Here is a 57671-nt window from a genome sequence, read left to right on the forward strand (position 1 = left end):
CATCGCGGGGAAGTTGAACGGGGTGATGCCGGCACCGATGCCGAGCGGCTGGCGCATCGAATAGACATCGATGCCCGGCCCCGCGCCGACGGTATATTCGCCTTTCAGCGCCTGCGGGATGCCGCAGCAATATTCGATCACCTCGAGCCCGCGCTGAACGTCGCCGCGGGCATCGGCGACGACCTTGCCGTGCTCGCTGCTCAGCAGGTGCGCGAGCTCGTCCATGTTCCGTTCGACCAGCTCCTTGAACTTGAACATGACGCGGGCGCGGCGCTGCGGGTTGGTCGCGGCCCATTCGGGCTGGGCAGCCTTGGCTGCGTCGACGGCCTTCTGGAGGTCGGAAGCGGTGCCGAAGCGGACCCGGGCCTGGACCTGGCCCTGGTTGGGGTCGAACACGTCGCCCTGGCGTTCGCCGCTAGCGAAGGTGGAACCGCCGATGAAATGGTCGATGCTGCGGAGCATGGATGCGCGTCCTGAACTGCGATGGTCTGGAATTGCTGGTCCACTAGCGGAGCAAGGGAGCCATTGCCAGTCGTTGGCAGTGCTTATGGAGCAGCTGCGCCGACCTCCGCCGCGTCATACGCACGCGGGTCGAGCTTGCGCAGAACGCCGTCGATCCCGTCGCGATTGAAGCCCTTGTAGCCGTCGTTCCGCTCAATATTCTCAAGGTGCGCTACGATCGCTCCGTTGAGGCGGATCTGCTCGGCTTCGTCGGCGGGCAGGTGCCCGTCGGCTTCGAGCTGATCCACCCGCCGGGGATCGACGGCTGCCCAATCGCCATGGGTGAGCTCCTGGTAGAGATGATCGAAGTCGGAGAAGGGGCTCATCATCTCGATCCCTTCCGCGCGCAGATGACCCTGCAACACCCGGCGATCGTACAGGCCGGCGACGTGATTGAGTCCTGCTTCGAGAATCGACTCCCCGTGGAGGAATGACAGGACGCCCGCGCGCCTGGGCTGGGGCAGCTCGGGCAGCTCCTCATGCGCGAAGTCGATCGCCAGCTCCTCGGGGGCGAGGTCAACGTCGGCGAAGATGGTGCTTTTGAGGGTCGGCTGTTCGAGCACCTGGCTGCCCCAGCCCGCAAGCTCGCCGGCATAAAGCATTTCGCGCAGCTGATAGCCGAGCGTTTCGAGGATGCGGATCGTGTGCCGATAGTGGCGCCGGGAGCTGTCATAGGTGTGGTGGTCGATGTTCGCCCAGCCGATGCCAAGGGCGTCCTGCCGTTCCTTCTGCCGCCGTCCGGCGCGGCAGCGCGACATCCAGAAATTGCGCTCGGCGCGAAGCCACAGGTCGCATGCCCAATCCGCCCCTAGATCGGCGACGGCAGCTTCGGCCAGTGTCTCGGTGTGGGCGAGCCCTTGCTCAACGGTGTCGAATTGCCGTCGCCGCGCGGTGAAGGATTGGAGATGGATGCGCGCGGCGCGAATGCGACCCGGCTCGATCGCCGGGATGTCATAGCCCGAATGGCCGGCCCGCTCGAGCGCGCCGAATGCAATCTGGTCGCAAGTGAATGCGACGAGGCGGCGCGCGGGGCCGTATCGGACGCCTTCGATCGGGGCGTCAGGACCGTGCCGGGCGGCAAACAGATCGGCATTCTCGACCCGGAACCAGCTGGTCAGCGGGCCGGATCGGCGGACGAACGCGGGGAAATAACCGCCGGGATGCTCCCAGACCCCATCCGCGCCGACCCAGCCGGCGCGCTCGATGCGCTCCACGGTCAGGTCGTCATCGAAGGTCATGTGGTCGAGGATGTCGCGCAGGCGGACGCCGGTGCCGGCGAGGAGGGCAGTGCCGAATTGCCGCGCTGGCGGACATCGCCCCAATCGTTCATCGAGCAATTGTCGAAGAAGCGTCTCCGCGGCGGGTTGCGTCGACCAATTGCGATTCTTGTATGAACTATGCGGCGACATGGCACCGTCCCCCTTGCTCGCGGGGTCGCTCGCCGAGCCTAGGTTGCAAGTCAATTTGGTGGCTTACGAGATGGCCTTTTCAGTCCCCTGGCGCCTTAGAAAGTGAAGCAAATTCGGTCCCTTACCAGCACAGTTCGCCGTCCGATGGCCGGGCAGCTTTAGAGGTGGTGCGAGCCAAGCCCGCCGGGCGTGCAGCGGAGCCTCGGGTTGCGCTCGGGATGGGATTGCGGCTGATCAGCGCGCTGGCGCTGGCGCTGATGTTCGCCGGCGTGAAGTGGGTCGGCGAGCGCGGCGCTGGGGTCGCCGAGACCTTGTTCTACCGGCAGATCGGGTCGGTTGTCTGTGCAGCGACCTTCGTCGCACTCGGCCCGGGCTTCGGATCGCTGCGGACCAAGCGGTTTGGCGCGCATGCGCTGCGGATGGCGATCGGCGTCATCGCGATGCTGCTCAATTTCCTGATGGTTACGCTGCTGCCGCTGGCCGAAGCGACGGCCATCGGCTTCTCGGTGCCGATCTTCGCGACTCTGCTGGCGGCGGTGGTACTGCGCGAGCCGACCGGCAAATGGCGCTGGGGCGCGGTAACCGTCGGATTCCTAGGCGTGCTGGTGATCGTCCAGCCCGGCAGCGGTCATATCAGCGGTTACGGCGGGCTGGTCGCGCTCGGGGCGGTGGTCAGCACCGCCGGCGCAACCATCGCCATCCGCCATTTGGGCGCCACCGAGGCGGTCGCGACGACGGTGTTCTGGTTCGGCCTGACCTCGCTGGTTCCGCTCGGTCTCGCCATGCCGTTCGTCGCGCATGCGCATGACGCGGGGACCTTCGCGGCGATCGCCGGATTGAGCCTTGCCGGAGGGATCGCGCAGCTCGCGCTGACCGGCGCGCTGCGGCTGGCGCCGGTCGCCCTCGTGATGCCGATGGATTATTCGGCCTTGTTGTGGGCGAGCCTGCTGGGACTGTTGCTGTTCGGCCAGGCACCGTCGCACTGGACCTGGGTCGGCGCCCCGATCGTCATGGCTGCCGGGCTGGTCATCCTGTGGCGCGAGCATCGGCTTCGAATCGCTGGAAGTGCGCTCGCTGCGGTGCCAGAAGTGCAGGAATGAAACGCACCATTTTCGCCCTTTCGTCGGTTATGCTGATCGGCGCCGCTCCGCCGCCGTCGCCCGATGCGAGGCTGCGCGCGATCATCGCTCCGGCCAGCCCGGTGCGGCTACGGCAGACGATCGAAACGCTCGTCAGCTTCGGGACACGGCATACGCTGTCGTCCCAGACCGACCCCAAGCGCGGCATCGGGGCGGCGTTCAACTGGGCGGAGGCGGAGTTCAATCGAACCTCTGCGGCGTGCGGCAATTGCCTCGCCGTGGCGCGGACGAGCGACACATTCACCGGCGACCGCTTGCCCGCGCCGACCAGGATCACCGATGTGTTCGCGATCCAGCGCGGCACCGAGCGGCCCAACGACGTGGTCATCATCCAGGGCCATATCGACAGCCGTGTGACCGATCCGATGAATGCGACGTCCGATGCTCCCGGCGCGAACGACGACGGATCGGGCGTTGCTGCCGTGCTAGAGGCGGCGCGCGTGCTCTCGAAGCACAAGTTCTCGGGCACTATCGTTTACGCGACCCTGATGGGCGAGGAGCAGGGGCTGTACGGCGGCAAGGTGCTGGCGGCCTATGCGAAGGCGCAGGGCTGGAACGTCGTCGCCGTCCTCAACAACGACATCATCGGTAACAGCTGCTCCTCGGATGGCGTGTGCGATTCGACGCATGCGCGGGTGTTGTCGGAAGGCCCGCGGTCACAGGGGCAGGACGATCTTGCGGCGGCGACGCACAGCCTCGGCGGTGAGAACGACAGCCCGTCGCGCAACATCTCGCGCTACCTCGACAGCCTCGCGGACCGGCTGAGGATCGGGCTCGACGTGCGGCAGATCTGGCGGACCGACCGCTTCGGCCGCGGCGGTGACCATATCCCGTTCCTCGAGCTCGGCTTTCCCGCGGCGCGGATCAGCGTCGCGGTCGAGAATTACGATTGGCAGCACCAGGACCTGCGCACCGAGAACGGCAAGCGCTACGGCGACACCATCGACCATGTCGATTTCGCTTACCTCGCCAAGATGACCAAGCTGAACATCGCCGCGCTCGCCGCCATCGCCAGCGCCCCGCCGCCGCCCGAGCCGAAGGTCGAGGGCGCGGTCAGCACGGATACGACGGTGACTTGGGCCGACGTCGGCGGCGCTACAAACTACCGGATGTACATGAGGCGGACCGACGCTGCGAATTGGGAGCGAGCTAGCTACAATGGCCATTTCTTCGCGACCCCTCTTTGCATGTTTGATACGAACGAGAGGAGGAAAAAGCCCGGCGACGGTACGTGTTTGCCTTTCAAGGCCACACTGGATCACATCCGCGTCGACGATTGGGTGTTCGGCGTCTCGTCGGTGAGCAAGGACGGGTTCGAGAGCCCGGTCGCCTCGGCGGTTCCGGGCGGGGCGTTCAAGCCTTATGTCGCGCCGCCGAAGGACGAGAAGAAGTAGCCGTCATTGCGAGCGGAGCGAAGCAATCCAGATAGACGTTGGTGCCGCTGGATTGCTTCGTCGCTTCGCTCCTCGCAATGACGAAAAGGAGGCATCTCATGGCCGGCGGATGGACGCGCGACGGCGCGGTTGAGCAGCAGATCGAGGATACGGTGAAGGATGCCGTGCTTCGAGCTCGCGCTTTGACGCCGCACGGCCACAGCGCCGAGGAATGCGACGATTGCGGCGAGCCGATCCCGAAGAAGCGGCGCGATGCGCTGCCCGGAGTGCGCACGTGCGTCGCCTGCCAGACGACGCGCGATAAGGCGGTCACGCATTCGACCATCAATCGCCGCGGAAGCAAGGATAGCCAGCTGCGGTAGGCGCGTTTAGGGCGAGACATGGCCCGACCGCCCCGAACACCGAGACCTCCCCGGCCGCCTCGCTTGTCCCGACCTCCCCGCAATCAGTCCGGCAAGCGCTCGACGGGCCTGCCCACCCGCAAGCAGATCCTCGACTTCATCGCCTCGTCCGACCAGCCCGCGGGCAAGCGCGAGATCGCGCGGGCGTTCGGGCTGTCGGGGCAAGACAAGATCGACCTCAAGCGCCTGCTCAAGGACATGGCCGACGAGGGCTTGATCGACGCATCGCCCGGCCGCGCCTTTCACCAGTCCGGCGGTGTGCCCAAGGTCACGGTGCTGCGCGTAACCGAGGTCGACGACAGCGGGACCGCCTGGGCCGTGCCGGAGCAATGGCATGCGGAGACCCCGCCGCCGAAGCTGAGAATCGTCGAGCGGGGCCGCAAAGGTGCGCTCGGCATCGGCGACCGTGTGCTGTCTCGAACCGAGCAGCAGGGCGAGCGCTTCATCGCCCATCCGATGAAGAAGCTGGCGCGCTCGGCGGAGCTTGCGTTGGGCGTGGTCCGGCGCGAGGGCGACCGCTTCTGGCTGTCGCCGGTCGACAAGAAAGAGCGGCGCGAGCTGTTCATCAGCGACTTGAAGGACGCAGAGGTCGGGGACCTCGTGCTGTGCGAAGTCAGCGGCCGGCCGCCGCGGGTTTCCGCTCGCGTGGATGCCGTGCTCGGCGACCCGTTCGCGCCGCGCAGCTTCTCACTGATCGCGATCCACAAGCATGGCCTGCGCCACGAATTCGCGCAGGAAGCGATCGACGAGGCGCATCGCGTTTCGAGGCAGCCACTGGGCGAGCGCGAGGACCTGACGCACTTGCCGATCGTCGCCATCGATCCCGAGGATGCGCGCGACCACGACGACGCGATCTGGGCGGAAGCGGACGACGAGGGCGGCTGGAACGCAATCGTCGCAATTGCCGACGTCAGTTTCTACGTCCGGCCGGGAAGCGAGCTCGATCGCGAGGCGCGGGCGCGCGGCAACAGCGTCTATTTTCCTGACCGAGTGGTGCCGATGTTGCCCGAGGAGCTGTCGGCGGACATCTGCTCGCTGAAGGCCGGCCAGGACCGGGCGGCGATGGCCTGTCACCTCAGGATTTCGAAGGACGGGGAGCTGAGGAGCTGGCGCTTCACCCGAGCCACGATCCGGGTCGCGGCGAACATTGCCTATGAGGACGCGCAGGCGGCGATGGATGCCGCGACACGCTCCCTCCCCCTTGATGGGGGAGGGCAGGGTGGGGGTGACGGTGGAGACAGCCGCGACTCTTCCGGCGACATCACCCCACCCCAACCCCTCCCCATCAAGGGGAGGGGCTTGGATGACGAGGAGCAGGTCGAAGTCGCCTCTTCCCCTTGCTCGATGCCACCAATCGAAGGGCGCGTGCCGCAAGAGCTGGTCGAAACGGCGCTGAAGCCGCTGTGGGGTTGCTGGCGAGCGCTGTTCGCGGCGCGGAAGAAACGCGACCCGCTCGAGCTCGATTTGCCCGAGCGTCGGGTGGTGCTCGACGAGAAGGGCCGGATCATGTCGATCGCGCCGCGCGACCGGCTCGACGCGCACCGGCTGGTCGAGGACTATATGATTGCCGCCAACGTCGCGGCGGCGCGGGCGCTGGAGGCGAAGAAAGCGCCGGCGATGTACCGGGTGCACGAGCCGCCGAGCCGCGAGAAGCTGGTCGCGCTCAAAGATTATCTGAAGACGTTCGGACTCGACTTTGCGCTCGGCCAGGTGGTCAAGCCGGGCACCTTCAACCGCATCATCGAGCGGGTCGGCGACGGCGACGGGCGCCAGGAGATCATGGAGCAGCTGCTGCGCACGCAGATGCAGGCGCGCTACGGGCCCGAGCGGCTCGGCCATTTCGGGCTGGCGCTGGCGACCTACGCGCATTTCACCTCGCCGATCCGGCGCTACGCCGACCTCCTCGTCCACCGCGGGCTGGTGAAAGCCTACGGGCTCGGCGAGGGCGGGCTGCCGCCCGGCGACGAGGAACGCTTCGAGCAGATCGGCGAGCAGATCTCGATGCTCGAGCGACGGGCGATGGAGGCCGAACGCGAGACCGTCGACCGCTATGTCGCCGCCTATCTCGCCGACCAGGTCGGGCAGCTGGTCGAGTGCAGGATCACCGGCGTCCAGCCGTTCGGTTTCTTCGCCACGGTCGAGGATCTGGGCGGCGACGGGCTGGTGCTGGCGAAGGATTTGGGCCGCGAATATTTCCGCTACGATGAGGGCGCCAAGCAGCTCGTGGGCGACGAAACGGGCGAGGCGTATCGCATCGGGCAGAGGCTGACCTTGCGCCTCGCCGAGGCCAATCCGGTTTCGGGCTCGCTGCGGTTCGAATTGCCGGAAGGCAGCTATGGCACGGCACCACCGCCCCGTCGCAACGACCGGGTACGCCGCGGCCGGCCGCCAAACATCCGCCACCAGTCGCGGCGGCGCTAACGCAGGAAAGATTGATCCCATGGCCACAGCCGCTGCTGCCATTCTCGCCAGAGCACGACGCGAGGTCGATCAGCTCTTCTTCGACAACGACGCCTTCAGCCGCGACCGCGCCGTCGAGTTCGAGCCGCGCCTCCCGGTGCAGAAGCGTTACCTCGAGCAATTGATCGCACAGGGCGTGGTGCAAGAGAGCGAACCCGGCCGCTATTGGCTCGATCTCGGCGTTTACCGCGAGCGCCGCCGCGAGCGCTCGGTCTGGACGTTTTGGATCATGGTCTTGTTCGCGATCATCCTGGCGGTCGTCTGGGGTGTCAAAACGTTCATCCGCTGATCGGGTCGAGTTCGACCGTCGCAACTTTTCGGGTGAAGGCGTATTGGGGCGGCAAAGGAGTGCTGCCATGGCCCACAAGATCGCGATCATCGTCGGCAGCCTTCGCGAAGGCAGCATCAACCGCAAGGTTGCGCGATCGATCTGCGGCCTCAGGAACGATAACCTCGATTGCTCGATGATCGAGATCGGCGACCTGCCGCTCTACAACCAGGACCTCGACGTCGACCCCCCCGAGCAATGGACGCGGTTCCGACAACAGGTCGGCGCCGCCGACGGCGTGCTGTTCGTCAGCCCCGAATATAATCGCGGGATTCCCGGCGTGCTCAAGAATGCGATCGACGTCGGCTCGCGGCCCTATGGCCAGAGCGTGTTCGACAAGAAGCCGGGAGCGATCGTGACCGCGTCCCCCGGCAGCATCGGCGGGTTCGGATCGAACCATCAGATTCGCCAGGCGGCGGTGTTCCTCAACATGCCGATCATGCAGCAGCCCGAGGCCTATCTTGGTCACGTGACCGACGACAGTTTCGACGACAGCGGCTGCCTGACGGAAGGGCCGCTTAAACAGCTGATCACCAACCTCGCGCACGCCTTTCACGATTGGGTCGAGATGATCCATCGCTCGCGCCAGCTGATGGCCGAGGATGCGGCGCATCGCGCCAAGGAACATGCATGATCCTTCTGGCGGAGCGGGCGCCAAGCCGGTAAGCGAGCGTAACGATTTTCAGGGAAGAGGGTCGCCATGGATTTTCGTCATCTCGAAAGATACCAGCCGCAGTTGCGTGCGCTGCTGCGGATTGTGACCGCCCTGCTGTTCATGGAGCATGGGCTCGCCAAGCTGTTTCATTTTCCGGTGCCGCAGCCGGGTGTGCCCGATCCGCTGCCGGCGATCCTTCTGGCTGCCGCCTGGATTGAGGTCATCGGTGGCGCTCTGATCGCCCTCGGGCTGTTCACGCGGCTCGCCGCATTCATCTGCGCCGGCGAGATGGCGGTCGGTTATTTCATGTTCCACGCGCCTCAAGGTTTCTGGCCGATCGTCAACATGGGCGAAGCGGCGATCCTCTATTGCTTCGTGTTCCTGTATCTCGCCGCGGCGGGCCCGGGCGCATGGAGTCTCGACGGGATGCGCCGAAAGCCGGTTAGGTAACCTTCGCCCGCGCCTTGAAGCGCGGGTCGTCCCACTCGCGGGAGGCGACAATCTCGCCGAGAATCTCGGCCGCGCGCACGATATCGACGAATCGATTGTAGAGCGGCGCGAAACCGAACCGCATCAAATCGGGCGCGCGGAAGTCGCCGATCACGCCGCGCGCGATCAACGCCTGCATGACCGCATAGCCCTCGGGATGGGCGAAGCAGACGTGGCTGGCGCGCCGGCTCGGGTCCGGTGGCGAGGCAAGACGGAGCTCATCTCCGCAGCGCGCTTCGACCTCGTCGATGAACAGCTGCGACAGCGCTCGCGCCTTGGCCTCGACATCGGACATGGCGACGTCGGCGAAGGTGTCGAGCCCGGCCTCGAGCGCGGCCAGCGCCATGATCGACGGCGTACCGGTCAAGAAGCGTGTGATGCCGGCCGCCGGGCGGTAATTGTCGTCGAACGCGAATGGGTCGGCATGGCCCATCCATCCTTGCACGGGCGAACGTAGCTCATCCTGCAACCTCTCTGCCACGAAGAGGAAGGCCGGCGCGCCCGGCCCGCCGTTCAGATATTTATAGCCGCATCCCACGGCGAGGTCGCAGCCAGTGTCGTCGAGGTCGATCTCGATCGCTCCGGCGCTGTGCGACAAGTCCCACAGCGTCAGCGCGCCCGCGGCGTGCGCGGCGGCGTTGAGCGCGCGCATGTCGTAAAACGCAGCGCTTCGGTAGTCGACGTGAGTCAGCGTGACCACCGCCGTGTCTTCGTCGATCGCGCTCAGGACATCTGCGGCAGGAACCGAACGAAGGCGGAGACCGAGCATGTCGGCAAGCCCCTGCGCGACATAAAGGTCGGTCGGAAAGTTGCGCTGCTGCGTGACGATGGTGCGTCGGCCAGGCCGTGCGCGGACTGCTGCCGCGAGCAATTTGAAGAGGCAGACGCTCGTCGAATCCGCGATCAGCAGCTCGTTCGGCCGCGCACCGACGATCGGCGCGAGCTTCGCCGCGATCCGCGTCGACCAGTCAATCCAGCCGTGCTTGTTCCAGCTGGCGATGAGGTCCTCGCCCCATTGCGCCTCGGCGGTTTCCACCAGCTTGCCGGGCGCAGCCCTGGGCAGCGCACCAAGCGAATTGCCGTCGAGGTAAATGATGCCTTCGGGGAGCGAGAACCGGTCTCGGGCGAAGGCGAGTGGGTCGGACTCGTCGAGCTGCTGGGCTTCCTCGGGCGTCACAGCTTGGGCAGGGTCACGCCCTTCTGCCCCATATATTTGCCCGCGCGGTCGGCGTAGCTGACTTCGCACGGCTCGTTGCCCTGGAGGAACAGGAACTGGCACGCGCCTTCATTGGCGTAGACTTTTGCGGGCAGCGGCGTGGTGTTCGAGAATTCGAGCGTGACATGCCCCTCCCACCCGGGCTCGAGCGGGGTGACGTTCACGATGATCCCGCACCGCGCATAGGTCGACTTGCCGAGGCAGATCACCATCACGTCGCGCGGCACCCGGAAATATTCGACGGTATGGGCGAGCGCGAAGCTGTTGGGCGGGATGATGCACACGTCGGTCGTGCGGTCGACAAAGCTGTTCGCAGCGAAGTCCTTGGGGTCGACGGTCGCCGAGTCGACGTTGGTGAAGATCTTGAAGTGGTTCGAGACCCGCGCGTCATAGCCGTAGCTGGACAAGCCGTAGCTGATGCAGCCCTCGCGCCGCTGCGCTTCGACGAACGGCTCGATCATGCCGTTCGTCTGCGCCTGCTCGCGAATCCAGCGGTCGGATAATATCGCCATGACGAGTGCCTAACGGGCCGGTCCGGCCCCTTCAATTTGGCACGGATTATTTCTGTGGATTGGGCAGAATGGAAATTCCGCAATTCCGGTGGACCGCACGCCGATTCGCGCACAGCCAATCCACAGTTGTACTTCTTTCGTTCTCATCGGATAAGGGCCTGTACCCAATGGTGCGTGGGGACGCGCCTGGCGTAGAGGATTCGCCATGGCTGAAGTTATTCGTATCGCCGAGTCTGCGTCAGAACCGGCGCCGCAAGCGCTGCCCCAAAACGTCGAGGCGGAGGCTGCGCTGCTGGGCGCGCTGATGATCGACAACCGGCTGGTCGAGGATGTCCAGCTCAAGCTTCGGCCCGACCATTTCTTCGAGCCGCTGCACGGGCGCATCTACGAAGCCATATTACGGATGACGGATGCCAATCGGATTGCTAATCCGGTGACGCTTCGGCCCTTGTTTGAGGCCGATGAAGCGATCAAGGACGTTGGCGGACCTGCGTATCTCGCCCAGTTGACGGGATCGGGTGCGGCCGTGATCGGGGCGCGGGACTTCGCACAACAGATTTACGATCTGGCGTTGCTCCGTGCACTGATAGGAGTCGGCCGCGACCTGGTCGAAGGCGCGCTCGACACGAGTGAGGACGTTGCCCCCCTCGCTCAAATCGAGCGCGCCGAGACCGACCTCTATAAGGTCGCCGAGGCAGGCGGCGCCGAAGGCCGCGCCTTGTCGTTCGGCGAGGCCGCGAAAGCTTCGATCCGCAATGCCGAAGCAGCGCTTAATCGCGGCGGCGGCCTGACTGGGATTACGACCGGCTTGTCGGGGCTTAACGGGCGCATCGGCGGCCTCCAGCGATCCGACCTGATCATCGTCGCCGGCCGCCCGGGCATGGGCAAGACCGCACTGGCGACCAACATGGCGTTCAGCACTGCGCTCCGCTTCGTCCAGGATCAGGCCGACGGGATCGAGACGGTCAAGGCGGCCGGAGCGCCGATCGCCGTATTCAGCCTCGAAATGTCCGCCGAGCAGCTGGTCACTCGCGTCCTTTCCGAGCAATCGAAGGTGACCGCCGAGCAAATCCGCACGGGCAATCTGTCGCACCAGGAGTTCGCATCCTTCGCCCGCGCCGCGGGCGATTTGCAGAGCCTGCCGTTCTACATCGACGATACGCCCGGCCTGACCATCGCCGCGCTCCGCGCGCGGGCGCGCCGGCTGAAGCGCCAGAAGGGGATCGGTCTCGTCGTGGTCGACTATCTCCAGCTGCTGCAAGGCTCCGGAAAAGGCAGCGCGGGCGACAATCGCGTCCAGGAAATTTCGGAGATCAGCCGCGGCCTGAAGCAGCTCGCCAAAGAGCTCGACCTGCCGGTGATCGGCGTGTCGCAGCTGTCGCGTGCGGTTGAGCAGCGCGAGGACAAGCGCCCGCAATTGTCGGACTTGAGGGAATCGGGCTCGATCGAGCAGGACGCCGATATCGTGCTCTTCGTCTATCGCGAGGAATATTATCTGAGGGCGCACGAGCCCAAGCACCCCATTCCGGGCGACCCGATCGAGGTCTTTTCGGCGTTCGAGGAATGGGAGGCCAAGCACAGCCAGGTGGCCGGCATGGCCGAGCTGATCATTGCCAAGAACCGCCACGGCGGCACCGGAAAGGAGCGCCTGCGGTTCGAAGGCCGGTTCACCAAATTCAGCGATCCCGCGGACGAGCAAAGATTGCCGGAGATGCGCACCTGAAGCCCGTTTTTTGGGGAGGGGGATGAGGGCGTCGGCTCATGCCGGCGCCCTCAATGCGTTGATGCGGTCCGGGACGTCCCTTCGTCGAATGGCAATTGCCCGCGCTGGCGCCGTTCCTAGGCTCCTGCCCCACGAGGTCGGGAGGCTAAAATGGGCATGTGGCGAAAGCTTGTGGTCGCTGCGGCGGCGGGATTGGTAAGCGTGGCAGGGGCCGCCCAACAGGGCGCGGACGATCCGTACATCTGGCTCGAAGACGTCCACGGCGAAAAAGCCCTCGCCTGGGCGCGCCATGAGAATGATCGGACGCTGGGCGAGCTTCAAAGCGATCCCCGCTACAAGACGATGTACGACCAGGCTTTGACTCAGATGCAGGCCGAAGATCGCATCCCCTACGTCCAGATCACGCCGACGGGTCTCTACAATTTCTGGCAGGACGCCAACCACGTTCGCGGGATCTACCGGCGGACCACGATGGCCAGCTACCGCACCGCCAACCCGAAATGGGAAACGGTGCTCGACGTCGACGCGCTGGCCAAGGCGGAAGGCAAGTCATGGGTCTATCAAGGCATGTCGTGCCTGCCGCCGGCATACACTCGCTGCCTGGTTTTTCTCTCTCAGGGCGGCAGCGACGCGAACGTTGTCCGCGAGTTCGACCTTCGCACCAAGAGTCTCGTCGCGGGCGGATTCAACCTACCTGAAGGAAAGCAGGGCGTGACCTGGGAGGACGAGAACACGCTTCTCGTCGGGCGCGATTGGGGCCGCGGAACCATGACCCCGTCCGGTTACGCCTTCATCACCAAGCGCTTGAAGCGCGGCCAGCCTCTAGATCAGGCGGTGGAAGTCTTCCGCGGCGAGCCGACCGATGTTTCCGCTGGCGCTTACGTCATGCGCGACACCGATGGACGTGCGCAGGCCTTGGTCGGCTATCGCAGCATCGAGGTGTTCAACAACCAATACGCACTGCTGAAGCGCAGTGGGAAGGTCGTGCTCAACCTGCCCCGGCGCTCCGCAGTTCAGGGGATTATCGACGGTCGAATGCTGGTCAGCCTCGACGAAGCCTGGGCGCCATCGCCGGGGGTTCGCTTCGCGCCGGACACAATCGTCTCTTACGACCTCGCTGCGTGGAAGCGCGATCCCCTCCGAGCTAAGCCGAGCCTGGTGTGGGCTCCGGGCAAGCGGCAGTCGTTGAGCGGGCTGGCGACGACGCACGGCAAGCTCGTCGTCAATATGCTCGACAACGTCCGCGGCCGCCTGTTCACGCTCGATTACGTCAAGGGCCGCTGGCGCAAGACGAACGTCGCGCTGCCGCTCAACGCCACGGTGGGCGTAGCCACGACGGACGATCGCAGCGAGCAAGCGATGTTCACCGTGACCGATTATCTGACTCCGTCGACGTTGTGGTTCTACAATGGCGCCACCGGATCGCTGCAGAAGATCAAGTCGAGCCCGGCGCGCTTCGACGCGTCGCGGCATGTGGTCGAGCAACTCGAAGCGGTCTCGCGCGACGGCACCCGGATTCCCTATTTCCTGATCCGCCCGCGCGAGATGAAAATGGACGGCTCCACGCCGACGCTTCTCTACGGTTACGGCGGATTCCAGAGCCAGGAAGTGCCTTATTATTCGGGGACGCTCGGCAAGCTCTGGCTCGAGGCGGGCAACGCCTACGTTGTCGCCAACCTGCGCGGCGGGGGCGAGTTCGGCCCCGAATGGCACCAGGCGGCGCAGGGCGCCCACAAACAACGGACCTGGGACGATTATATCGCCGTCGCCGAGGACCTGATCCAGCGCAAGATCAGCTCGCCGCGCCGCCTCGGCGTGGTCGGCGGCAGCCAGGGCGGATTGCTGGTCGGGACCGCGATCACCCAGCGGCCGGAGCTGTTCAACGCGGCGATCGTCCAGGTGCCGTTGTTCGACATGCTGCGCTATCACCTGATCGGCGCCGGGGCATCATGGATTGGCGAATATGGCGACCCGCGCATTCCCGAGCAACGCGCCTGGCTCGAAGCTTATTCGCCCTACCAAAAGCTTCGCGCCGGCGTGACCTATCCGACGCCGTTCATCGAGACATCGACGGCGGACGACCGCGTGACGCCCGTCCACGGGCGGAAGGCCGCAGCGCGCCTCGCCGCGCTTAAAGACCCGTATTATTATTACGAGAATCTCGAAGGCGGACATGCCGCCGCGGCCAATTTGCCGGAGACGGCGCGCCGATTGGCCCTCGAATATCTCTACGCGACGCGGCGCCTGGTCGATTGACGCTTACGGGCCGACGTCTGTCTCCTGGCCCTTGTAGGCCTTGCGCGGCGCGCCGCGAACGAGGCCCAGGGCCATCGCCACGTTATCGTCCCAGCCATAGACGTCGGGGCGAAACTGGACTCGGCTGCCGTCCCAGAAAGCCGTGTGATAAAGCAGGCGGACGGGGATGCTGGTCTTGAGCTTGACGTAGCTTTCCTTGCCGCTGGCCAAGGCCTTCTGGAATTGCGGGAGCACGCCGTCCTGGTCGGCCAGCACGGCGGCGAACTGGAGCGCATTTTGCACGCGAACGCAGCCGTGGCTGCGGTGGCGCTCGGGAAGCCCGAATAGCGCCTTGGCCGGGGTATCGTGCAGGTAGATGTCCTGCGGGTCGTCCATGTCGAACTTGACCAGCCCGAGCGAGTTCTTCGGGCCCGGCAGCTGCACCAGCCGGCCGTTCCTGAACGCCATGCGATTCCTGGCCAGGTAGCCGGAGCCCTTGTCGGCGAGCTCCTCCTTGTAGATCGAATCCGGGATGCGCCAGTAAGGGTTGGCGACGAGCTGCGAGAACGGCCCCTGGATCTGCGGGGTCGGTTTGTCGGGCTCGCCGGCGACCACTTCGCGGCGGTCGACATGTTGCCCGCCGCGCCAGTAATCGAGCATCGTCGCGGCGGTGTTGACGTCGATCCGGGTGGCCGGCGGAGTGCGCTCGAGCCAGCGCAACCGCTCCATTGCGATGGCCAGCTGACGCGCCCGCCCCGCCGAGCCCGAGTTGAGCGCGTCGAGCGTGTCGGGCCCAATGACGCCGTCGGGCTTCATGCCAAAGTCGGTTTGAAGCGCTTTGACCGCGGCAACGAGCTGCGGCGTGTAGCGCGACAAGGACGTCCGTTGCGGCTGGTCGGGTGGCGCTGGCGGCAGGTAGCCGCTGGACCTGAGCGCGGCGATCACGGCCGGAATGCGCGGATCGCGATGATGGGGCTTGAGCAGCTTGCCGGCCGGAATCGGCACGGCATTCGCCTGACCCGCTAACCGCAGATACTGTAGGTGCGCCTCGGATAGCGCGCGATACTCGTCGGTCTGCGGCGGCAGCGACGCAAACCATTGTTCGAGGTCGCGGCCTTGGAGAGCCGTCGCGAGACCCTGCCCGACGTTCGGATTGGCGCGCGGGATGGTATAGATTGCGGCGACCTTCTTCGGGTCGGCATAGCCGCGCGCGAGTGCCGACGCATATGCCAGCGCCGCCTTGGTCAGCGCGGCTTCGCGAGCGCTCGCGTCGGTCGGCAGCGGCTGTTTCAGGAACAGCTCCGGCTTGAGCCCGTTCGCCGGCGCGCGCTCGATGATCCCGAGCAACGTGCTTTCGGCTTTCTTGTCCCATGCCGCTTGCCATTGCCGCGCCCCGTAGAAGGCGCGGACCTGCGGATCGCGCGCCTGCGATTGAAGCGCGCTGGCATCGACCTGCTTGGGATTGACCGTGGCCTTGTTGCCGCAATCGGCAAGGATAACGCTGAACAGGGCAAGAATGAGGGCCTTGCCGGGCCCGGACGAGATTTTCACGACCGACTGAACGCTACGGCTGCTCAAATCGATCCACTGACGGGTTGGGTCAGTCTTCCTGCATGTTCGGGTCGCGGAGGCCCTCGCCGAGCGACGCGCGGGGGCGGTCTGCTTCGCTGCTGGTGACGGGGTAGGCGCAATAATCGGCGGCGTAGAAGGCGCTCGGCCGATGATTGCCCGAGGCGCCGAGCCCGCCGAACGGCGCGGTCGACGGCGCGCCGTTGGTCGGCTTGTTCCAGTTGATGACGCCGGCGCGGACGTTGGCCCAAAAGCGGTCATACTCCGCCGGGCTGTCGCCGATCAGGCTCGCCGCGAGGCCGAAGCGGGTGTTGTTGGCTTCGTCGATGGCGGCGTCGAAATCCTTGACCCGGATGACCTGGAGGACCGGGCCGAAAATCTCTTCGTCGGGACGATCCTTGATGCCGGTGACGTCGATCAGCGCGGGCGTAAGATATGGCCGCTCATCGAACGGCCGGTCGAGCCGGCGGAGCGGCTTGGCGCCTTTCATCATGAGATTCAGCCATTGGTCCTGGACATGATCGGCGGCGAGGTCGTCGATAACGGGACCCATGAAGGGCTGCGGGTCGGCGAACGGGTGGTCGACGATCATCCGGTCGATGAGGTTCTGGATATCGCTGAGGAGCTCTTCTTCCTGACCCTGTTCGACGATCAGCCGGCGCGCGGCGGTGCAGCGCTGGCCTGCGGTCAGATAGGCCGACTGGACGGCGATCATCGCCGCCGCCTCGATATGTTTCGAGCGCCACACGACGAGCGGATTGTTGCCGCCCAGCTCCAGCGCCAGGATCTTGTGCGGCATGTCGGAGAATTGCTGGTGAAGCGACTGGCCGGCGCGCGCCGAGCCGGTGAACAGCAGACCGTCGATCTCGGGCTGGCCGGCCAGCGCGCGGCCCTCGTCCGGACCGCCGATGAGCAACCGGATGACGCCTTCTGGCACGCCGGCTTCGTGGAAGCAGCCGACGAGGAACTCGCCCGTCGCGGGGGTTTTTTCCGACGGCTTGAAGACGATCGCATTGCCGGCGATCAGCGCCGGGACGATGTGGCCATTGGGCAGGTGCGCCGGAAAATTATAGGGGCCGAGCACAGCCAGCACGCCGTGAGGCTTGTGGCGGACCGCGACCTTGTTGCCCATCGCCGCCTCGAGCCGTCGCTGCGGCGTCCGCTCCGCGTAGGCGTTGATCGAAATCTCGACCTTGTTGATGACGGCGCCGACCTCGGTCCGCGCTTCCCAGAATGGCTTGCCGGTCTCGCGCGAGATCAGTTCGGCAAACTCGGTGTCTTTTTGGCGCACGACATTGGCGAAGCGGCGCAACGTCTCGATGCGGTAGGCGAGCGAGTGCGCGGCCCATTCGGGCCACGCCGCGCGCGCTGCGGCAACCTCGGCCGCCGCATCGCCGATGTCGCCGGACCAGATGCGCTCGCCGGTCGCCGGATCGGTCGAGACGAGCCCGCTCTGTTGCGCCGATGCTTCAGCCTGTCGGTTCATCTTGCGCCACGGCTTCGCCCATTCGGCGGACGGCTGCAACCTTGTCGTTGAACGGCCCCCAGTCGTCGCGCTCGGCAATCGCCGACCAGATCGCCTCGACCTCCTCGATCTGCATCGAGCAAGGCGCGTCGTCCGACCAATATGCGTGAGTGACCGATCGGCCCCGGCCTTCGAGCGCCCTGGCCAGCGCGCGAAACGCTTCGCCCGGATAGCGCTTGGGTCCAGGGTCGCGGCCGCCGCGCCAATCGAAGAAAACCCGATCGATCGGCGTTTCGCGAGTGGCGAGGGCGGCGATCAGGGCTGCGGCAAGCGCACTGTCGTCGGACGAAGCGGCGACACCGAGCCGCCGCACAATGGCCGCGACCAGCGCTCGTTCAAACCGTCCGCTCCAGGCCGCGAGCGCGTCGGACAGTTGGGCGGCGGGCGCCACCAGGCTCAGGCAGCCGGCCAATTGCGCGAGGTCCCAGTGGATCGCTTCCGGCTGGCGGGCGAAGGCGTACAGCCCATAATGATCGAAATAGGCGGCAGTGAAGTCAGGGTCCCATTCCGGCGTGAACCGCCATGGCCCGTAGTCGAAGCTTTCGCCGGTGATGTTGATATTGTCGCTGTTGAGGACGCCGTGGACGAAGCCCGCGGTCAGGTAGGAGGCCGTAAGGGCCGCGGTCGCGTGGCCGGCAAGATCGAACAGGCGCAGCGCATTTTCGGAATCGTCCGCGCCGGCGGGCTCGTCGTAAAGGTTGTCGAGGCAGTAGCGGAGCAGTTTGCTGAGGTTGTCGACCTCGCCGAAGAAGGCGAGGCGCTGGAACGTCCCGATCCGGATGTGGCCATGGCTCAGGCGCGTCAGGACTGCCGAGCGAGTCGGGGAAGGCTCGTCCCCGCGCTCGAGCTGCTCGCCGGTTTCGAACAAGGCAAAGCTCTTCGACGTGTTGACGCCCAACGCTTCGAGCATCTCCGTTGCGAGCACCTCCCGAACGCCGCCCTTCAGCGTCAGTCGGCCGTCCGCGTGGCGGCTGTAAGGCGTCTGCCCGGAGCCCTTGGTCCCGAGATCGAGCAGGCGGCTTCGGTCGTCGCGGAGTTGGGCGAAGGTGAAGCCGCGGCCGTCGCCGATCTCGGGATTGTACACGCGGAATTGATGCCCGTGATAGCGCAGCGCGAGCGGCTGGGTGAGGTTGTCGGGCAGCGGCTCCAAGCGGCAGAAATGTTTCGCCCAGCCGTCCGCGTCGAGATCAAGCCCGACTCGCTCCGACCAGCGCGCATTGACGAACCGCGCAGTGCATTGCGGGAAGCGGGCGGGCTCGACCGCATCGTAGAATTCGCCGCCGAGCGTGAGGATTTTCGGGTCGGGGCGATTAGCAGGCATCGTGCGACAAAGTGGGTTGGCGACGTCGGTTCCGCCAGTTGTCGATTGGCAGTTGACCCAAGCCGCTTTGCCGATGTGCGAGTGATTTACCCGACTTGCCGTCCTAGCCGAGTATGACAGCAGGAGGATCTGATGGTCCGCAATTTGTTCGCGGCAGCCGCCATATTTGCAGCGCCGGCCGCGATGTCCCAGCCGCCATCGCCATTGGGAGTTTCGGGCTGGTGGCGAGCCACGCTCACGCATGGTGGCGAAAGCCGCGACATCTGGCTCCATTTCCACGATCGCAATGGCAAGCTGATCGCTGGCTTCGGCAACCCGACGATCGGGATCGAGGACACGCCAATAAGCGCGGTTGCGATTAAGCCAGACAGTGTCGAACTCTCCAATCTCGGTTGGTCGCTGCATCGCGAGAATGACGGCAGCCTGACCGGGATCGTGCCGGATTCGCTCATCCCGGTTTACAAGATGCACGCCCGATTCCGGCCGTCACGCAAGCCGCCGCTAGCGGCATTATCGAGGCCATTGCGGCGGGCCCCCGCCCCGGTCTGGCGGCAGGACGTCGGCGCGCCGATTCATGGCGGGCTGGCGCTTGATCCTGCGCGTAAGCGGATCATCGTGGCGACGGACTCCGGTCGCGTGAGCGCGTTGAATGCGAGCGACGGGAAGGCCGCCTGGTCGATCGAGACTGCAACGACCATTCGCGCGGCGCCGCTCATCGATGGGCCCTCGCTGTTCGTCTCGACCGACACGACGTTGCTGAAGCTCGAGGCTGCGACCGGACGACGCATCTGGTCCGCCGATCTGGGTGAGGGCAAAGGACAACGGCTGCCCATCACCGATCCCAACTCGCGTTATGACGAATACGCCTCATCGGCAGTCGTTTCAGGAGATTCTGTCTATGTCGGCAGTCGCGACGGCTGCGTCCGGCGTCTGAGCGTGGCGTCGGGAACGCTCCTTAAGCGTTTTTGCGCGAGCGACATGGTCACCGCCACTCCGGTTGTCGACGGGAAACGCGTCTATTTCGCGAGCTTCGATAATCATGTTTATTCGGCGGATATCGACAGCGGGCGGATTATTTGGAGGCATGATACGCAGGGCGCCATACCGCGCGATCTCGCCATTGTGGCGGGAAGGATCGTCGCCGGAAGCCGCTCCTTCGACCTCACCGCACTCGACAAGTCGACCGGACGGCCGGCGTGGAAACACTATTATTGGTATTCGTGGGTTGATTCAGTGCCGACCACTGTCGGCCGGACGATGTATATCGGATCGTCGGATAGCCTGCGCGTGTTCGCGTTCGACAATTCCAACGGGCACAAGCTGTGGGAGACCGCGGTGCCCGGCTGGACTTGGGCGAAGCCGGCTGTCGGTCGGCGGACCGTTTATGCCGCCGTGACCGGCACAGCCACGCCGTACATGGGACCGCGGGCCGGCGGGTTCGCAGCGATCGACAGGAGTAGTGGCAAGTTGCGCTGGCTGCTCGCCTCAGACAAGCCCGACAACGCGCCCGAGTATGGGTTCGCCTCCGCTCCCGTGATCGCAAACGGCATGGTCTATGCCACCGACCTCACGGGTCACGTGATGGCGTTCAGGGACGAATGATCGGTTGCGTCGCGGCATCCGCGGGGCGTGCGGTTGCCGCGACGCAGGCGCCCGTGACACGAGCGCCTATCCAGTTGTCGTCTTGCTTGTGAGATCGCAATCGGTGCCCCCTTCCGATCGGCGCGTGAAATGACGCCATTGGGCCTCATGCGCAAGATGGCCGTGACCATATCGGGCGAATTTTCGATCAACGGCTAACCGATGACCGCCTTGATCTTGGCAATCGCGTCGGCGTCTTTGTCCTGGGGCGCGATGGTGCCGGCGAGGCGGCCGTCGCGCCCGAACAACAGCACCGCCGTGCTATGCTCCATCTCCTGGCCCATGCTGGGATGGGCTGCCGGCTGGGCGAAAATCCCGTACTGCTTCTTGACCTGATCGATCTGGGCCTGGCTTCCGGTCAGACCGATGATCGGAGCGCCGAACAGCCCGGCATATTGGCCGACCTCCTTCGGCCCGTCATTGGCGGGGTCGATCGTGACGAACAGGATCGCCATCGCATTGTCGTTGGCTGCGGCGCGGCGCAGCTTGACCAGCCGCGAGAGCGTGGTCGGGCACACGTCGCCGCAGCGGGTGTAGCCGAAGTAGATGGCGTAGGGTTTCCCCTCCAGCGCCTGGCTGGAAAAGGGCTTGCCGTCGCCGCCGACCAGCGTGAACGGCCCGCCGAAGCTTGCCTGGGCCGTTGCCGGCGCCGCTTCGGGACCGGTCGCCGGGGTCTTCGGATAGAGCAACAGCGCCGCCATCCCGATGAGGGCAAGAGCAACCAGCACCCAGAGCAGAATGCGCACCTGCTTCAGCTTGTCGCGGGGAGGGCGTTCATCAGCCATGGCTTTCCGCGAGCCGTCTACTCTGCGCGGGGTTGCGGTCAACTGCTGTTGCCGATGGGCTACGCATTTGTGACAAAATGGAAATCCGGTTGCACAACGTTTTTCGGGCGGTTACGCCTCGCCGGTTCGCGCCCGTCTCAAGCTGCGCGGGCGAGGCTTTCGGGGGTGCGTTTCTCGAGGTCGGACTGACCGGGCATGGCCGAGCCCGGACTCCGGCGCGGCAAATATTCCCTGGCGATGAATCTACTCGGTGCAGGTGGGGTTTGAGCTGGGGGATTTCTGAATGGCTTACCACAACTTTGGTTCTTCGCCGTCCAGCGGCCTGATCGCCGCAGCGTTTTGGGGTGGCGGTGGCGGGACGGGCAACGGCACGAACCAGGGCACATCGGGCAATGACACGCTGAGTGGGACTGCCGGCAACGACACGATCAGCGGGCTTGGTGGCAACGACACCATCGCGACCAATAATGGCCGGGTCATGGTCGATCCGACCGCGGCTTTCACTGGCACAGAGGGTGACGACACTCTCATCGGGACTTCTGGTCCAGACACCATCGATGGTTTGGGTGGCGCCGATCTCATCAAGGGCTACGACGGGAACGATCACCTGTCGGGCGGCGCGGGGCTCGATACCATCGTCGGCGGGGCCGGTGCGGACACGATCGATGGAGGTGACAACAGCGACATCCTCTTTAGCAACGAGCAGTCCGATTTGTCGGGATTGTCCCCGCTCGTGTTCGATCACGGCACGGAGGCCGATACAATTATCGGTGGCGGCGGGAACGACATTATCTTTGCCGGTTACGGCGACACCGTTGACGGCGGCACCAACTTATCGAGCGGCGACACGCTGGCAATCAGCTTCCAGGGATCTTCCGGGGGAGTCGCCGCAGACTTCACACAGGCTTCGCTATCCGTTGGCGGCGCAACGATCACCGGAATCGAGAAGGTTTATTGGGTGGAGGGGAGTCAATTCGCCGACACCATAACGGTTGCGCCGAATTCTAGTGGCACCAACGTCTATGGTATGGACGGCGATGACCTGCTCGCTGGCGGCGCGAGTACGATGGATGGCGGCGACGGAAACGACGTTATCGATGCTCGCTCGACGGATCTCCTTACGACGCTGCGGGGGGGAGCTGGAAACGACATCATTTACGCGAGTCTGACGGGTTCCCAAGCCGAAGGGGGCGACGGCGATGATACGATTTACGCGAATGCCATCGCGCTAGGTGGCAACGGCAATGACACGATCATCGTCCAACAGAGCATCGGCGCCTTCGTGAATAACCACGCGGCGCCGATCGATGGGGAAGCGGGAAACGATTCAATCACAGGCGCGGACGGTGATGACGCGATCGCTGGCGGAACCGGAGTCGATAAAATCGATGGCGGGTCGGGTAACGACACGATCTTCTCCGGCGTGCCGCTCAATTTTTGGGAATTTGATCCGACGCCGTCTGACGCTGGTACAGAACATGACGTAATCAATGCCGGCGCGGGCGACGATCGCATATCCGCTGGCTACGGCGATGACGTTGACGGGGGCGAGGGAACCGATCTGCTGCGATTGGACCTCGGCGGAGCGTCTGCCGGCGTGACGCTGGATATGTCCATCTTCAGCTCCGGTGGCGCGATCAATATTGGTGGCGGGACCATCCAGAACGTCGAACATGTCGAATATCTCCTGGGTACCAATTTTGCCGATCAACTGACGGTGTCAGGCGGAGACAGCACATTCACAGTTGATGGCGGAGGCGGCGACGACTGGATCATTGTGAACGGCGGGAGCAGCACGCTCCTCGGCAGCGACGGCAATGATGTCATCGAAATTCGTGGTGGCCCGGCTCATGCATACGGAGGCGATGGCGACGACTCGTTCATCAGCGGTGCTGGCGCGGACAGTTTCGATGGCGGCTTTGGCAACGACTCGGTGGATTACGTCCGGTCAGCGACAGGCGTAAACGTCGATCTTGCAGCCGGGACGGGGGCTGGCGGCGACCAGCTGTACAATATCGACAGCGTCGCGGGATCAAACTTTGCCGACCAACTCGCCGGCACCTCCCTCGACAACAACCTGTTCGGCCGGACTGGCAATGACGTTCTCGACGCCGGGGATGGCAACGATATCCTCGATGGAGGGACCGGTAACGACACGATGGCCGGTGGTGCAGGCAACGACACCTTCTTCATCGACAGCAGCGGTGACGTTGTCACCGAAGGGACAAGCGCCGGTACCGACACGGTCCACACCACCATCACCTACACGCTCGGCGCCAACGTCGAGGACGGGACCCTCGACGGCGCCTCAGCGATCAGTCTTACCGGTAACACTCTCGCAAATGTGCTCACCGGCAATTCCGGCGGCAACATCCTCGATGGTGGCACCGGCAACGATCGCCTGACCGGAGGCGCTGGCGTCGACACGTTCGTCTACCGCACCGGCGGCGGAGCCGACGTCATCACCGACTTCGCCGCCGGCGAGGCGATCAACGTCTACGGCTACACCGCCGCGCAATCGGTCGCGCAGTCGGGCGCGAACGTGCTAGTCACGCTTGCCAGCGGCAATACGATCACGGTCGACAATGCGACGGTCGCCGCGGTCAAAGCCGCCCTTCACTTCCAGACGAGCGGCGGCGGCGGGACTCCCGGCACGATCACCGGCACCAGTGCCGCCAACACCCTCAACGGCACGACCGGCAACGACACCATCAACGGCCTCGGCGGCAATGACACGCTGAACGGCAATGCCGGGAACGACACGCTCGACGGCGGCACCGGCGCCGATGCCATGAAGGGCGGGACCGGCAACGACATCTATTATGTCGACAACAGCGGCGACCGCATCACCGAGCTGTCCGGCGCGGGGACGGATGAAGTGCGGACGACGATCACCCAGACGCTGGCGTCAAACGTCGAGAAGGGAACCGCGCTCGGCAGTGCCGCGATCAACCTCACCGGCAATGCGCTGGCCAACGTGCTGACCGGCAACTCGGCGGCGAACACGCTCAACGGCGCCGGCGGCAACGACACGCTGAACGGCGGGCTCGGGAACGACACGCTGACCGGCGGCGCTGGCCGCGACGTGTTCATGTTCGGCGATGTCGCGAGCGGCGCCGACCGGATCACCGACTTTGTCTCGGGCACCGACAAGATCAACCTGCACGCGCTCGGGATCACCGCCGCGCAGGTCCACACCGCGGTCAGCGGCAGCAATCTGGTGATCAGCGTCGATGCCGATCACAACGGCACCAACGACTTCTCCATCACGCTCGTCGGCGTGACCCACATCAACGCGTCGGATTATATCTTTTAGGGCTCAGTCCTCATGGCCGGCGCGCCACAACGCGCCGGTCAGCGGCTCCATCAGATATTGCAGCGCGGTGCGCTTGCGCACGGCGAGGACGGCATCGACTGGGAGGCCGGGGCGCAGCTCGCCGTTGCCGAGGACGGAGCGGACTCGCGCCAGCTCCTTCGCCGGGACGACGATCTCGGCGCGGAAGAAGGACCGGCCCGATTTCTCGTCGGTGAAGCTGTCGGCGGACACCGTGCGCACCGTCCCGCTGAACAGCGGCAGCGTGCGATTGTGGACGCTGACGAAACGCACTTGCGCTCTCTGGCCCGGATAAGCGTCGTCGGCGTCGGTCGGAGCCAGTTGTGCCTGAATGACCAGCTCGCGGCCGTCCGGCACGATGTCGAGCAGCTTCTGGCCGGCGGCGACCACGCCGCCGACGGTGAAGACGGTGAGCCCCACCACCTGTCCGGTCGCCGGGGCGCGGACCATTGAGTGCTGGAGCTGCTCGCGGGTCGCGACCAGCTTGGGGAGGACTTCCGACAGCTTGCTCTGCGCATCCTTGAGATCGGCTTCGACCTGCTGGAGACGGTCGCGCTGTACACTCAGCGACTGCATCTGGGTTTCGCCGATGCCTTCGCCGGCGCGGGCGAATTCGGCCTTCATCGCCGCTTCCTGACCGCGCAGATCGGCCTGCGCGCGTTCCAGCGCGCGGACCCGGTTGATGGAGGCAAAGCCCTTGTCGGCGATCCTGCGCAGGCCGTCGAGCTCCTCGCCGATCAGCCGCTGCTGCTCGACCAATTGGACGCGCTGCTGTGAATAGCCCGATTGCTGCTGCGAGAGCTGCTGGCCGCGTTCGCCCAACACCGACTGTTGCGCCGAAATCGCGCCGGAGCGAGCGCGCATCTCGGAGCGCTGCAGCGCCATCACCTGGGCCGCGATCTCGCGATCGTCCGGACTGAGCGAGGCGAACTCGGGAGGCGGCGTGAAATCGCGCTGCCCATTGCGTTCGGCGAGCAAGCGGGAGCGCTCGGCGAGAAGGGTCAGATAGTCGCTGGTCAGCCCGCGTTCCGCGGCGAGAAGCTCGGGTGCGGAAAGTTCGATCAGCACCTGTCCGGCCGCGACGTGCTGGCCCTCGCGAACCCTGATCGCGGTGATCACGCCGCCGTCGCGATGCTGGACCGTCTGACGGTTGCCGGCAATGGCGATCGTGCCCGCCGCATTGACCCCCGCGTCGAGCGGCACGAGGGCCGCCCAGCCGAGGAAGAGCACGAAGAAGAGCGCTGCAACGGCAATGCCGATGCGGATTTCCCTGCGCGCATTGCCCGCATCGACCGGGGCCCCCGGGTGAAGAACGAGCGCGTTGCTCATGCCGCATTCTCCGCCGTGCCCGGGCCGGTCAGGCGGGCGACGACGTCCTTCGCCGGACCGATCATCTTGGGCCGCCCTTCCTCGAGCACGAGGAGACGGTCGGCGATGGCGAGCAGTCCCCGCCGGTGGGCGATGACGATGACCGTCGCGCCGCGCGCACGCGCGCTGGTGAGCGCGCTCACCAGCGCCGCCTCGCCGGCCTGGTCGAGAAACGCATTGGGTTCATCGAGCACGAGCAACCGCGGCTCGCCGTAGAGCGCGCGGGCCAGTGCGATGCGCTGCGATTGCCCGGCGGACAGGCCGGCGCCGCCAAGGCCGAGCGGGGTATCGTATCCCTGCGGCAGGCCGAGTATCATCTCGTGAACGCCGGCTTCCTTGGCGGCACGGACGACCGCTTCGTCGATCGCCGTCGCCTCGTCGACGTCGCGGGCCCGGGTGAAGCGCGCGATATTCTCCTTGATCGATCCTTCGAACAGCGAGGGTTCCTGCGGCATGTAGCCGAGGTGCGGACCAAGCTCGTCCTGATCCCAGTCGGTCAGGCTCGCACCGTCGAGGCGGACCGTGCCGATGGTCGGCTGGAGGGCGCCGACGAGAATCTTCCCGAGCGTGGTCTTGCCGGAGCCGCTGGGACCGATGATGCCGAGGATCCGGCCCGGCTCCGCGGCAAAGCTGGCGCCAATCAGGACCGGCCGGCCGTCGCGCCCGCGAACGCCCACTTCCTCGGCCTTGAGCAGGCCTTCCGGTGCGGGAAGCGTGGTATAAATACGCTCTTCGCCGATGGTGTCGAGCGAGCGCACCAGGCGCTGCAGCGCGGCGCGGGCGGACGCCAGCGACGACCAGGCGCCGATGATGCTCTCGATCGGTTGCAAGGCGCGGCTGAGCAGCACCGAGGAGGCAATGATCGCACCCGCCGAAATATCGCCGGCCATTGCGAGCAAAGCCCCGACCCCGAGCGCCGCTGACTGGATGAACAGGCGGAAGAACCGGCTCGTCGCGGCGAGGCGGCCGCCGGCGAATTGCGCATGAACCATGTTGGAAAGGCCGATCCGGCGATGGCCGAGTTGGCGTTCGACCATCGCCCCCGTCATGCCGAGACCCTTGATCGTGGTTCCGTGGACGGCCGCCGCCTGCTGCGAATTGAGTGCCGACGCCATCGCTGAGGTCGCCACTTCCATGTGCTTTAGGGTCGCGCGCTGGTTGAGCCACGCGAGCGTCACCAGAATCGTCGCGGCAACGATCGCCATGATGCCGATCCAGAAGTGCAGCAGGAAGGCGACGAGCAGGAACACCGGCGTCCACGGCACATCGAAGATGGCGGCGATGACCGGGCTGGCCATGGCCGATCGGACGGAGTCGAAGTCTCGCATTGCCTGGGCAGCCGAGGCCGAATCGCTCGCCATCATCTGCGTGAGGATGCGCGGCGCGATCAACGCATCGACGCGCTGGCTGGCTCGTATCAGGAGGCGGTTGCGGATCATGTCGAGCACGGAAAGCGTCAACAGCGCGAGCGCCAGCGCGAGGGTGACGAACAGCAAGGTCGCTTTTCCGCCGGTCGGAACGACCCGGTCGTACACCTGCAGCATGTAGATGGTCGGCGCGAGATAGAGCAGGTTGATGAGCAGGCTGAACCCGGCGGCCGCGACGAAATGGGCCCGGCACTGCGCAAGCGCGTCCGCCACCATGCGCGGCACTTCGATGCCGGCAAGCTTCACCGCTTTTCCCCGAATGCGCCCGCGCTTGATAAGCGCCGGAACAACTTCAACCGCATGAAAATTCCTGTCCCCGGTAGTCGGCGGCGCTTTGCCCAGCGCCTCCTATCTTCCTCATTTTGCGGAAAAATGACGGAAGAGTCGAGAGCAGGTGGCCGGAACGCCGTCCAATCGTGGGACAACGGCAGGCCGCCCTGGCGAAGCCTCGGCGGATCGATGTGGCTGACCTCAGGCCCTATGTCACGACGCTTTTGCTGATTAGTGGGATGGAATGAATCGCCGTTGGAGCAGTCGAACGTGGTGACCGCCGCGCCGCTCATTGCCGGAATCGAGATCGGTGGGACCAAATGCATTTGCATTCTCGCGCGCTCGCCCGAGGAAATTGTCGAGCAGGTGCGGCTCGATACCCGCGACCCTGCGACCACGCTCGGCGAAGTCGATGCGGTGTTCGATCGCTGGCATCGCGATCATGGCTTCGCGTCGATTGGCATCGGAAGCTTTGGCCCGCTCGAGCTGAACCGAGCGTCACCCGATTTCGGAACGATTGTCTCGACCCCAAAGCCCGGTTGGTCCGATACGCCGATCGCCTCTCGCTTTGAGCACTTCGGCGTTCCGATCGCTCTCGATACGGATGTCGTCGGAGCCGCGCGCGCCGAGCAGCGGTGGGGCGCGGCGCGGGGAATGACAGATCTGGCTTACATCACGGTGGGGACAGGCGTGGGCGTCGGCGCATTGGTGGGCGATCGTCCGATTCTCGGTCGCGGCAATGCAGAAATGGGCCATATGCGCGTATCCCGGCTGCCTGGGGATGACTGGCCAGGCGTTTGCCGGTTTCACGGCGATTGCGTTGAAGGACTAGCGTGCGGTGGGGCGATCGCCGCGCGCCATGGACCCGGTCCGATTGCGGCCGACTGGCCGGGTTGGGCGCCGGTCGAGAACGCACTCGCGATGCTCGTCCACAACCTCGTGGTCACGCTGCAGCCTCAGCAAATCCTGATCGGCGGCGGTGTCGCGAGCAGCCAGGAGGGCCTGATCGATGCTGTTCGGCGCCGCGCCGTGGAGAGCCTCGCCGGTTACTATACGGCGCGCGATCTTCCGGACGATTTCGTCATCGCGCCCGGGCTTGGCACGCAGGCGGGACCGCTCGGCGCGATCGCGCTTGGATTGTGCGCCCTTCAAAGATGACTGAGAACGGTCGCGGTTGCGGCGCTAAACGACGAGTTGCAGCCGTGCCCCGCCCTCCACTGCATCGAGCGCTGCGATTGACCCGCCGTGAGCCAAAGCAACCTGTCGTGCGAAGCTCAGGCCGACGCCGCTGCCGCCTTTATGGGTGGTGTAGAAAGGCAGAAAGATATCCTCGCGCTTGTCCGCGGGGATGCCCGGCCCATTGTCGCGCACCTCGACCAGGAACTGGCCATGGCGATTGCGCGAGATGCTGAGCACGACGATTGGGCTCGCGACCTCGGCCGTCACCCGGACGGCGTTGCGCAACAGGTTGAGCACCGCCTGCGCGAGCAATTCGGGGTCCGCGGTGAGGTTGAGTGTTTCCGGCTCAACCTCCAGCCGGGCATCGATCGAACGCTCGCCGGTGTTGGCCAGCGCCAGCTGCAGCAACTCCTCGCCCCACGAGCGCGCCTTGAAGGTTCGCCGGTGGACGTCGGGGGTCTGCGCGAACTCGCGATAGCTCTGGACGAAATGAAGGATTCCTTCGGCCCTGCGCGCAACGGTTTCCGTCGCGGCGCGGGCTTCGGCGAGACTGGCAGCGTCTTTCGCCGCCGCGACGAGGTCCGCGCCCGAGCGGGCAAGCGACGTTACCGGCGTCAGGGAATTCATGATCTCATGGGTCAGCACCCGCACCAGGTCGACCTGCGCGGCGACTTCCAAGGCACCGAGCTCGCTCTGCACCGGCAGGATCGACAATACGGTGACCGGATTGTCGAGGCGCGCCACTTGCGCGGAGGCGAAGATGGCTTTTTGAGGCGCGCCTTCGAGGGTGAGGCGGGTGATGTTGCGCGACCCTGGCGGCAGTTGGGCCGCCGCCACAAGCTCCGGGCCCAAAGGTTCCAGGTCTTCGATCCGGGAAAGGGGCAGACGCGCGAAGAGCTGCCGCGCGGCCTTGTTCAGCAATTCAATGCGGCCTTCGCCGTCGATCGTCAGCAATGCACTTGGAGCATCGTCCACGACGGCCGAAAGAAAGCGCGTCTCGGCATTTTCCTGGCGATGGCGCTCCTGCAGGCTCTTCAGCGCGCGGTCGAGAGTCTCGCCGAGCACGTCGAAGCCGCCGCCGCTCGGGTCGGAAAAGCGTTGCGAATAGTCTTCGAAGCGGACGGATTCGACAAAGCGCGAGACGATGAAATTCGTGCGGCGGATATAGCTCCACAAACTGCCAAGCGCGATCAATGCAATGACGAAGGCGACGATTCGGCCGGCGCGAAGGTCAGGCGTGTTGAGAGCTATCAGGAAGAGCCACAGCGCGGCACCGAGCGCGATCGTCCGCCACGCGAGCCCGAATTCGAACCGATGCCTAAAGCCCATGCTTTTCCATGCGCCGGTAGAGCGCGCCGCGGCTCAACCCGAGCTCATTGGCGGCCAGCGAAATGTTGAAATGATGCATCCTCAACGCGCGCTCGATCATCTGCTTTTCGAACTGGTCGAGGTTAAGGCTGGTGGCAATCTCCGGTGCCGACACCGCGGAGGCGTCCGGCCGCGACGGCAGTGTGAAATCCTCCGTGCGGTAATGTTCGCCGTCCGCCATGATCACCGCCCGCTCCGCCGCGTGCCGAAGCGCGCGGACGTTGCCGGGCCAGTCGTGGCGGACCAACACCTCGAGCGCCGCCGGCGGGACGGCCCGCGCCGGGCGATCATATTTGCGGGCGAATAGCGCGAGATAGTGATCGAGCAGCAGCGGGATGTCCTCGCGCCGGGCGCGCAGCGGGGGCAGGTGAATCTCGATCGTATTCAGCCGGAACAACAGATCCTGGCGAAACCGGCCTTCGTCGGCGAGCTGCTCGACGGAAAGATTGGTCGCGGCGACCACGCGGACGTCAATGTCGACGGGCCGGTTGGCCCCGACCGGAACGACCTTGCGCTGCTCGAGCGCGGTCAGCAGCTTGGGCTGGAGATGGAGCGGCAGGTTGCCGACCTCGTCGAGGAACAAAGTGCTGTGGTCGGCGGCCTTGAGCCGGCCGATGCGCTCCCCGGCGGCGCCGGTGAAGGCGCCCTTCACATGACCGAACAGCTCCGATTCGAAGATCGTCTCGTTGGTCGCCCCGAGGTCGATCGCGACCATCGGCAGGGCGCCGCGCTTCGACAGGCGGTGAATCTCGCGCGCGACGATTTCCTTGCCGGTGCCGTTCTCGCCAAGGATGAGCACGTTGGCGTCGGTGGGAGCGGCCCGTTCGATGAGTCGCCGGACCCGCTCGATGGACGCGGACCGGCCGATCAGCGGAGTTTCGGTGCCGTGAGCCAGCTCGGACGCGCGACTGCGTTCGACCCGCGCATCGATCTTGCTGCGCCTCAGGGCCGCGGCACTCCGTACCGTCGCCGCCAGCCGCTCGTTGCTCCAGGGCTTGGCGACGAAGTCGCTGGCTCCTCGCTTCAGTGCCTCGACCGCGGTCGACACCGCGCCGTGAGCGGTAATGATCACAACCGCGGCGTCGGGGTCGTGGTCCATAATCTTTCCGAGGAAATCGAGGCCCTCGCGACCGTCGGTCGCGGAGCGCTGGAAATTCAGGTCGAGGAGGATCGCGTCGGGGCTCTCGCGCTTCAGCAGCGGGATCAAGTCGGCCGGCGATGACAGCGCCTCGATCCGCTCGAACATGTCGCGCAGGGCAAGCCGCGCCGCGAGTGCAATGTCGGGATCGTCGTCGACGACGACGGCAAGGCTGAAGCTGGGGTTCACGCTACATCTGTAGCGTCGGTGTCCGGAAATGAACAGTACTATCGAAAGAAATATTTCCACGCGCCGCAGATTGGATTCTTATGGCGATCTGGCTCGGTGATGGAGATGTTGAATGGGAATGTCGGCAACCCGCGTGGTTGAGTTGTGCGACTTGAGCGTGCGCGCGATCAAAGAAGATATAGAATTGCTGGAATCCGGAGCGCTCGAGTGGCGCTCGACGGAGGAGCACGACGTTTCCCGTCGGCAATTGCTGCGCATGCGCGCGGTCGTTTCCCATCTCCAGGAGATCATCGACGGCTGCGGGTGCGAGTGTGGCTGAGACCTGATTTCATCCATCGCCTGCGCCGTTTGGCACGGCGCTTGCTACGATTGTAGCATGAGCGGTGGGTTCAGTTTCATTGCGAGAGAGCGGCGTGAACTCCGCAGGTGTCCGTCAGTGTCCATTTCCGGACAGACATTGCCCGGAGGCGGACAGTGAGCCTGGTCGAGCTTCGGCAGGGCAATCGATCCGAAGCGGTCAGTGGCGGCGCGATGGATCGCGTGGTGGTGCGCAAGCGGATCGACAAGCGGATACTGATCGGTGGCGCGGCCGCCGCTGTAGCGTTGATCGTGCTGCTGTTCTGGCTGTTCGCACCGAGCGCGGGGTCAATGACGGTCGCTCGTGACCGCCTGTCGATCGCCACGGTCCAGTCCGGCACGTTCGAGGATTTCCTCCCGGTCCGCGGCCGAGTGACGCCGCTGGTGACCGTCTATCTCGACGCCGTCGAAGGCGGCCGTGTCGAGAAGAAGCTGGTCGAGGATGGTGCTGAGGTCGCTCAGGGTCAGCTGCTGGCGATCCTGTCCAACGCCGAGCTGCAATTGTCGACGCTCGAGAAGCAGGCCGAGGTCGAGCAGCAGCTCAACAACATGCGCAGCCAGGAACTGGCGCTCACCCAGACGCGCAACTCGAACCTGCGCGACCTCAACCAGGCTGAGACGGATCTCGCCAAGGCGCGACGCCAATATGATCTCTACAAGCCGCTCGCGGACCGCGGCTTCATTTCGAAGAAGAGCCTCAACGACACCAAGGACGACCTCGATTATCAGCAGCAGCGCCTGCAGATCCTGAAGCAGAGCATCACTCAAACCGAAGCGCTGCAAACCAGTCAGCTGAGTCAGCTGCGGGCCGCGTCGAGCTCGCTCAACAGCAGCATGGGCATCGCCCACGACAATCTCAGCCAGCTCGCGGTTCGCGCGCCGGTGACGGGGGAACTGAGCGGGTTCGACATCCAGCTCGGCCAGTCGCTGCAGCAGGGCGAGCGCATCGGACAGATCGACAGCGCGGGCGCCAACAAGCTGCAGGCCGACGTCGACGAATTCTACCTTGGCCGTGTTGCGGTAGGCCAGACTGCGACCGCCGAGGCGGAGGGCAAGATCTATCGCCTGAAGGTCGCCAAGGTTTATCCGCAGGTCCGCAACGGCCAGTTCCAGATCGACCTCATCTTCCAGGGTCCGGCGCCGGCGTCGGTCCAGCGCGGCCAGACGATCCAGGCCAAGCTGACGCTCGGCGATTCCGCGAAGGCGTTGCTGATCCCCAATGGCGCGTTCTTCAACGACACAGGCGGCTCGTGGATTTTCGTGGTCGACCGGAGCGGCAATGGCGCGACCAAGCGCCAGGTCCGGCTCGGCCGCCGCAACGCCGATTCGATCGAAGTGCTGAGCGGGCTCTCCGCCGGCGAGCAGGTCGTCACTTCTTCATACAGCGGGCTGGTCGACAAGGACCGGCTGAGTTTCAGCTCCGGCGAGTAAGAAAGGAACATTCCTCGTGCTGACCATGACTGGCCTCACCAAGTCCTACCGCACCGACACCGTCGAGACGACGGCGCTCGACAGCGTCGACCTCGACATCGCGGACGGCGAGTTCGTCGCGATCATGGGCCCATCCGGATGCGGCAAATCGACGCTGCTCAACGTCATGGGCATGCTCGACAGCCCGACCAGCGGTTCCTACGTCTTCAACGGGCGGGAGGTCGCGGGCCTGAGCGAAAGCCAGCTCGCCGACACGCGCAAGAGCAACATCGGCTTCATCTTCCAGAGCTTCAACCTGGTCGACGAGCTGACCGTTCGCGAGAATGTCGAGCTCGCCCTGCTCTACCACAAGTTCGCGGCATCGGAGCGCAAGGCCCGGGTCGAGCGGGTGCTCGACAAGGTCGGCATCGCGCACCGCGCCAAGCATCGTCCCACTCAGTTGTCCGGCGGCCAGCAACAGCGCGTCGCCGTCGCCCGGGCGCTCGTCGGCGAACCCAATCTGATTCTCGCCGACGAGCCAACCGGCAACCTCGATACCGCGCACGGCGAAGAGGTGATGCGGATGCTGCGTCAGCTCAACCAGGAAGGCTCGACCATCGTCATGGTCACCCACTCGCCGTCCCACGCCGACTTCGCCAGCCGCGTCGTCAACATGCTCGACGGGCGCATCCTGCAAGAACGCCGCCGCGCGGCCTGACCTAACCTCCCCGCTCGATACTCATTTCGAAGGATCAAGGATCATGTGGCGGAATTATTGGACAGTCGCGGTACGCGCGCTCGCCAAGAGCAAGACCTATTCCATCATCAACATCTCCGGCCTCGCCATCGGCATGGCCGCGTGCATCCTGATCCTGCTCTACGTCCGCTATGAGAACAGCTACGACAAGTGGCTGCCGGACGCCGACAATACCTATCAATTCCAAGCCTGGTATCCCAATCCGAAGAGCGGGATTCCGCTGTTTGGGCAGATGACCGCCTACGTCACCAAAGACCGCATCAAAAAGGATTTCCCGCAGGTCGAGCGGGTCGGATTCCTGCTGAGTGGACAGCCGATCATCATGAAGGATGGGCAATCGTCGTTCGGGGACGATTACGGCACGACCGACGACGATCTCCTCAAGGTGGTCAAACTCCCGCTGCTGTCGGGGAGCACCCTGACGTCGGCAGGCACCGCCGTTCTGTCCCGGACGGAGGCTATTCGCCGCTTCGGCACCGACCAGGTCCTTGGCCGCACGCTCAGCACCGTCGCGAAAGGACAACCTCGCGATTACAAGATCGTCGGCGTATTCAAGGACATTCCGAAGAATTCGCACATGAAGCTGAACGCGATCCTTCGGGCCGACTTCAACAGCTTCTGGGCAGACCAGCCCAACTTCATGACGCAGTGGGGCTGGCAGTCGGGGTGGGTCTATGCCGACCTCAAGCCCGGCACCGATCCCAAGCAACTCGACGCGGCCCTGCCTGCGTGGGAGAAGCGTAACATCCCCGACGAGACCAACAACGGGATTCGAACCAATCAGGGCGACGACCAGGAGTGGCATTTCGTCAACGTCAAGGACATCCACCTTGGCAAAGCCCAGAACGGTTCAATGACTCCGGGCAACGACAAGCGAACGGTCGCCACCTTCTCGATCATCGCGCTGCTGATCCTCGGCATGGCGGTCGTGAACTTCACCAATCTGGCGACGGCCCGTGCCGGTCAGCGCGCCCGTGAGGTCGCGTTGCGCAAGGTGCTGGGCGCGAACCGCAAACAGCTCGTCATACAGTTCGTCGGCGAGGCAATTCTGATCAGCGCAGTGTCGATGCTGGTGGCGCTTGCGCTCGTCGAACTTCTGGTGCGGCCGTTTGCCGCCTTCCTCGATGCCGGGATCCAATTGCACTATTTCGGGTCGGACGGGATCCTGTTGCCGGCAATCGGGGTGACCCTGCTGGTGGGCGTGGTCAGCGGGCTTTACCCGGCGTTCTTCATCTCCCGCTTCAAACCGTCGGACGTGCTGAAGGCGAACCGCTCCGCGGCGGAAACGCCTGGCTCGGGCCGTCTGCGCACGGCGCTGGTGATCGCTCAGTTCGCGGTGTCGATCGGCCTCATCGTCTGCACCGCGGTCGTCTACGCGCAAACCGTCTACGCGCGCACCGTCGACCCTGGGTACAAGCGCGACCATATCCTTCAGATCGACAACATCAGCCGGGCGCAACTGCGGCCGAGATCCGAAATGATCGTCGAGCAAATGAAGCGCATCCCGGGCGTCGTCGCGGTTGGGCGGACCGATCTGGGCGTCGACACCGACAACAACATCAATACCGGCGTGGTCCCGCCGGGCGCGACGCAAACCGTCGACATCGGCAATTACAATGTGGATCTTGGCTTCTTCGATGCGATGGGGCTGACGCTCAAGGCCGGCCGCTGGTTCGACAATCGGCCAATGGACGACCAGACCTACCCCTATCCTTCAGACCCAGCGGTAGAGAAGGCGATCGCTACTCGCGGCGTCAATGTCGTGCTCAACGAGCTGGCCGCCAAGAAGCTCGGCTTCGGATCTGCGCAGAACGCAGTTGGCAAGGTGTTTCACGGCGAGATCATTTCCGAGGGCATAAATAGCGACATCCGGGTCATTGGAGTGGTCGGAGACAGTCAGTTTCGTTCGGTTCGGGACCCGGTGCAGCCGCTCATGTACAACAAGGTCAATCAAGGGCCGGGCTGGATGATTATCCGCTACAGCGGTGACCCCGCGACGGTTCGCGCCGCGGTCGAGCAGAAGTGGAAGCAGCTGGCCTCCGACGTCCCGTTCGCCGCCAAGTTCAGCGAAGAAGTCGTGGGCGACCTCTACAAGGCCGAGGATTCGCGAGCCAAGATCTTTGCGTCCTTCTCCCTGCTCGCGGTGCTGATCGGTTGCCTTGGCCTGTTCGGGCTCGCCTCCTTCACCGCCGAGCGGCGGACCAAGGAGATCGGCATCCGCAAGGTGCTCGGCGCGCGCACTCGCGATATTGTGAGGCTACTCGTGTGGCAGTTCAGCCGCCCCGTCCTAGTCGCGAACCTGATCGCCTGGCCGGTCGCCTGGTGGGTGATGCGCGATTGGCTCAACGGGTTCGACCAGCGGATCACGCTCGGGCCGACGCCGTTCGTGGTGGCCGGAGCGATCGCCCTCGGGATCGCCATTGCGACAGTCGTCGGCCACGCCGTACGCGTCGCCCGCGCCAACCCGATCTACGCCTTACGATATGAATGATTAGACCGGAGCTAGGCAGGCGGACGCCGCGCAATTTCTTGAAGGGATGACAGGCATGTGGCGGAATTACTGGACGGTCGCGGTCAGGGCTCTGGCGAAGAGCAAGACCTATTCGATCATCAATATCGCCGGCCTCGCCATCGGCATGGCGGCGTGCATCCTGATCCTGCTCTACGTCCGCTACGAAAATAGCTACGACAAGTGGCTGCCGGACGCCGACAACACCTATCAATTCCAGGCCTGGTATCCCAACCCCAAGAGCGGGATTCCGCTGTTCGGCCAGATGTCCGCCTACGTCACCGGGGACCGCATCAAGAAGGATTTTCCGCAGGTCGAGCGGGTCGGATTCCTGCTGAGTGGACAGCCGATCATCATGAAGGACGGGCAATCCTCGTTCGGTGACGATTACGGCACGACCGACGCCGATCTCCTGAAGGTCATCAAGCTGCCGATGCTCTCGGGCGGCACCCTGGCCACGGCCGGGACGGCTGTCCTGTCGCAGACCGAAGCCATCAAGCAATTTGGTACCGACCAGGTTATTGGCCGAACGCTGAGCACGGTCGCGAAGGGAAAGGCTCGTGACTATAAGATCGTCGGCGTTTTCAAGGATATCCCGAAGAATTCCCATCTGAAGCTGAACGCCATCCTGCGAGCGGACTTCAACTCCTATTTCGCGGATAGCCCGGACTTCATGACCTCATGGGGTTGGCAGTCGGGTTGGGTCTATTTGAATCTGCGACCCGGCACCGACCCGAAGCAGCTCGAAGCCGCGCTGCCTGCCTGGGAAAAGCGCAACATCCCCGATGAAACCAACAACGGTATCCGCACCAACCAGGGCGACGACCAGGAGTGGCATTTCGTCAACGTCAAGGACATCCACCTGGGCAAGGCGCAAAATGCCGCGATGACGCCGGGCAACGACAAGCGGACGGTCGCGACCTTCTCGGTGATCGCGCTGCTGATCCTCGGCATGGCGATCGTGAACTTCACCAATCTCGCCACGGCGCGGGCCGGGCAGCGCGCCCGCGAAGTCGCGCTGCGCAAGGTGCTCGGCGCGAACCGCAAGCAGCTCGTCATCCAATTTGTCGGCGAGGCGCTGCTGATCAGCGCGGTTTCGATGTTGGTCGCGCTGGCCCTCGTCGAGCTGCTCGTGCGTCCGTTCGCCGCCTTCCTCGATGCCGGGATCACGCTTCGCTACTTTGGGTCCGACGGAATCCTTCTGCCGGCCATCGGAGTAACGGTGCTGGTAGGCGTGCTGAGCGGCCTTTATCCGGCCTTCTTCATATCCCGGTTCAAGCCGTCCGACGTGCTGAAGGCCAATCGCTCGGCGGCGGAGACTCCGGGCGGGCCGCCTCCGGACTGCGCTGGTCATCGCGCAATTCGCAGTGTCGATCGGGCTCATCGTCTGCACCGCGGTGGTTTATGCGCAAACCGTCTACGCGCGCACAGTCGATCCTGGATACAAGCGCGACTACATCCTGCAGGTCGACAACATGGGCCGCGCGCAGATGCTGTCGCGCTCGGAAATGATTACGGAGCAAATGAAGCACGTGCCCGGCGTGGTGGCGGTCGGGCGTACCGATATCGGCATCGACACCGACAACAACATCAACAGCGGCGTCGTCGTCCCCGGCGGCACCAAAACGATCGACATTGGCGATTACCGCGTCGACCAGGGCTTTTTCGATGCCATGGGGCTGACACTGAAAGCGGGCCGCTGGTTCGACAACCGGCCGATGGACGACCAGACCGTTCCTTATCCGTCGGATCCGGCGTTCGAGAAGGCCCTCGCGGCGCGCGGCATTAACGTCGTGATCAATGAACTTGCGGCCAAGAAGCTGGGCTTCGGCTCGGCCCAAAATGCCGTGGGCAAGCTGTTTAGAGGCGACGTCATCAGCGACGGCATCAACACCGACATTCACGTAATTGGCGTGGTCGGCGACAGTCAGTTCCGCTCGGTTCGCGATCCTGTGCAGCCGCTTTGGTATGCCAAGGTGAACACCGGTCCCGGGTGGATGATCATCCGCTACCATCGTGATCCTGCTACGGTTCGCGCGGCGGTCGAGCAGAAGTGGAAGCAACTGGCGCCCGACGTGCCGTTCGGCGCGAAATTCAGCGAGGAGGCAGTCGGCGGCCTCTACAAGGCCGAGGATTCGCGCGCGAAGATTTTCGCCTCCTTCTCTTTGCTCGCGGTGCTGATCGGTTGCCTTGGCTTGTTCGGCCTCGCCTCCTTCACCGCCGAGCGGCGGACCAAGGAGATCGGCATCCGCAAGGTTCTCGGCGCGCGCACCCGCGACATCGTGCGGCTACTGGTGTGGCAGTTCAGCCGCCCCGTCCTAGTCGCGAACCTGATCGCCTGGCCGGTCGCCTGGTGGGTGATGCGCGACTGGCTCAACGGCTTCGATCAGCGGATTACACTTGGGCCGACGCCATTCCTCATTGCCGGGGCGATCGCCCTCGGCATCGCCATCGCGACGGTCGTCGGCCACGCCATCCGCGTGGCGCGCGCCAACCCGATCTACGCGCTGCGCTACGAATAGGCTTTCGACCTTGCCTCCGCCGCCACGGGTGCGCGGCGGAGGCAGGACCGTTCAGAAGGCCTCGACCGGGATCTTCATGAGCGCGTCGGCTCCGGCTTCGACCTTGCGGCGAAGCGCCGTCGATCCCGGCAGTTCGCGGTCCGCGTAGAAACGCGCCGTTGCAAGCTTGGCTTCATGGAAGGCGGGATCGTCGCTGCCTTCGGCTAAAGCCCGCGCCGACGCTGAGGCGAGCTTCAGCCACATCCACCCCAAGGCCACCAGGCCCATCAGTTCCATGTAGGCGTATGCGCCGGCTCCGGCGATGTCGGGGTCGCCGGTGGCATGGTGCGCCAGCCACACGGTTGCCGCCTGGAGGTCGGCGAGCGCGGGTTGGAGGCCGGCCGCGACCCCCGCGGGATCGCCGGCCTTCGCCGCATCATTGAGGTCGGTGCCGACGAGCTCGAAGAAAGCGCGGATCGCGCGGCCGTTGTCGCGGGGCAGTTTGCGGCCGACCAGGTCCATCGCCTGGATGCCGTTGGTGCCTTCGTAGATCTGGGCGATGCGGGCATCGCGGACGAACTGCTCCAAGCCATGCTCGCGGATGTAGCCGTGGCCGCCCAGCACCTGTTGCGCGAGGACCGCCGCCTCAAAGCCCTTGTCGGTGAGATAGCCTTTGATGACCGGGGTCAGGAGAGAGATGAGATCCTCGGACGCCTGGCGTTCCGCCTCGTCGGGCGAGCGATGCATGAGGTCGACCTGCAGCGCCCCCCACAAGATCAAGGCTCGCCCAGCCTCGTTCCACGCCTTGGCCTCCATCAACATGCGGCGGACATCGGGATGGACGATGATCGGGTCGGCGCTGGCCTTGGGATCGCGCGCCTCTTCGTGCAGCGCGCGGCCCTGTCGCCGCTCTTTAGCGTAGGTGACCGCATTCTGGTAGGCGACCTCGCCCTGGGCGAGTCCCTGGAGGCCGACGCCGAGGCGCGCGGCGTTCATCATGATGAACATCGCCGCGAGGCCCTTTTCGCGTTCTCCCACCAGCCAGCCCTTCGCGCCGTCGTAATTCATGACGCAGGTGGCGTTGCCGTGGATGCCCATCTTCTTCTCGAGCGCGCCGCAGGACAGCGAGTTGCGCTCGCCGAGCGAGCCGTCCGCATTGACCAGGAACTTGGGCACTACGAACAGGCTGATGCCCTTCACCGTGTCGGGCGCGCCGACAACCTTGGCGAGAACCAGGTGGATGATGTTTTCGCTGAGGTCGTGCTCGCCCGAGGAAATGAAGATCTTGGTGCCGGTGATGGCATAGCTGCCGTCCGCTTGCGGTGCCGCGCGGGTCTTTAAAAGCCCGAGGTCGGTGCCGCAATGCGGCTCGGTGAGATTCATCGTGCCCGTCCAGCGGCCGGTGACCATCCTCGGGATGTAGGTCTGCTTAATTTCGTCCGAGCCTTTGGCGAGCAATGCGGCGATCGCTCCCGATGTCAGGCCCTGATACATTTCGAAGGCGTGGTTGGCGGACAGGATATATTCGCTGACCGCGGAGCCGATCACCTGCGGCAGGCCTTGCCCGCCATATTCCTCGGGCGCGGTCAGCGTCGGCCAGCCGGCGTCGCAGAATTGCCAGTAAGCGTCCCTGAAGCCTGGCGGGGCCGTGACTGATCCATCCTCGGCGCGCTTGCACCCGGCCTCGTCGCCGACCCGGTTGAGCGGCTGGAGCACCTGTTCCGCGAAACGGGCCGCCTCTCCGAGAATTGCTTCGACGAGGTCGGGTGTCGCGTTGGCGAACCCGGGAAGGTTCGAGTAGCGGCCGATGTCGAGAACGCCTTCGAGAATGAAACGCGTGTCCTTCACCGGGGCGGTATAGGTCGGCATCGGCGACTCCCTTGCGGGCATGTCCTATGGCGCGGCCGAAGCGGCGTCCAGCGGCGGTGCATCCGCGGTTCAGCACGCTTCGTAGATAGCGGCATGAGGAGAATGAACATGCACCGGCTTACCTTCACCCTGACCTCAATGGTTGCGTTGTCCGCGATCGCGGCGCCCGCTCATGCCGATACGGCAGTGCTCGCTGGCGGCTGCTTCTGGGGCATGGAAAGCGTGTTCGAGCATGTGAAGGGCGTGCAGAACGTCGTTTCCGGATTTGCCGGGGGCGCGGCGCGCGACGCCGACTACGACTCGGTCAGCTCGGAGCGGACCGGCCACGCCGAGGCGGTGAGAATCAGCTACGACCCGAAGCAGGTCAGCTACGCCCAGCTACTGCAGATCTTCTTCACCGTGGCTCACGACCCGACGCAGGTAAACCGCCAGGGCCCCGACACCGGCCCAAGCTATCGGTCGGCGATTTTTCCCCAGAACGCGGGCCAGGCCCGCGCGGCGCGGGCGTTTATCGCCAGGTTCAGCTCAGATCACGCCCACAAGGCGCCGATCGCGACGAAGATAGAGAGCGGCGGCTTCTACCCGGCGGAGGCTTATCACCAGGATTACGCGCGCCGGCACCCATTCTATCCCTACATCGTCGTCAACGACCGGCCGAAGGTCGCGGCGCTGAAGGTGCGATATCCGAGCCTTTTCAAGGCGTAAGACTGCTAAGCCGTTAAAATTTCACGCTTTATTCATGCAAGGGGCGACAAAGGCGCTGCCTCGCATTATATGGCGGGCGATACACGGCCGTGCAGGCGATTGGGGCAACCATGGACATGCTGACCAACCCTTTCGACGATGACAAGCTGCGCGAAGAGTGCGGCGTCTTCGGCATTTGGGGCGCTGATAACGCCGCCAGCTTCGTCGCGCTTGGGCTTCATGCGCTGCAGCATCGTGGCCAGGAAGCCGCCGGCATCACCAGCTTCGACGGCAAGCATTTCCACTCGCACCGCGCGATGGGCCACGTCGCCGGCAATTTCGACCGCGACGAGACCATGGGCAAGCTCGCCGGCCACTCGGCGATCGGGCACGTGCGCTATTCAACGACGGGCGAATCGGGCCTGCGCAACATCCAGCCACTATTCGCGGAGCTCGCCGAGAGCGGCTTCGCGGTGGCTCACAACGGCAATATCTCGAACGCGATGAAGCTCCGGCGTACCCTCAACCGCCGCGGCTCGATCTTCCAGTCGACGAGCGATACCGAGGTCATCATTCACCTCGTTGCGACATCCGGCTTTTCCACCACGCTCGACCGCCTGACCGACGCGCTGAAGCAGGTCGAGGGCGCATATTCGCTGGTTGTGCTGACCGACGATGGGCTGATCGCCTGCCGCGATCCTCTCGGCATCCGGCCGCTGGTCATGGGCAAGCTTGGCGAGGCGACAATCTTCGCTTCGGAGACCGTCGCTCTCGACGTGATCGGCGCAAGTTTCCTGCGCGATGTCGACCCGGGCGAGCTCATCCTCGTCAACGACGGAGGCATCCGCTCCTTCCGGCCGTTCGAGAAGCTCGCACCGCGGCCGTGCATCTTCGAGCACGTCTATTTCTCACGGCCCGATTCGATCGCCGAAGGAAAGTCGGTGTACGAGGTGCGCAAGAACATCGGCGCCGAGCTGTCGCGTGAGGCGCCGGTCGAGGCCGATTATGTCGTGCCGGTTCCCGACAGCGGCGTGCCGGCCGCGATCGGCTTCAGCCAGGCCTCGGGTATCCCGTTCGAGCTCGGCATCATCCGCTCGCACTATGTCGGCCGGACCTTCATCCAGCCGAGTCAGGAAGTGCGTCACCTCGGCGTCAAGTTAAAGCACAACGCCAATAGCGCGCTGGTCGACGGCAAGAGTATTGTCCTGATCGACGATTCGATCGTGCGCGGCACCACATCTGTGAAGATCGTGCAGATGATGCGCGACGCCGGCGCGCGCGAGGTGCACATGCGAATTGCTTCGCCGCCGACGCGGCACAGCTGCTTCTACGGCGTCGACACTCCGGAGCGCGCGAAACTGCTCGCGGCGCAGATGAACGTCGAGCAGATGCGCGATTACATCAACGCCGACAGCCTCGCCTTCATTTCGATCGAAGGCCTGTACCGAGCGCTCGGCGAGGACCGCGACGATGCGCAGCCGCAGCGCTGCGACGCCTGCTTCACCGGCGACTATCCGACCAGCCTCACCGACGTCACCGAAAAGGATCGCGGCACGCCGCTGTCTTTGGTCGCCAGCCGCTGAGCGGCTAGAGCGCGGACATGACTGATTCGAAGCCGTTTGCGGACAAGCTTGCGCTCGTCACGGGTGCCAGCCGCGGGATCGGCGCCGCCACTGCCGAAGCCCTGGCCGCGACCGGTGCGCACGTCATCCTCGTTGCCCGGACCGCGAGCGCGCTCGAGGAAGTGGAGCAACGCATCCATGAGGCGGGAGGAAGCGCGACCATTGCCCCGCTCGACCTGACGCAGGGGGAATCGATCGGCAAGCTCGCGGCAGCGGCGGCCGAGCGGTGGGGCAAGCTCGACATCCTCGTGCTCAACGCCGCGATGCTTGGATCGCTGACCCCGGTCCAGGACATCGATCCCAAGGAATATTCGCGGCTGCTCAGTCTCAACGTGCTGAGCAACCAGGCGCTGATCGCGGCCTTTGACCCGTTGCTTCGGAAAGCCGAGCGGGCCGACGTCGTGGCTCTGACCTCTTCGGTCGGCGGTGAGCCGCGGGCCTTCTGGGGGGCTTACGGCTCGTCCAAGGCCGCGCTGGAAGGATTGCTCGGCTCTTATGCTGACGAGACGGCCTTCACCAAGACCATCCGCGTCCATATCGTCGATCCCGGCGCGACGCGTACGCGCATGCGGGCGCTCGCATTCCCGGGCGAAGAGCCGGAGAGCCTGAAGCCGCCGGAAGTCGTCGCACAGGCGATCGTCGACCGGCTAACAGCCGATGTTCCGACCGGCGAGAAAGTTCGCGTCGACGCCTAAACCAGCGTGAAGCGCGTCAATCGGCGGGCCGGGTCGGCCTCGCCGAGGCGGAGGCGAACGGCGTCGCCGATGTGACGGCCGTTTTCGGGCACGCGCGTGATCACCGCCGGGTCTGCGATCTGGATGCGCGCCCCACGTTGATCGAGGTCGGTGACGCGGCCGTCGAATATCTTGCCGACTTGATCGGCGAGGACGATTGCCTCCGCCAGTTCCAGCGCCGCGGAATCGACCTGAGCAGTCTTGGCATCGGCACGATTCATGATGTCGGGCAGCCTCTCGAAAGCGGCCCCAACCGCTTCCGGAACCGGCTTCCCGTTGGCGATGGCGAGCGCCGCCTGGGTCACGTACCGGTCGGCCAGGCGCCGCAGGGGGGCGGTCGCATGGACATAAGTGGCCTGCATTGCCGAGTGCCATGGCCGCTCGCCGACATGGAAGGGCGCGTAGCTGGCGCGCTGGCCGGCCCGGCGGATAGCGAGCATGAACGCGGCCTGCTTTGGGTCGTTGGGGTCAAGCCCGATTTCGCGCTGCTCGAGGCTCACGTCTTTGGGCCATTCGACGCCCAAAGCGCGGGCGCTCTGTCGCAGCCGACGGATCGCTCGCTCATCTGGTCCCGGCATCACTCGGAACAGGCCGGTGGCGTGCTCGTAAAGCGCGCTGGCGACCGCGAGGTTGGCAGCGAGCGACAGCGCGGCGTTGGCTTGCTCCATCGCGTTCATCGGACGGAAGGCCAGCTCGAACCCGCCATCGGCGCTTTCCACAACCTCTTGCTGGGGCGGATCGACGCGTGCCGCGCCGCGCGCCGCCTCGGCGTCGGCGATCCGCCGCGCCAATTCGTCGAAGCCCGCCGGCAGGTCTTCCGGGCGCACCGTCGCGTAGCCGAGCTTGGCGCGGCTGCGGATCAGAGCGCGCTCGACGCCGTCGAGCAATGCGGTGCCATCGGGTTGGACCCGGACCGAGAACAGAATCGCCGGGCGGTCGCCGTCCGGAAGCAGGCTCGCGACGCCTTCGCCGATTACGGGCGGGTAGAGGCTGACCTTGCCATCGGGCAAATAAATGGTTTCGCCGCGGGTCCAGGCTTCGGTGTCGAGGGCGTCGCCGTCATCGACGAAGGCCCCGACGTCGGCGATGGCATAGCGCAGGATGAGGTCGCCGCCGGCTGCTTCGATCGCGAATGCCTGGTCGAGGTCGGTCGAGCTTGTCGGGTCGAGCGTGACGAAGGGGAGGGCGGTACGATCCACATAGCCGGTCGGTTGGCGGCGCGCCGCTGTTGCTGCAGCATCGAGCACAAGCGGAGGGAAAGCCGCCGGCAGCTGGAATTGCACGCGGATCGCGGCGAGTCCGTCCGCGAGGGCTCGCGGACGGTCGTAAAGGGCCTTCACTTGGCGGGTTTCGGCTTGCCGATGGGCGCCAGCACGCAGCCGAGCGCGATCAGCTCGGCGTCGTGGTCATTGGCCTCCCACATCAACTCGATGATCTCGGCGAAGCAGCCGTTGATCCTTGCCAATTGAGCCGGTGACGGCCGGCCGACGATCCGAAAGAAGGTCAGGTTGCGCCCATCGCCATCATCGACGCGCGATGCCGATTGCTGGCCGACGCGAAAGTCGCGCGCGAGCTGCCGCGTCTGGGCCGAGACGATGTTGGCGACCGCTGCGGACTGGCGAGGATCACGATGGGCTTTGGCGAGGCGGATTCGGGCCGCCACCGTCTCATACAATTGCTCCCGGCGGCGATTGCGGACACGGGAGCCAGCTTCGACGACCAGCCCCACGCCGAGCAGCCTCTCCACATGGTGGTACAATGCGGTCGGGCGCGCACCGATTTGCTCGGCGAGCTCGCGAATCGACAGCGGGCCCGATACCGAAAGGCGCCCGATAATATCCTGTCGGCGCGGATTGGCGACGGCCTCGAGCTGGCGAGGGTCGGTCGTTTCGTAATCGAGCGCGCGCTTTTTCCCCATGTCAGCCGTCCTTGATCAAGGTGGCTTGCGCAACGTCGATGGCGCCGCCCCGGAAACCGCCCTCGCAGTACATGAGGTAGTAGCGCCAGAGGTCGTGGAACGGCTCGGTGAAGCCGCGCAGCGCTCCGCTGGTGACCGCGTCATTGTACCGTTCGCGCCACCGTTTCAGCGTCTCGGCATAATCGAGGGCAAAGCCGTCACGGGCCTTCCAGGCCAAGCCCCGCTCTTTCGCCAAAGCGGCGAACTTGGGCTCGTCGAGCAGGCAGCCGCCGGGGAAGATATAGGCCTGGATGAAGTCGGGATTGCGAACGTAGCCGTCGAAAATATCGTCGGCGATGCTGATGAACTGCAGGGCCGCGCGGCGACCCGGCTTCAGGTTGCGGGCGATGCAATCGAGATAGTCCGGCCACCAGCGCTGGCCGACCGCCTCGACCATTTCGACCGACGCGACGGCATCGAACTGCTCGGCCGTGTCCCGATAGTCCTGGAGCCGGATCTCGATCTTGTCCGACAGCCCCGCAGCCGCGATTTTCCGATCGGCCCACGCCTTCTGCTCCTTCGACAGCGTGAGCCCGACGACCTCGGCGCCGCGCTTTGCCGCCTCGATTGCCAGCGAGCCCCAGCCGCAGCCGATTTCGAGGAGTCGATCGCCCGGTTTCAATTCGAGCCGGTCGAGCAGGCGCCCGATTTTGTTGAGCTGGCCCTCATCGAGGCTGTCCCGACGGCTGGCGAAGCGGGCGCTGCTGTAGGTCATCGTGTCGTCGAGCCAGGCGGCGTAGAAATCGTTGCCGAGGTCGTAGTGGGCGGCGATGTTCTTGCGCGCTTTCGCCGGTGCGTTGTCGCGCCGCCGGTGCTTGAGGAGATTGAAGGCCCGTGCCGCGCCCTTGGCCCGGCCGGTCTCGCCGAGGCTGTGGGCATTGGCGGAGAAGACCGCGAACAAGGCGACCGGGTCGGGCGAGTTCCACTCGCCGCGGGCCCAGGCGCGGTACCAGCCGATTGAGCCCGACGTCACCAGCCGGACCAGCGCGTACCAGCTGTGGATGCGCACTTTCGCTTCGGGTCCCGGCGCGCGGAAACCGAGGCGGCGCAGCGAATTGTCCGGTGTAGAGACCTCGATTCCGCCGGCGTCCACCCGATCGCCGATCTGGTCGAGCACGACGGCGAAGCTGCGCGCGAAGAGGCGCCCGACGATGCCGCTGCCGCTCGCGAACAGCAGCCCGCCGCGCAGCAGATGGTCGCCCCGCGTGCTCATTCGGTGGAGTTATGAACTCGAACGGCCATTGTCGAGCGGGACGAGGAAGGCGTGACCGCTGAAGAAGCGTCGGATTCCCGCCGGAATCGAGCGCGACCGAAGAGGGCCGTAGAAGCGCTGGTCGGACAGATAGGTCTTGCCGTCGACGTTCACGACGATCGGCATGCGCGACCAGACCAGGAAGGAGCGAATTCGGCGCGACCTGGCCTCTGCCCTTGCAAGCTGCGGATCGTCGAGACGGAGCGGATCGGACCTGGCATCGATTACGAGGCCATCCGTCAGGTCGAAGCTGCCGCTGCCGAAGCGGTCGGCGCTGCGCCATTGGATGTTGCGCTCCCAGAAGGCGAATGGCGGTGGTCCGGCGACGATCAGTGTCGGCTCGATCCCGCGGGCGCGAAGGGTTGCGGCCGCGGCTCTTTCGATTCGGGCACTCTCGCCGAGGTTGAAGGCAATGTAGCCGAGCATCAGGAGCCCGGCGATCTGGGCAGGACGCCCCGCGCGCGGGGAGCCGCGACGCCAGCGGACCGCCGACCAGCTGATGCCGACGACCATCAATAGCCAATAGACCCAGTCGATGATGAAGATCGCGTTCCCCGAATACCAGCGCCAGCTGACCGGCGCGAACAAAGCGATGGCGTAGGTCGTGAGCCAATCGAGGAAGGGGTGGGTGAGAACGGCGAGAAACGCGACCACGAACAGGGGCCGGGTGCGAAACGGCAGCGCATCCGGTCCCCCAGGTCGAAGGCGATCGAGAAGCCATAGGATCGCGACGATCGCCGCGGCGAGCAATGGCCAGGCGAAGACGGCGTGCAAAGGCCCGCGGTGGAACTCGATGCCGTCGACGGGAAAGGCGAGCGGCGCGAAGACGTCGATGTCGGGCGCGTTGGCGCCGAGCAGGCACGCGGCCATGGCGAAGCGCGAGCGGCGCTTGAGCCCCATCTGGCCGAGCAGCGCGCCCGCCAAGGTGTGGGTGATGTTGTCTATCGTTCCGCTCCGTCATTGCGAGCGAAGCGAAGCAATCCAGAAGGGAGCTGGATTGCCGCGTCGCCTGCGGCTCCTCGCAATGACGGCAACACACTCAGCACTAGAGCTTGTGAGGCTCCTTTTCGACCATCCAGGTCTGGCCCTTGGATACCAGCGCCTGGAGGTCGGCGGTCTTGCCCTTGGCGGCGGCCGCGTTCTGCTCGTGGACCACGGCGTTGAAGGTCGGCGCGGGGTCTTCGTAAATGACGCCGAGCGCGACCGGGAAGCCTTCGGGCATCTCGATCAGCATCGCGGCGATGCCCTTGTTCCTGGGGTCATGGACGATCACCGCTGGGTCCTCGCCGTCCACCACCTTGAGGCACAGCCGCTTGACATCGAGCGCGAGTCCCTTGGCGCCACCCGCGAACAGCATCCTCTCGCCGGCCGTCAGCCACAGCTGGTTGTCCGCTGCCGTCTCACGCGCGGTAAAGCTGCCGAACACGTCGTCATTGTAGACGATGCAATTCTGGTAGATCTCGACGAAGCTCGCGCCGCGGTGGGCGTGGGCGGCCTTCAAGACGTCGGGCAAATTCTTGTGAACGTCGATGCCGCGGGCGATGAACCGAGCGCCTGAGCCCAATGCGAAGGCGCACGGCGTCACCGGCCGGTCGACCGAGCCGAACGGCGTTGACGGGCTGCGGGTGCCAACGCGGCTGGTCGGCGAATATTGGCCCTTGGTGAGGCCGTAGATCTCATTGTTGAACAGCAGGATCTGGCAGTCGAGGTTGCGGCGCAGCACGTGCATCGTGTGGTTGCCGCCGATGCTCAAGGCGTCGCCGTCGCCCGTGATGATCCACACGTCGAGCTCGGGATTGGCGAGCTTGACCCCGGTGGCGAAGGCGGGCGCCCGGCCGTGGATGGTGTGGAAGCCGTAGGTCGCCATGTAATAAGGAAAGCGGCTCGAGCAGCCGATGCCGGAGATGAACACCGTCTTCTCGCGCGCGACGCCGAGGTCGGGCATCGTCCGCTGTACGGCTTTGAGCACCGCATAATCACCGCAGCCCGGGCACCAGCGGACCTCCTGGTCGCTCGCCCAGTCCTTGGCGGTGGTGGTTGGGATTGGGGAAATTTCGTTCATCCGTGGGGCCTCAGCCAGATTACGAGCAGGACGATGACGATCAGCATGATCAGCATCGGCCAGACGTTGAGCTGTCTCATGCGAATGTTCACCAATGTTCGCAGTGACGGGGAAGATTCACCGGCTATCTCCCAAGAGCGCAGCGTCGATCGCAGCCCCGATCTCCGCAATGCGGAATGGGTGTCCGGAAACCTTGGTCAGCGGCTTGGCGTCGACCAGGAACTGGTCGCGCAGCAGCGTCTTGAGCTGGCCCATGTTCATTTCGGGCACGAGGATATTTCCAAAGCCCTGCAATAGGACAGACATATTTTTGGGCATCGGCCAGATGTGGCGAATGTGGACGTGGGCGACGTCCTGGCCGCGGGCGATCGCGCGCCGGACCGCCTGGTGAATCGGGCCGAAAGTCGAGCCCCACCCGACCACCGCCAGCGCCGCCCCTTCGCGGCCGAGGCACACGTCCTGGTCAGGGATCGAATTGGCGACCCCGAGTACCTTGGCGTGGCGCGTGTCGGTCATCTCCTGGTGCGCGGCGGGCGAATAATCGATGTTACCGGTGCCTGGCTGCTTTTCGATCCCGCCGATACGGTGCTCGAGGCCGGCCGTCCCGGGCTTAATCCACGGCCGGGCGAGGCCGTCGCCACGGGCGTAAGGCATCACGCCTTGGCCTTCGGCCGGCGGCGTCTCGAAGAAGGTCACCGGGAACGGCGCATAGCCGCTCATATCCGGAACCCGCCACGGCTCGGCGGCATTGGCGATATAGCCGTCGGTCAGCAGCATGACCGGGGTCATGTAGTGGGTCGCGATCCGGCACGCCTCGATCGCGCAGTCGAAAGCATCGGCGGGCGAGCGCGCGGCGATCACCGGCACCGGCGAATCCGCGTTGCGGCCGTAAACTGCTTGGTAGAGGTCCGATTGCTCGGTCTTGGTCGGCAGCCCGGTCGACGGCCCGCCGCGCTGCGAATTGACGACCACCAGCGGCAGCTCGGTCATGACGGCGAGCCCGATCGCCTCGGTCTTCAGCGCGATGCCAGGGCCCGACGATGACGTGATGCCGAGCTGGCCGGCATAGCTCGCGCCGATCGCGGCGCAGATCGCCGCAATCTCGTCCTCCGCCTGGAAGGTGGTGATCCCGAACTCCTTGAGGCGCGCGAGATGGTGGAGCAGCGGGCTCGCCGGGGTGATCGGGTAGGAGCCGAAGAACATCTCGACGCCGGCAAGCTGGCACCCCGCGACGAGGCCCAGCGCCAGCGCCTCGGCTCCTGTGACGGTGCGGTAAAGTCCGGGCTCCGCAGGCGCGGCGGCGAGGTGGTGCTGCTTGAACGGCGCGCCCATCTCGGCCGTTTCGCCATAAGCGTGACCGGCGTTGAGCGCGGCGATATTGGCCTCGGCGAGCTCGGGCGCCTTGGCGAACTTGGCCTTGAGCCAGTCGACGATCGGCTGGCGGTCGCGGTCGAACATCCACAGCGCGAGGCCGAGCGTCCACATGTTCTTGCAGCGCAAAGCTTCCTTGTTGCCGAGGCCGTAGGGCTTCACGGCGTCGAGGGTCAGCTGCGAGATGTTGAAGTGGACGACTTGCCAGCGGGCGAGGCTACCGTCCTCGAGCGGGTTTTGCTCGTAGCCGGCCTTGGCGAGGTTGCGCGCCGTGAACTCGCCCTCGTCGGCGATGATCAGGCCGCCTTCGCGGATCTCGTTCGCGTTCACCTTCAGCGCCGCCGGGTTCATCGCGATCAGCACGTCGGGCTGGTCGCCGGCGGTGTCGATCGCGGTCGATCCGAAATTGATCTGGAAGGCGGAGACGCCGAAGGTCGTGCCCTGGGGCGCACGGATCTCGGCCGGGAAGTCGGGAAAGGTCGCTAGATCGTTGCCGGCGAGCGCGGTCGACAGCGTGAACTGGCCGCCAGTGAGCTGCATGCCGTCGCCGCTGTCGCCGGCGAAGCGCACGACCACGGCTTCAGCGGGCGGATGCGCGGTCGCTTCCTTGTCGGTGAGTTGGTGAGTGGCGGTCGCCACGATCGAGTCCTTCACAAACGCGCGAGTTTCGTCTTGCCACCTTATTAGGCGCGTGAGGCCGCGTTCGCCACCCTTGTCAGGGTAGGTTGGGAGCATTGTCCACAACCGCGGCGAGTGCGATGGTGCGGTGGGGGACGAATGCCAACATCCGCAGCATGGACCTGCCCGACCTGCTCCACGCGCCGGCGAATGCGGTTCTGCCCGCAATGCGGTGAGGAACGCCGTCGCGCCGACGACCTCAGCGTGCGCGACCTGGCCGCGCAGTTCGCCAAGGCGACGAGCAGCGTGGATGGAAAGTTCGTCCGCAGCTGGGGCAACCTCCTGACCAGGCCGGGCCGGTTGACGGCGGCGCACATGGCGGGCGAACGGCGGCGATACATCACTCCGCTGGCCTTGTTCTTCATCGGAAACGCGGTGTTCGTGGGGGTGCAATCGCTGACGGGCGCGAACATCCTGTCCTCGCCGCTCGACTCGCACCTGCATGCGCAGGACTGGAGTCCATTTGTGCAGCGACTGGTCAACGAGCGCCTCGCCCAGCGGCACATGACGCTCGAGGCCTATACGCCGGTCTTCGATCGCTCGGCGGTATTCAATGCGAAAGCGCTGATCATCCTGATGGCGCTATGCTTCGCGCCCTTGCCGGCGATGATCTTCCGGGCACGCCATCGGCCTGCCGGCGCGCATATCGTGTTTGCGCTGCACCTTTATGCGTTCGTGCTGATTCTGCTGAGCGTCTCCGTCCTCCTGGCGCGGCTCGACCTGGTGCTGGGTGGGGGAGGCCTTAGCTCCGGCATGGTCGACGCGGCCCTGTCCATCTTCAACCTCGCCGCGTGCGGAACCTATCTCTTCCTCGCGATCCCCAAGGTGTACCCGACTTCAAGCGGGCGCCGGTGGGCAGCGACTGCCTTCCTGACCAGCGCGGTGGCCGTTCTCTTCGTCGGCTACCGGTTCGCGATCTTCCTGATCACCTTCGCCTCGACCTGAGGCCTTCCCCATCGAGGGGAGGGGAAGCTATGGAAGTGCCATGGCAACGGGCGAGAACGGTTACCGCCGCGGCGTCGGCGTCATGCTCTTGAACCGTGAGGGCAAGGTGTTCGTCGGGGCGCGGATCGATAACACCGACGAAGCGTGGCAGATGCCGCAGGGCGGGATCGACAAGGGCGAGGAGCCATGGGCGACCGCTCAGCGCGAACTCGAGGAGGAGACCGGCATTGCGCCGCACCTGGTCGAGCGGATCGCCGAATGCCCCGAGCGGCTGAAATACGACCTGCCGGAGGGAATCCGGCACGAGTTATGGGGCGGCAAGTGGAAGGGGCAGGACCAGGACTGGTTCCTCGCCCGCTTCCTCGGCACCGATGCCGACGTCAACATCCATACCGAGGACCCGGAGTTCCGCGAGTGGAAGTGGATCGAGCCTTCCGAGCTCCCTGACTTGATCGTGCCGTTCAAGCGCGAGCTCTACCGCCAGCTGCTCCGGGAATTCGCGGAGCACCTAAATTGAAGGGTGCCACGACAATTGCCGGGGGCGTGGTTCATGACCTTCCGGACGACCTCCGGGACGCGCTCAGGGCCGATTTACAGGCGCTCGCCACGTGGGAGGACATCACCCCGCTTGCCCGCAACGAATGGATTTGCTGGATCGACTCTGCGAAAAAGATCGAGACCCGCCACAAACGCATCGCCTGGGGCTGCGAAAACCTGGGCCAAGGAAAACGTCGGCCCTGTTGTTGGCCCGGATGCCCACATCGCTGAAAGCGAGTTAGCTCCGCGGCTGCTGAGCCGTGAAATAGCCGATGCCGCCGCCGACGATGGCGCCGAGGATCGGTCCGATGAAGGGGAGGGGAATGGCGACGACCGCGCCGATGGCGGCGGCAATCGCGGTGCGCCGGGCGAGGGGATTTTCAAGCATCGGGATGGGCTCCTTGGACGTGTATTATATGACTAATACACAAGATTGTCCATCCCGATGAGGCGGGTGGCCGGACTGCCCGGCCACCCATTCGAACTCAGGCGTGCTCGACCGTCAGGGTGACGGTTTGTTCGGCCACCTGCTCAGCGGCTCGGCTGATCAAGGCCGCGGTTTCGGCGGCTTTCGAAACATAGACCGAATGGCTCGCGGGGGTCTCGGCGACCGTAGCCCCGGCGCGCTCTGCCATCGCGCGCTGCGCCGGCGGTGGAATCATGTGGTCGTCGGAGGCAACGAGGTAGAAGGCGGGCTTCGACTTCCAGGCCGGCTGGGTAATCTTGCCGGCAAGCGCCTCGACGCCCCACGGCACCTGCGAGTCGGCCATGAACTGCGCGAGAGCGGGCTCGACGTCGGCCGCGAATGAGGCCGCGAACTTCGCCTTGTCGAGGAACAGAAAGCCATCCTGCGGTGGAAGGATCGGCGGGACCGGGGCACCTGGAGGCGGATTGGCGATGAGGGTCCCGACCGACTCACCGGCGTCAGGAGCGAAAGCGGCGATATAGGCCAGCGCGGCGACCTTGGGATCGTTGCCCGCCTCGGTGATGACTACGCCGCCATAGGAATGACCGACCAGCACGACCGGGTTCTTGGCGGAGGCAATCGCGCGCCTGGTGACGGCGACGTCGTCGGCGAGCGTCAGGGTCGGGTTCTGGACGACGATCACTTCAAAGCCGTCCTGGGTCAGGATGTTATGGACTCCCTGCCATCCGGAGCCGTCGACGAAGCCGCCGTGGACGAGAACGATGCTGATGGGTTGGCTGGTCATGGTATCGGTTTCCTCCTTCTTTAAACGCGATAATGATTATCGCGATAACTATCTGCTACGGCCCTCCGGCAACCCTTGTCAAGCGATTATTTATCACGATAATGAATTTCCGGAGGATCGCTCATGAAACTGCCCCTCGACGGCCAGCTGTGCTTCTCACTCTACGCAACGACGATTGCGGTGAACCGGCTGTACAAGCCGATGCTCGACTCGTTTGGCCTGACCTACCCGCAGTACCTCGTCCTTAGCACCTTGTGGGAGCAGGATGGACTCCCGGTTTCCGCCGTCGCCGATCGGCTGTCGCTCGACTCGAGCATGATCACGCCGCTGTTGAAACGGCTCGAGGCGGCCGGATTCGTGAGCCGTCAGCGCAATCCCAAGGACGAGCGCCAGGTCATCGTCACGTTGACGGCGAAAGGCCGCTCGCTGGACCAGAAGACCGCCTGCCTGACCGATCGCCTGTTGGAACGCTCGGGATTGACGCCGAAGGAGCTGATCAAGCTCAATGAGCAGGTTCAGGCGCTCCGGGACGCGCTCACTCGCCCGGCCGCTTGAACACCGGCATCTTGACCGTGAAGACCTGCACCAACTCGCCGTCCTGGTCCCGCGTCTCGTTGCGCACCGTCACGATCGCCATGTTGGGCTTCGAGCGCGAATGAACGATGTCGAGTACCTCGCTCGACAGCTGCAGCGTCATTCCCGGGCGGGTCGGCTTGGGCCAAGCGAGCTGGAGCTCGGCGCCCACGAGGCCGTCGGCGAGCGGAACGCAGTCGACCAGCATGCGCATCGACATCGCCGCCGTGTGCCAGCCGCTCGCGGCAAGCCCCTTGAACAGGGAGCGCTTCGCTGCGTCCTCGTCGAGGTGGAACGGCTGCGGGTCGAACTCAGCGGCGAAGGCCTTGATCTCCTCGGCAGTGACCTGGCGCGGGTTGCTGACGAAGCGCTGACCGACGTGCAGGTTTTCGAGATAGAGCCGCTGGGACATCGGCGGGCCCTTAAAGCAACCGCGACCGCGACGGAATGCGGCCGCTTGTCGAAACCGCGTTGGAGCTTGCGCGATTTCGCGATAGCCACGCTTTGTCTCATGCCGCGGAGGGTCCGATGCGCCATGTCGCCTTGCTGTTGCTCACACTCGCCGTCGTCCAACCTACCCATGCCGCAGCGCCGTCGAAGCCCGCCGGTGCCATCGCCCTTGCCGTTGCCGACCCGGCGCGGCCAGCCGACCAACGGTCCACCGATGAGCTGAGAAAGCCGGCAGAAACGCTCGCTTTCTCCGGCGTGCGGCCGGGTATGACAGTCGGCGAATTCTACCCCGGTGGCGGCTATTTCACGCGGATGTTGAGCGACGTCGTCGGGCCGAAGGGTCACCTCTATGCGATCGAGAATGCGGGCTGGAAAGGCGCGGTCAAGGCCAACGACGAGATGCTTGCCCAAGGAAAATGGAGCAATGTGTCGATGGATGTTCAGCCGTTCGGCACGGTCAAGTTCCCCAAGGCGCTCGACCTTGCATGGGTGACGCAGAACTACCACGACCTCAAGATCGCCGAATATGGCAAGGTCGATACGCGTGCCTTCGACCGCCAGGTCTATGCGGCGCTAAAGCCGGGCGGCACCTTCTTCATCCTCGACCATCAAGGGCGACCAAATCTGAGCGACGCGGAAATCGCGAAGATGCACCGGATCAACCGTGACGTCGTCATTAAGGAAGTCACCTCGGCGGGGTTCAAGCTCGTCGCCGAGGGCAAGTTCCTGCACCGTCCGGGGGACGACCACAGCCTGCCGATCTTCGACAAGGCAATCCAAGGTCATACCGACCAATATGCGCTGAAGTTCATCAAGCCGCGCTAGGCGGGAGCGCGGCGCGCTACTTGCCGCGCTTGGACCCGGACTCCTTTTCGCCGGCAAGCGCTTCGAGGCTGCGGCGGCCGATATCCAAGGCGAGGTCCCACATCGCGTTGCCCTTCGATGCGCCCTCCTTGGACAGCTTGCCGAGCTGATCCGCGCCCTGTGCCGCGAGCTGCCGCGCCTTCTTCGAATCCTTGAGCGCCGCCGCGGTTGCGACAAGCGCGGCGGCAACGACGTCTGCCACCAGCGGGTTTTGGGTGATCGCCTTCAGCCGCCGTGCGGTCTTCGCAGCCTTCTTCTGGCCCGCGCTCTTCTTGTCGTCCTTTTTCTTTTTCTTGTCCTTGACCATGTCCTGCCCCTTTTGCCGACTCTCGATCGGCTCGCCTCATACCAATTTCCGTCACAAGACTGTAACAGGGCTCTGTTTCAGTTCAGCGACATGCCGTGGGCAAGATCGAACCTATTTCCCGTGCTTCCAACAAGCTGATGGACACCGTTAGCGAAATCGCGACGGCGGCAGCCGAGGAGCCGCCGCCCGAGCCGCGCTATTTCAACCGCGAGCTGAGCTGGCTCGCCTTCAACCGCCGCGTGCTCGAGGAAGCGTGCAACGCCAAGCACCCGCTGCTCGAACGCGTGCGCTTTCTGTCGATCTCGGCAAGCAACCTCGACGAATTCGTCATGGTCCGGGTGGCCGGCCTCAAGGCGCATCAGGCGATCGGGGTGGAGGAGCTGTCGCCCGAAGGGATGACGGTCGCGCAACAGCTCGCCGCGGTGACGGCCGAAGTCGATACGCTGGTCAGGAGCCAGCATGAGGTCTGGGCTGCGCTGCAGCTCGAACTCGACGTCGCCGGCATGCAGGTCATCGGCGATGAGCCGCTCGACGAAACCGTCGAAGCGTGGCTCGACCAGCATTTCCGCGAGCAGATCTTTCCGGTGCTAACACCGCAGGCGATCGATCCGGCGCATCCCTTTCCGTTCATTCCCAACCAGGGCCTGAGCCTGATCTTCGAGATCAAGAAGGGGCGGGCCAGCGTGCGCGAGCTGGTGATGGCTCCGTCGAGCTTGCCGCGTTTCATCCGCATTCCTGGACCGGACGCACGCTATATCGCGCTGGAAAGCCTGATCCGGCGCAAGACCGACTATCTTTTTCCCAAATATGTCGTGGTTCGCGGCGGCGCCTTCCGGATCATCCGCGACAGCGACATCGAGATCGAGGAGGAAGCCGAGGACCTGGTTCGCTACTTCCGGACGGCGATCAAGCGCCGGCGGCGGGGGCGGGTCGTGCGCCTCGAGCTCGAACCCCAAATGCCCGAAAGCCTGGTTGCGGTCGTGCAGGATGGACTGGGGGCCGCAACCGCGATCATTTCGGAGACTCGCGGCTTCCTTGGCATGACCAACCTGTCGCAGCTGGTCGACGAAGACCGGCCGGACCTTAAGTTCACACCGTTCAACCCGCGCTTTCCCGAGCGCATCCGCGAGCATGGCGGCGATTGCTTCGCGGCGATCAGCGAGAAGGACATCCTCGTCCATCACCCGTACGAAAGTTTCGAGGTGGTGGTGGAGTTCATCCAGCAGGCCGCCGCCGACCCCGACGTCATCGCGATCAAGCAGGCGCTCTACCGCGCGGGCAAGCAGTCGGCGATCATTCGTGCGCTGATCGACGCCGCCGAAGCCGGCAAATCGGTGACCGCGGTGATCGAATTGAAGGCGCGGTTCGACGAAGAGCAGAATTTGATGTGGGCCAGCGCCCTCGAGCGCGCCGGGGTCCAGGTCGTCTATGGCTTCATCGACTGG

50 protein-coding genes (2 of these 50 only partly in view) are annotated in these 57671 nt (G+C 65.0%); 27 read left to right on the forward strand and 23 right to left on the reverse strand.

Annotated elements, in window-relative coordinates; translation table 11 throughout:
* Both N539_RS0108950 and N539_RS16310 read right to left on the reverse strand, forming a co-directional pair.
* Positions 1 to 462, reverse strand: the beginning of a protein-coding gene (locus N539_RS0108950; RefSeq protein ID WP_028969988.1) for a CoA-acylating methylmalonate-semialdehyde dehydrogenase. Its footprint begins 1038 nt before the window's first position; 462 of the gene's 1500 nt are visible here — the first part of the coding sequence; it begins with the start codon at positions 460 to 462; its stop codon lies beyond the left edge, outside the window.
* Positions 463 to 545: 83 nt separating this feature from the next.
* Positions 546 to 1910, reverse strand: coding sequence for a hypothetical protein (locus N539_RS16310; RefSeq protein WP_156029855.1), 1365 nt, complete (start codon positions 1908 to 1910; stop codon positions 546 to 548).
* Positions 1911 to 2128: 218 nt separating this feature from the next.
* Here N539_RS16310 and N539_RS16315 point away from each other — a divergent pair, with 218 nt between their 5' ends.
* The 7 genes from N539_RS16315 to N539_RS0108990 all read left to right on the forward strand — a co-directional run bounded on the left by N539_RS16315 (position 2129) and on the right by N539_RS0108990 (position 8737).
* Positions 2129 to 3010, forward strand: a complete 882-nt coding sequence (locus N539_RS16315; protein ID WP_037552717.1) for a DMT family transporter — start codon at positions 2129 to 2131, stop codon at positions 3008 to 3010.
* Positions 3007 to 4443, forward strand: a complete 1437-nt coding sequence (locus tag N539_RS0108965; RefSeq protein ID WP_028969989.1) for a M20/M25/M40 family metallo-hydrolase — start codon at positions 3007 to 3009, stop codon at positions 4441 to 4443. Before N539_RS16315 ends, N539_RS0108965 begins: the two co-directional genes overlap by 4 nt.
* Before the next feature lie 98 nt (positions 4444 to 4541).
* On the forward strand, positions 4542 to 4805 hold the full coding sequence (locus tag N539_RS0108970) for a DksA/TraR family C4-type zinc finger protein (RefSeq protein ID WP_028969990.1): 264 nt from the start codon (positions 4542 to 4544) through the stop codon (positions 4803 to 4805).
* An 18-nt stretch (positions 4806 to 4823) separates the two neighbouring features.
* Positions 4824 to 7265 carry an RNB domain-containing ribonuclease gene (locus N539_RS0108975; protein WP_081774294.1) on the forward strand — a complete coding sequence of 814 codons (2442 nt, stop codon included), beginning with the start codon at positions 4824 to 4826 and terminating at the stop codon, positions 7263 to 7265.
* A gap of 19 nt (positions 7266 to 7284) precedes the next feature.
* On the forward strand, positions 7285 to 7593 hold the full coding sequence (locus N539_RS0108980; protein ID WP_028969992.1) for a hypothetical protein: 309 nt from the start codon (positions 7285 to 7287) through the stop codon (positions 7591 to 7593).
* Between the two features lie 67 nt (positions 7594 to 7660).
* A complete protein-coding gene (locus N539_RS16320) occupies positions 7661 to 8266 on the forward strand; it encodes an NADPH-dependent FMN reductase (RefSeq protein WP_051531681.1) in 606 nt (201 codons plus the stop codon).
* Between the two features lie 66 nt (positions 8267 to 8332).
* Positions 8333 to 8737: a DoxX family protein gene (locus N539_RS0108990; RefSeq protein WP_028969993.1), complete on the forward strand. Its 405-nt coding sequence runs from the start codon at positions 8333 to 8335 to the stop codon at positions 8735 to 8737.
* Here N539_RS0108990 and kynU read toward each other — a convergent pair.
* Positions 8730 to 9953 (reverse strand): kynureninase, encoded by a 1224-nt coding sequence (gene kynU, locus N539_RS0108995; RefSeq protein WP_028969994.1) that lies wholly within the window; start codon positions 9951 to 9953, stop codon positions 8730 to 8732. The two genes, N539_RS0108990 and kynU, sit on opposite strands and share 8 nt — an antisense overlap.
* Positions 9950 to 10504 (reverse strand): dCTP deaminase, encoded by a 555-nt coding sequence (gene dcd / locus N539_RS0109000; protein WP_028969995.1) that lies wholly within the window; start codon positions 10502 to 10504, stop codon positions 9950 to 9952. Before dcd ends, kynU begins: the two co-directional genes overlap by 4 nt.
* 205 nt (positions 10505 to 10709) lie before the next feature.
* Between dcd and N539_RS0109005 the strand changes: the two genes are divergently transcribed.
* Together N539_RS0109005 and N539_RS0109010 are read left to right on the forward strand one after the other, a co-directional pair.
* Positions 10710 to 12227, forward strand: a complete 1518-nt coding sequence (locus N539_RS0109005) for a replicative DNA helicase (RefSeq protein ID WP_028969996.1) — start codon at positions 10710 to 10712, stop codon at positions 12225 to 12227.
* Positions 12228 to 12383: 156 nt separating this feature from the next.
* Entirely contained in the window at positions 12384 to 14483 is a 2100-nt protein-coding gene (locus tag N539_RS0109010; RefSeq protein ID WP_037552817.1) for a prolyl oligopeptidase family serine peptidase, read from the forward strand.
* Positions 14484 to 14486: 3 nt separating this feature from the next.
* Here the strand turns inward: N539_RS0109010 and N539_RS0109015 are convergent, their stop codons facing one another.
* From N539_RS0109015 to N539_RS0109025, 3 genes are read right to left on the reverse strand one after another with little or no spacing between them, the layout of a single operon-like run.
* Complete coding sequence (locus N539_RS0109015) at positions 14487 to 16040, reverse strand: L,D-transpeptidase family protein (protein WP_231462991.1); 1554 nt, start codon at positions 16038 to 16040, stop codon at positions 14487 to 14489.
* A gap of 22 nt (positions 16041 to 16062) precedes the next feature.
* Positions 16063 to 17517: a succinylglutamate-semialdehyde dehydrogenase gene (astD, locus tag N539_RS0109020; protein WP_028969999.1), complete on the reverse strand. Its 1455-nt coding sequence runs from the start codon at positions 17515 to 17517 to the stop codon at positions 16063 to 16065.
* The gene (locus tag N539_RS0109025) at positions 17501 to 18877 is read right to left on the reverse strand and encodes a protein adenylyltransferase SelO family protein (RefSeq protein WP_028970000.1); all 1377 of its coding nucleotides are present in this window, start codon (positions 18875 to 18877) and stop codon (positions 17501 to 17503) included. Before N539_RS0109025 ends, astD begins: the two co-directional genes overlap by 17 nt.
* Before the next feature lie 132 nt (positions 18878 to 19009).
* On the opposite strand from N539_RS0109025, the gene N539_RS0109030 reads away from it, so the two are divergent.
* The gene (locus N539_RS0109030; RefSeq protein ID WP_028970001.1) at positions 19010 to 20479 is read left to right on the forward strand and encodes an outer membrane protein assembly factor BamB family protein; all 1470 of its coding nucleotides are present in this window, start codon (positions 19010 to 19012) and stop codon (positions 20477 to 20479) included.
* A 194-nt stretch (positions 20480 to 20673) separates the two neighbouring features.
* On the opposite strand, the gene N539_RS16325 is transcribed toward N539_RS0109030, so the two are convergent.
* Entirely contained in the window at positions 20674 to 21303 is a 630-nt protein-coding gene (locus tag N539_RS16325) for an SCO family protein (RefSeq protein WP_051531683.1), read from the reverse strand.
* 283 nt (positions 21304 to 21586) lie between these two features.
* Here N539_RS16325 and N539_RS0109040 point away from each other — a divergent pair, with 283 nt between their 5' ends.
* Positions 21587 to 24619, forward strand: a complete 3033-nt coding sequence (locus N539_RS0109040; protein ID WP_028970002.1) for a calcium-binding protein — start codon at positions 21587 to 21589, stop codon at positions 24617 to 24619.
* Positions 24620 to 24622: 3 nt separating this feature from the next.
* Here the strand turns inward: N539_RS0109040 and N539_RS0109045 are convergent, their stop codons facing one another.
* Together N539_RS0109045 and N539_RS0109050 are read right to left on the reverse strand one after the other, a co-directional pair.
* Positions 24623 to 25966 (reverse strand): HlyD family type I secretion periplasmic adaptor subunit, encoded by a 1344-nt coding sequence (locus N539_RS0109045; protein ID WP_028970003.1) that lies wholly within the window; start codon positions 25964 to 25966, stop codon positions 24623 to 24625.
* Positions 25963 to 27678, reverse strand: coding sequence for a type I secretion system permease/ATPase (locus tag N539_RS0109050; RefSeq protein WP_051531684.1), 1716 nt, complete (start codon positions 27676 to 27678; stop codon positions 25963 to 25965). Before N539_RS0109050 ends, N539_RS0109045 begins: the two co-directional genes overlap by 4 nt.
* Before the next feature lie 279 nt (positions 27679 to 27957).
* Here N539_RS0109050 and N539_RS0109055 point away from each other — a divergent pair, with 279 nt between their 5' ends.
* On the forward strand, positions 27958 to 28860 hold the full coding sequence (locus tag N539_RS0109055) for an ROK family protein (protein ID WP_231462993.1): 903 nt from the start codon (positions 27958 to 27960) through the stop codon (positions 28858 to 28860).
* Between the two features lie 24 nt (positions 28861 to 28884).
* On the opposite strand, the gene N539_RS0109060 is transcribed toward N539_RS0109055, so the two are convergent.
* Together N539_RS0109060 and N539_RS0109065 are read right to left on the reverse strand one after the other, a co-directional pair.
* Positions 28885 to 30210 (reverse strand): sensor histidine kinase, encoded by a 1326-nt coding sequence (locus tag N539_RS0109060; protein ID WP_028970006.1) that lies wholly within the window; start codon positions 30208 to 30210, stop codon positions 28885 to 28887.
* Positions 30200 to 31576 (reverse strand): sigma-54-dependent transcriptional regulator, encoded by a 1377-nt coding sequence (locus N539_RS0109065; RefSeq protein ID WP_028970007.1) that lies wholly within the window; start codon positions 31574 to 31576, stop codon positions 30200 to 30202. Before N539_RS0109065 ends, N539_RS0109060 begins: the two co-directional genes overlap by 11 nt.
* 112 nt (positions 31577 to 31688) lie before the next feature.
* Here N539_RS0109065 and N539_RS0109070 point away from each other — a divergent pair, with 112 nt between their 5' ends.
* The 6 genes from N539_RS0109070 (at position 31689) to N539_RS19010 (ending at position 39131) form a co-directional block, all read left to right on the forward strand.
* Positions 31689 to 31895 carry a hypothetical protein gene (locus N539_RS0109070; RefSeq protein ID WP_028970008.1) on the forward strand — a complete coding sequence of 69 codons (207 nt, stop codon included), beginning with the start codon at positions 31689 to 31691 and terminating at the stop codon, positions 31893 to 31895.
* A 155-nt stretch (positions 31896 to 32050) separates the two neighbouring features.
* Entirely contained in the window at positions 32051 to 33364 is a 1314-nt protein-coding gene (locus N539_RS0109075; protein WP_028970009.1) for an efflux RND transporter periplasmic adaptor subunit, read from the forward strand.
* A 25-nt stretch (positions 33365 to 33389) separates the two neighbouring features.
* A complete protein-coding gene (locus N539_RS0109080; protein WP_197018433.1) occupies positions 33390 to 34061 on the forward strand; it encodes an ABC transporter ATP-binding protein in 672 nt (223 codons plus the stop codon).
* Between the two features lie 43 nt (positions 34062 to 34104).
* On the forward strand, positions 34105 to 36591 hold the full coding sequence (locus tag N539_RS0109085) for an ABC transporter permease (protein ID WP_028970011.1): 2487 nt from the start codon (positions 34105 to 34107) through the stop codon (positions 36589 to 36591).
* A 55-nt stretch (positions 36592 to 36646) separates the two neighbouring features.
* Positions 36647 to 38398 carry an ABC transporter permease gene (locus tag N539_RS16330; protein ID WP_231462994.1) on the forward strand — a complete coding sequence of 584 codons (1752 nt, stop codon included), beginning with the start codon at positions 36647 to 36649 and terminating at the stop codon, positions 38396 to 38398.
* Positions 38328 to 39131 (forward strand): ABC transporter permease, encoded by an 804-nt coding sequence (locus tag N539_RS19010; protein WP_231462996.1) that lies wholly within the window; start codon positions 38328 to 38330, stop codon positions 39129 to 39131. The genes N539_RS16330 and N539_RS19010 overlap by 71 nt, the downstream gene beginning before the upstream one ends.
* Before the next feature lie 51 nt (positions 39132 to 39182).
* Here the strand turns inward: N539_RS19010 and N539_RS0109095 are convergent, their stop codons facing one another.
* On the reverse strand, positions 39183 to 40979 hold the full coding sequence (locus tag N539_RS0109095) for an acyl-CoA dehydrogenase C-terminal domain-containing protein (RefSeq protein ID WP_028970012.1): 1797 nt from the start codon (positions 40977 to 40979) through the stop codon (positions 39183 to 39185).
* Positions 40980 to 41087: 108 nt separating this feature from the next.
* On the opposite strand from N539_RS0109095, the gene msrA reads away from it, so the two are divergent.
* From msrA to N539_RS0109110, 3 genes are all read left to right on the forward strand, one after another.
* The gene (gene msrA / locus N539_RS0109100) at positions 41088 to 41684 is read left to right on the forward strand and encodes a peptide-methionine (S)-S-oxide reductase MsrA (protein WP_028970013.1); all 597 of its coding nucleotides are present in this window, start codon (positions 41088 to 41090) and stop codon (positions 41682 to 41684) included.
* Between the two features lie 110 nt (positions 41685 to 41794).
* On the forward strand, positions 41795 to 43246 hold the full coding sequence (purF, locus tag N539_RS0109105; RefSeq protein WP_028970014.1) for an amidophosphoribosyltransferase: 1452 nt from the start codon (positions 41795 to 41797) through the stop codon (positions 43244 to 43246).
* A 17-nt stretch (positions 43247 to 43263) separates the two neighbouring features.
* A complete protein-coding gene (locus tag N539_RS0109110) occupies positions 43264 to 43980 on the forward strand; it encodes an SDR family NAD(P)-dependent oxidoreductase (protein ID WP_028970015.1) in 717 nt (238 codons plus the stop codon).
* Here N539_RS0109110 and N539_RS0109115 read toward each other — a convergent pair.
* The 6 genes from N539_RS0109115 to N539_RS0109145 form a co-directional block, all read right to left on the reverse strand.
* Positions 43977 to 45359, reverse strand: coding sequence for an RNB domain-containing ribonuclease (locus N539_RS0109115; RefSeq protein ID WP_028970016.1), 1383 nt, complete (start codon positions 45357 to 45359; stop codon positions 43977 to 43979). The two genes, N539_RS0109110 and N539_RS0109115, sit on opposite strands and share 4 nt — an antisense overlap.
* Positions 45356 to 45937: an ArsR/SmtB family transcription factor gene (locus N539_RS17785; protein WP_028970017.1), complete on the reverse strand. Its 582-nt coding sequence runs from the start codon at positions 45935 to 45937 to the stop codon at positions 45356 to 45358. Before N539_RS17785 ends, N539_RS0109115 begins: the two co-directional genes overlap by 4 nt.
* Position 45938: 1 nt before the next feature.
* Positions 45939 to 47189: an SAM-dependent methyltransferase gene (locus tag N539_RS0109125; RefSeq protein ID WP_028970018.1), complete on the reverse strand. Its 1251-nt coding sequence runs from the start codon at positions 47187 to 47189 to the stop codon at positions 45939 to 45941.
* A gap of 9 nt (positions 47190 to 47198) precedes the next feature.
* Complete coding sequence (locus tag N539_RS17790) at positions 47199 to 48173, reverse strand: metal-dependent hydrolase (protein ID WP_331280092.1); 975 nt, start codon at positions 48171 to 48173, stop codon at positions 47199 to 47201.
* 100 nt (positions 48174 to 48273) lie between these two features.
* Positions 48274 to 49290, reverse strand: coding sequence for a 2-oxoacid:ferredoxin oxidoreductase subunit beta (locus tag N539_RS0109135; protein ID WP_028970019.1), 1017 nt, complete (start codon positions 49288 to 49290; stop codon positions 48274 to 48276).
* A 117-nt stretch (positions 49291 to 49407) separates the two neighbouring features.
* Entirely contained in the window at positions 49408 to 51300 is a 1893-nt protein-coding gene (locus tag N539_RS0109145) for a 2-oxoacid:acceptor oxidoreductase subunit alpha (RefSeq protein WP_028970020.1), read from the reverse strand.
* A gap of 138 nt (positions 51301 to 51438) precedes the next feature.
* Between N539_RS0109145 and N539_RS0109150 the strand changes: the two genes are divergently transcribed.
* The 3 genes from N539_RS0109150 to N539_RS18195 are packed head-to-tail and all read left to right on the forward strand — an operon-like array spanning position 51439 to position 53052.
* On the forward strand, positions 51439 to 52284 hold the full coding sequence (locus N539_RS0109150; protein WP_028970021.1) for a DUF3667 domain-containing protein: 846 nt from the start codon (positions 51439 to 51441) through the stop codon (positions 52282 to 52284).
* Positions 52285 to 52324: 40 nt separating this feature from the next.
* Positions 52325 to 52801 carry an RNA pyrophosphohydrolase gene (locus N539_RS0109155; protein WP_028970022.1) on the forward strand — a complete coding sequence of 159 codons (477 nt, stop codon included), beginning with the start codon at positions 52325 to 52327 and terminating at the stop codon, positions 52799 to 52801.
* 26 nt (positions 52802 to 52827) lie between these two features.
* On the forward strand, positions 52828 to 53052 hold the full coding sequence (locus N539_RS18195; protein ID WP_197018434.1) for a YdeI/OmpD-associated family protein: 225 nt from the start codon (positions 52828 to 52830) through the stop codon (positions 53050 to 53052).
* Positions 53053 to 53059: 7 nt separating this feature from the next.
* On the opposite strand, the gene N539_RS18515 is transcribed toward N539_RS18195, so the two are convergent.
* Both N539_RS18515 and N539_RS16345 read right to left on the reverse strand, forming a co-directional pair.
* Complete coding sequence (locus tag N539_RS18515) at positions 53060 to 53209, reverse strand: hypothetical protein (RefSeq protein WP_156029856.1); 150 nt, start codon at positions 53207 to 53209, stop codon at positions 53060 to 53062.
* 97 nt (positions 53210 to 53306) lie between these two features.
* Positions 53307 to 54032: an alpha/beta fold hydrolase gene (locus N539_RS16345; protein ID WP_037552718.1), complete on the reverse strand. Its 726-nt coding sequence runs from the start codon at positions 54030 to 54032 to the stop codon at positions 53307 to 53309.
* A 123-nt stretch (positions 54033 to 54155) separates the two neighbouring features.
* Here N539_RS16345 and N539_RS0109170 point away from each other — a divergent pair, with 123 nt between their 5' ends.
* Positions 54156 to 54587 carry a MarR family winged helix-turn-helix transcriptional regulator gene (locus tag N539_RS0109170; RefSeq protein ID WP_028970023.1) on the forward strand — a complete coding sequence of 144 codons (432 nt, stop codon included), beginning with the start codon at positions 54156 to 54158 and terminating at the stop codon, positions 54585 to 54587.
* Here N539_RS0109170 and N539_RS0109175 read toward each other — a convergent pair.
* Complete coding sequence (locus tag N539_RS0109175; RefSeq protein WP_028970024.1) at positions 54568 to 55017, reverse strand: MaoC family dehydratase; 450 nt, start codon at positions 55015 to 55017, stop codon at positions 54568 to 54570. The genes N539_RS0109170 and N539_RS0109175 overlap by 20 nt on opposite strands.
* A gap of 35 nt (positions 55018 to 55052) precedes the next feature.
* Here N539_RS0109175 and N539_RS0109180 point away from each other — a divergent pair, with 35 nt between their 5' ends.
* Complete coding sequence (locus N539_RS0109180) at positions 55053 to 55880, forward strand: class I SAM-dependent methyltransferase (RefSeq protein ID WP_051531688.1); 828 nt, start codon at positions 55053 to 55055, stop codon at positions 55878 to 55880.
* Between the two features lie 16 nt (positions 55881 to 55896).
* Here the strand turns inward: N539_RS0109180 and N539_RS0109185 are convergent, their stop codons facing one another.
* Positions 55897 to 56226 (reverse strand): hypothetical protein, encoded by a 330-nt coding sequence (locus N539_RS0109185; protein ID WP_028970026.1) that lies wholly within the window; start codon positions 56224 to 56226, stop codon positions 55897 to 55899.
* A gap of 137 nt (positions 56227 to 56363) precedes the next feature.
* Here N539_RS0109185 and N539_RS0109190 point away from each other — a divergent pair, with 137 nt between their 5' ends.
* Positions 56364 to 57671 carry the 5' portion of an RNA degradosome polyphosphate kinase gene (locus tag N539_RS0109190; protein WP_028970027.1) on the forward strand. 840 nt of this gene lie beyond the right edge of the window, so 1308 of the gene's 2148 nt are visible here — the first part of the coding sequence; the start codon lies at positions 56364 to 56366; the stop codon falls past the right edge of the window.

Source organism: Sphingomonas sp. URHD0057 (genome assembly GCF_000620665.1).
Classification (GTDB): Bacteria; Pseudomonadota; Alphaproteobacteria; order Sphingomonadales; family Sphingomonadaceae; genus Sphingomicrobium.

Coding starts and splice junctions, on each gene's coding strand:
- N539_RS0109085 (WP_028970011.1), top strand. CDS start 34,105: ATGTGGCGGAATTATTGGACAGTCGCGGTACGCGCGCTCGCCAAGAGC.
- N539_RS17785 (WP_028970017.1), bottom strand. CDS start 45,937: ATGGGGAAAAAGCGCGCGCTCGATTACGAAACGACCGACCCTCGCCAG.
- dcd (WP_028969995.1), bottom strand. CDS start 10,504: ATGGCGATATTATCCGACCGCTGGATTCGCGAGCAGGCGCAGACGAAC.
- N539_RS0108990 (WP_028969993.1), top strand. CDS start 8,333: ATGGATTTTCGTCATCTCGAAAGATACCAGCCGCAGTTGCGTGCGCTG.
- N539_RS16320 (WP_051531681.1), top strand. CDS start 7,661: ATGGCCCACAAGATCGCGATCATCGTCGGCAGCCTTCGCGAAGGCAGC.
- N539_RS0109030 (WP_028970001.1), top strand. CDS start 19,010: ATGGTCCGCAATTTGTTCGCGGCAGCCGCCATATTTGCAGCGCCGGCC.
- N539_RS0108975 (WP_081774294.1), top strand. CDS start 4,824: ATGGCCCGACCGCCCCGAACACCGAGACCTCCCCGGCCGCCTCGCTTG.
- N539_RS0109135 (WP_028970019.1), bottom strand. CDS start 49,290: ATGAACGAAATTTCCCCAATCCCAACCACCACCGCCAAGGACTGGGCG.
- N539_RS0109005 (WP_028969996.1), top strand. CDS start 10,710: ATGGCTGAAGTTATTCGTATCGCCGAGTCTGCGTCAGAACCGGCGCCG.
- N539_RS19010 (WP_231462996.1), top strand. CDS start 38,328: ATGGACGACCAGACCGTTCCTTATCCGTCGGATCCGGCGTTCGAGAAG.
- N539_RS0109180 (WP_051531688.1), top strand. CDS start 55,053: ATGCGGCCGCTTGTCGAAACCGCGTTGGAGCTTGCGCGATTTCGCGAT.
- N539_RS0109125 (WP_028970018.1), bottom strand. CDS start 47,189: ATGAGCACGCGGGGCGACCATCTGCTGCGCGGCGGGCTGCTGTTCGCG.
- N539_RS0109070 (WP_028970008.1), top strand. CDS start 31,689: ATGGGAATGTCGGCAACCCGCGTGGTTGAGTTGTGCGACTTGAGCGTG.
- N539_RS0109025 (WP_028970000.1), bottom strand. CDS start 18,877: ATGCCTGCTAATCGCCCCGACCCGAAAATCCTCACGCTCGGCGGCGAA.
- N539_RS0109080 (WP_197018433.1), top strand. CDS start 33,390: ATGACTGGCCTCACCAAGTCCTACCGCACCGACACCGTCGAGACGACG.
- N539_RS0108980 (WP_028969992.1), top strand. CDS start 7,285: ATGGCCACAGCCGCTGCTGCCATTCTCGCCAGAGCACGACGCGAGGTC.
- N539_RS0109045 (WP_028970003.1), bottom strand. CDS start 25,966: ATGAGCAACGCGCTCGTTCTTCACCCGGGGGCCCCGGTCGATGCGGGC.
- N539_RS16330 (WP_231462994.1), top strand. CDS start 36,647: ATGTGGCGGAATTACTGGACGGTCGCGGTCAGGGCTCTGGCGAAGAGC.
- N539_RS16345 (WP_037552718.1), bottom strand. CDS start 54,032: ATGACCAGCCAACCCATCAGCATCGTTCTCGTCCACGGCGGCTTCGTC.
- N539_RS0109095 (WP_028970012.1), bottom strand. CDS start 40,979: ATGCCGACCTATACCGCCCCGGTGAAGGACACGCGTTTCATTCTCGAA.
- N539_RS0109170 (WP_028970023.1), top strand. CDS start 54,156: ATGAAACTGCCCCTCGACGGCCAGCTGTGCTTCTCACTCTACGCAACG.
- N539_RS0109010 (WP_037552817.1), top strand. CDS start 12,384: ATGTGGCGAAAGCTTGTGGTCGCTGCGGCGGCGGGATTGGTAAGCGTG.
- N539_RS0109110 (WP_028970015.1), top strand. CDS start 43,264: ATGACTGATTCGAAGCCGTTTGCGGACAAGCTTGCGCTCGTCACGGGT.
- N539_RS0109150 (WP_028970021.1), top strand. CDS start 51,439: ATGCCAACATCCGCAGCATGGACCTGCCCGACCTGCTCCACGCGCCGG.
- N539_RS0109060 (WP_028970006.1), bottom strand. CDS start 30,210: ATGGGCTTTAGGCATCGGTTCGAATTCGGGCTCGCGTGGCGGACGATC.
- N539_RS16315 (WP_037552717.1), top strand. CDS start 2,129: ATGGGATTGCGGCTGATCAGCGCGCTGGCGCTGGCGCTGATGTTCGCC.
- astD (WP_028969999.1), bottom strand. CDS start 17,517: ATGAACCGACAGGCTGAAGCATCGGCGCAACAGAGCGGGCTCGTCTCG.
- N539_RS16310 (WP_156029855.1), bottom strand. CDS start 1,910: ATGTCGCCGCATAGTTCATACAAGAATCGCAATTGGTCGACGCAACCC.
- N539_RS16325 (WP_051531683.1), bottom strand. CDS start 21,303: ATGGCTGATGAACGCCCTCCCCGCGACAAGCTGAAGCAGGTGCGCATT.
- N539_RS0109185 (WP_028970026.1), bottom strand. CDS start 56,226: ATGGTCAAGGACAAGAAAAAGAAAAAGGACGACAAGAAGAGCGCGGGC.
- N539_RS18515 (WP_156029856.1), bottom strand. CDS start 53,209: ATGCTTGAAAATCCCCTCGCCCGGCGCACCGCGATTGCCGCCGCCATC.
- purF (WP_028970014.1), top strand. CDS start 41,795: ATGGACATGCTGACCAACCCTTTCGACGATGACAAGCTGCGCGAAGAG.
- N539_RS0109175 (WP_028970024.1), bottom strand. CDS start 55,017: ATGTCCCAGCGGCTCTATCTCGAAAACCTGCACGTCGGTCAGCGCTTC.
- N539_RS0109155 (WP_028970022.1), top strand. CDS start 52,325: ATGGCAACGGGCGAGAACGGTTACCGCCGCGGCGTCGGCGTCATGCTC.
- N539_RS0108965 (WP_028969989.1), top strand. CDS start 3,007: ATGAAACGCACCATTTTCGCCCTTTCGTCGGTTATGCTGATCGGCGCC.
- msrA (WP_028970013.1), top strand. CDS start 41,088: ATGCACCGGCTTACCTTCACCCTGACCTCAATGGTTGCGTTGTCCGCG.
- N539_RS0109040 (WP_028970002.1), top strand. CDS start 21,587: ATGGCTTACCACAACTTTGGTTCTTCGCCGTCCAGCGGCCTGATCGCC.
- N539_RS0108970 (WP_028969990.1), top strand. CDS start 4,542: ATGGCCGGCGGATGGACGCGCGACGGCGCGGTTGAGCAGCAGATCGAG.